We start from the raw sequence: 55463 nt of genomic DNA on the forward strand, positions 1-55463 counted from the left end.
GGTGATTAGCTCAGTTGGTAGAGCATCTCCTTTACACGGAGGGGGTCGGCGGTTCGAGCCCGTCATCACCCACCACTTCTGCGGGTCGTTAGCTCAGTTGGTAGAGCAGTTGACTTTTAATCAATTGGTCGCAGGTTCGAATCCTGCACGACCCACCAATTCAGAAAAAAGCGCCTTTTGGCGCTTTTTGCGTTTCTGCCGCACTCACTTTCCCTTCTTCTTATTCTCTCTATTCACCACGCGCTGAGATACGAATGGTTATCATTTTGGCCGCTTGAATGGTAAATTAGCGGGCAACCCCCACGGCCACTCCGCCGTCGGATTGATACGCCTTTGTGCAAGGAAAGAAAGAGCCCGCTCATGACCCTATCCTTACGTCAGCTGTTTATTTCATTCATCGCCGTTTCCACCTTGCTGCTCAGCGGCTGCGGCCCGGACGACAAGAGCGACGAGCAGAAACCGTCCGCCCCCACTGCCGACAGCAGTTGGCCGCGCACCATCGACAGCGCCAAAGGGAAATTTACGCTGGAAAAACCGCCGCAGCGCATCGTGTCCACCAGCGTCACCATCACCGGCACGCTGCTGGCGATCGACGCCCCGGTGGTCGCCAGCGCCGCCACCAGTCCGAATCCCCTGGTAGCCGATAAACAAGGTTTCTTTACCCAATGGAGCGAAGTGGCCAAACAGCGCCACGTCGAGCGGCTGTATCAGGTGGAGCCGAATGCCGAAGCCGTCGCCGCCGCCGCGCCGGACTTGATCGTCGTCGCCGCAACCGGCGGTGATTCTGCGTTAAAACTGTACGATCAGCTGTCTGCCATTGCGCCGACGCTGGTGCTCGATTACGGCGACAAAAGCTGGCAACAGCTGGCGAGCGAGCTCGGCGAGATCACCGGCCATGAGGCCGGCGCCAAACAGGCGGAAGATCGTTTCGAACAGCGCGTGGAGCAAGTGAAGCAGGCGATTGCCCTGCCGCCGCAGCCGACCACCCCGCTGGTGTATGCCGACAATGGCCGCGAGGCCATGCTGTGGACGCCGGGCTCCGCCCAGGGCAAGCTGCTGACCCAGCTCGGCTTCCAGCTGGCCACTCCGCCGGAAAGCGCCAAAGGCAACACCAGCATGGGGAAACGCCATGACATCATCCAGATCTCCGGCGAGAAAATGGCCGAGGGCCTGAACGGTAAAACGCTGATCCTGTTCGCCACCAATGAACGCAAAGTGCAGGAGCTGTTGGCCAACCCGTTCCTCAAGCATCTGGAGCCGGTGGAGCAGCGGCACGTCTACGCCGTCGGCAACGACACCTTCCGCCTCGATTACTACAGCGCCACCAACATGCTGAACCAAATCGAGCAGTTGTTCAAAAAGCCCTGAATCACGCCGTCGGCAGGCCAATCCCCTGCCGACGCTTTCCGCAAACGGATCGGCAGTTCACATTCAATCAATTGAAATATCAATAGTTATTAACATCCTCAACGCAGCTAAACCACGAACCGACGGGTGCATGCGGGCGTAAACTCGTGCTACTATTTGGCGCCCGTTATAAACGCAAATAGCAATGAGAATAAAAATCATAAAGGAGTTACCGGTGTGAACGTACCCACTCCGACTGAGCGGACGCTTTCGTCCGCGCCGCACGCAGCTTACGCCAGTGGCTTCAAACGCATCGCCGGGTTCGGTATCGGTTTGGCGCTGTTGCTGCTGTGCGTCATTGCCAGCCTGATGCTGGGTTCCAAAGCCATTCCTTTCCATACCGTCTGGCTCAGCCTGCAGGGCGTAGCGAGCGGTTCCGACAGCACCATCATTCTCAACGCCCGGGTGCCCCGTACGCTGGCGGGCATTTTGGCCGGCATGGCGCTCGGCGCCGCCGGCGCGCTGATTCAGGCGTTGACGCGCAACCCGCTGGCCGATCCCGGCGTGCTCGGCATCAACGCCGGCGCCAGCTTCGCCGTGGTCATCGGCATCATGTTTTTCGGTGCCGCCACCACCGAAAGCTATATGGTCTACGCCTTCGCCGGCGCCGCCGTCACTACCCTGCTGGTCTACCTGATCGGCACGCTGGCGGGCGGGCGAATCAACCCAGTACGGCTGACGTTGGCCGGCGTGGCTATCGGCGCGGTGCTGCTCGGCATCACCACCGGGCTGTCGCTGATCGATCCGCAAACCTTTGACCAACTCCGCTTCTGGCAGGCCGGCACGCTGGATATCCGCACGCTGTCCACGCTGCCGGTGACCACCCCCGCCATTCTGCTCGGCTGCCTGCTGACGCTGCTCATCGCCCGGCCGCTGAATACCATCGGCATGGGGGAAGATCTGGCTATCGCGCTCGGCGCGCGCGTGGTGCTGACTCAGGTGATCGCGGTGATCGCCATCACCTTGCTGTGCGGTGCAGCAACCGCCACCGTCGGCCCGATCAGCTTCATCGGCCTGATGGTGCCGCATATCGCTCGTTGGTGGGTCGGCCCCGACCAACGCTGGATCCTGCCCTACTCCATGCTGCTGGCGCCGATTTTACTGCTGTGCGCCGACGTGGTCGGCCGCTTGCTGGCGGCCGGTGAACTGCGGGTTTCCATCGTCGCCGCCTTTATCGGCGCGCCGGTGTTGATCTGGCTGGTGCGACGCAAGAAAACGCTGGGGGGCTTGTGATGAGTCTGCCCCACACTCTGCATATTGGCCGCCCGGACGGCATCATCAACTGGCGCATGCCGCTGCGCCTGCTGCTGGTCAACCTTTCGCTGCTGGCTTTGTGCCTGGCGATGGCGGTTGCCGCGCTGTGCTACGGCACGCTGCAGCTCTCGCTGGAGCAGGTCTTTGCCGCGCTCAGCGGCGAGGCGCCGAAAAACCTGGTGACTGTGGTCACCCAATGGCGCTTGCCTCGCATCGCCATGGCGCTGTTGTTAGGCGCCGCGCTCGGCATGAGCGGCGCCATTTTCCAGTCGATTATCCGCAACCCGCTCGGCAGCCCGGACGTGATCGGCTTTAATATGGGGGCTTACACCGGCGCGCTGATCGCCATCACCCTGTTCAACGGCGGCTACTATTACGTCGCCGGCGGCGCGCTGGCCGGCGGCATTCTCTCGGCGCTGGCCATCTATCTGCTCGCCTGGCGGCAAGGCATTGCCGGCTTCCGGTTGATCATCGTCGGCATCGCCATCAGCGCAGTGCTGGTCTCCACCAACACCTGGCTGATCATCACCGCTTCGCTCGAGCGCGCCATGGACGCCGCCATGTGGCAGGCCGGTTCGCTCAACGGCATGACCTGGCAAAAAGCCCAGCCCGCCACGGCGTTCATCGTGCTGGCGGCGGCCGCCGCACTGCTGATAGGCAAACGGCTGCAGCTGCTGGAAATGGGCGACGACACGGCGCGCGCGCTGGGCGTCAATGCCGAAAGCAGCCGGCTGTGGCTGATGCTGTTCGGCGTCACCCTCACCGCCGCCGTCACCGCCACCGCCGGGCCGATTTCCTTTATCGCGCTGGCGGCACCGCAGATCGCCCGTCGCCTGGCCGGACAATCCTCGGTCACCCTGACCTCCTCGGCGCTGATGGGCGCGGCGTTGCTGCTCGGCGCCGACGTGGTGTCCCAACATCTTTTCGCGCCGATCCAACTGCCGGTCGGGGTCGTGACCGTCTGCATCGGCGGCCTGTACCTGATTTGGCTGCTCATTCGAGAGGCCCGCAGATAATGAAGAGTGATAATGCCATGAGCCACCGCCTGCACGCCTCGCACCTGAAGCTGGGCTACGACAATAAAATCATCGCTGACGATCTGAGCGTGGCGATCCCCGACGGCGCCTTCACGGTGATCGTCGGGCCGAACGCCTGCGGAAAATCGACGCTGTTGCGCGCCTTGTGCCGCCTGCTGAAACCCAGCGCCGGCGAGGTGATGCTGGACGGCAAGAACATCAGCAGCTTCGCCACCAAGGCGCTGGCGCGCGAGCTTGGCCTGCTGCCGCAAACCTCGATCGCGCCGGACAGCATCACCGTGGCGGACCTGGTGTCGCGCGGCCGCTATCCGCACCAAAGCCTGCTGAAACAGTGGACGCAGGCCGACAAACAGGCGGTGGAAGCCGCAATGGCGGCCACCAACGTCAGCCAACTGGCGGACCGCAGCGTCGACGAGCTGTCCGGCGGGCAGCGTCAGCGCGTCTGGGTGGCGATGGCGCTAGCACAGCAAACCCCGCTGCTGCTGCTGGATGAGCCAACTACCTATCTGGACATCGCACACCAGATCGAGCTGCTGGATCTGTTCCGCCAACTCAACCGCGAGCGCGGTCAAACCCTAATCGCGGTGCTGCACGATCTCAACCACGCCTGCCGCTATGCCGATCACATCATCGCCATGCGCGACGGCAAGATCGTGGCGGAAGGGAAACCGGCGGAGATCATCACCGCCGAACTGGTGGAGCGGGTGTTCGGCATGCCGTGCATGATCATCGACGATCCGCTGTCCCACACGCCGCTGGTGATCCCGCGCGGCCGCTACCACTGCGACGCGCCGCAAGCATGAAAAAGGCCGGGTTAACCCGGCCTTTTCGTTATTTTTCCAGCGACACCTGCTTGAAGATGTGTTTGCCGAACGGGTCGATTTCGTAGCCTTTTACTTCCTTGCGCACCGGTTCGAAGATAGTCGAGTGCGCGATCATCAGCGCCGGCATCTGATCGTGCATCATCACCTGCGCCTGCTGGTACATCGCCACCCGTTTGGCGTGATCGTTCTCTTCGCGCGCCTGCAGGATCAGCTGGTCGAACGGTTTGTAGCACCATTTCGCCGAGTTGGAGCCGCCGAGCGAAGCGCAGGTGAACAGCGGGCCGAAGAAGTTGTCCGGATCGCCGTTGGCGGTGGTCCAACCCATCAATGCGGTCTGGTGTTCGCCGTTTTTAATCCGCTGCAAATATTCGCCCCACTCGAAGGTGACGATGTGGGCGCGCACGCCGATTTTGGCCCAGTCGGCCTGAATCATCTCCGCCATGCGCTTGGCGTTGGGATTATAGGGCCGCTGCACCGGCATCGCCCACAGATCGATGTCGAACCCCTGGCCCAGGCCGGCCTCCTGCAACAGCTGCTTCGCCCGCTCCGGCGAATACGGATAGTCTTCAAGCTGCGCGTTGCTGCCCCATTGGGTCGGCGGCAGCAGGTTCTTGGCCGGCTGGCCGGCGCCGTGGAACACCGCGTCGATGATCGCCGGTTTGTTGACCGCCAGCGCCAACGCCTGGCGCACCTTGACGTTATCCAACGGTTTCTTCTGGGTGTTGAAGGCCAGGAAGCCGATATTCAAGCCGGATTTTTCCATCACCTGGATGTTGCCGTCCTGCCGCATGCGCGCCAGATCCGCCGGATTGGGGAACGGCATCACCTGGCACTCGTTTTTTTGCAGCTTGGCGTAACGCACCGCCGCATCCGGCGTGATCGAGAACACCAGCCGGTCTATCTGCGGTTTGCCTTCCCAGTAGCGATCGAACGCCTTGTAGAGGATTTTCGCGTCCTTCTGGTACTGCACCAGTTGGAACGGCCCGGTGCCGATCGGATCGTTGTCCACCCGCTGTGGCGTGCCGGCCTTCAGCATCGCGTCGGCATATTCCGCCGAAAAAAGGGTGGCGAAGTACATGCCCAGATCGGCGACGAACGGCGCCTCGGCGCGGGAGAGCTCAAAGCGCACGGTGTGGTCGTCCACCTTGACGATCCGGTCGATCAGCGTACCGAACTCCATCGACTCGAAGTTGGTGTAGGCGCCGTTGGAGACGTTGTGATAAGGGTTGTTGGCGTCCTTCTGGCGCATAAACGAGAAGATGACGTCGTCGGCGTTGAAATCGCGGGTGGGCGTAAAATATTTATTGCTCTGGAATGCCACGCCCTTGCGCAGATGGAAGGTATAGCGCTTGCCGTCCTCGCTCACCTCCCAGCTTTCCGCCAGGCTGGGTTGCAGCTCGACGGTGCCGGGTTTGAAATCCACCAGCCGGTTGTAGATCGCCGCTGAACTGGCGTCTACCGTGGTGCCGGAGGTGAACAGCTGCGGGTTGAAGCCTTCCGGTGAGCCTTCGGAACAGTAGACCAGCGTATTGGCCCGCGCGCCGCCGGCAATCGCCAACGCCAGCAACCCGATCGTTATTGCTTTTCTTTTCATTGCGCTATCCCCAGTGGTGAAAAAACAGCCCAACGGATAGCAATAAATCATGCAGTTAGCGATGTAAAGGACAAATTCCGCGCATAAAAACGGGCAGGCGCGCAAGCGGCCTGCCCCGGTGAAACCGCGCGATGATGAAATTAAATCATCTGGCTGAAGTTCATCTGCGCCATCAGCTTATAGTTGTCGGCATAGTCGACCGGAATGGCCACCACCACCGGCCCCTGGATCGCCATCGCCTTGCGCAGCATCGGCCGCAGATCGTCCACCGACTGTACGGCGAAACCGACCGCGCCGCAGGATTCCGCGTAGGCCTTGAAGTCAATCGGCCCGAACTCCACGCCGGATTTGCGCTGGTATTTGTTCACCTCCTGCATCTCCACCATGTTGTAGGCGTTATCCACCCAGATGACGTGCACGATGTTGTTTTTCAGCCGCACCGCGGTCTCCAGCTCCATGCTCGACTGCATGAACCCGCCGTCGCCGGAGATCGACACCACCTTGTCGCCGGGGCGCACCAACGCCGCGCCGATGGCCCACGGCAACGCCACCCCCATGGTTTGCTGGCCGTTGGAGATCAACAGCTGGCGGGCGCGGAAGCTGTAAAGATAGCGGGCGATCCAGATGTGGAAGCTGCCCATGTCCACGCACAGCGTCACGTCGTCGCTGACGATGTCCTGCAGCTCCTTGACGATGCGTAGCGGGTGGATCGGCATACCGCCGCGCCGCGCGGCGCGCTCCGCCAGTTCAGTGCGTTGACGGCCGAGATCGGTGAGGATCAGTTCTACCTCGGGCGGCACGCAGACTGCCTCACTGAACGCTTCGGTCATCATGTTCAGCGTGGCGCTGATGTTGCCCACCAGCTCGACGTCCGGACGATAACAGGTATCGATATCCGCCGGCAGCACGTCGAGATGCACCAGCTTCAGCCGCCCGTGGCTGTTCCACATGCAGGGATCGTATTCGATCGGATCATAGCCGACGCTCACCACCAGATCGGCCTTCTGCAGCAACTGATCGGCCGGCTGGTTGTTGAACAGACCGACGCGGCCGGCAAAACGGGCGAAGTGATTGACGTCGATCACCCCCGCCGCCTGATAGGTGCCGACCACCGGCATATGGGTGCGGTACAGCAGATGGCGCACCGCCTCGCTGTTCTCTGGCCGGCTGGCCTGCAAACCGAGCAGCAATACCGGGCATTTGGCCTGGCGGATCAGTTTCACCGCCGCCTGAATGTCGTCCGCCGCCGCAGCCCCCATGCGCGGCAAGCGGCAGCCGGCCAGCACCGGCGCCGTGACCGGTTCATTGACGATATCCATCGGCAGGCTGACGAACGACGCCCCCGGGCGGCCGAACTCGGCGCGGCGGAAGGCGTTGGCGATCACCTCGGAAATCGCCGAGCCGGCGTGCACTTCGGCGCAATACTTGGTCACCGGCCGGAACATGCTGACGGTATCCATGCTCTGGTGCGTCTGCTTCAGGCTGTCGGCGCGCTTCACCGCTCCGCCGAAGGCCACCACCGCATCCCCTTCCGAGGTGGCGGTGGCCAGCCCGGTGATCAGGTTGGAACTGCCCGGCCCGGAGGTGACCAGCGCCACCCCGGCCTTGCCGGTCAGGCGGCCGACCGCCGCCGCCATAAAGGCCGCGTTGGCCTCATGCCGCACCACCACTGTTTCGATCGACGGTGCGTCCTCCAGCGAATCGAACACCCGGTCTATCTTGGCGCCCGGAATGCCGAAAACGTGTTTGACGCCCTGCGCTTCCAGGTTTTTCACCACCAAATCGGCGCCGCATTGCCAGTCATTGCCTGTTTTTTCCTGTGCCATGGTTCCACCTCCTAAGAAAACGATCGCCGGGGTTAGCCCTCGGCGGAACGAATCGCGCGGTCCAAATCCTCTGGGCAGAGGTTGGCGCGCAAGAAATCCGCATCATGCGGCAACTGAAGATTGAGACGGGTGATGACGCCGAACTGCAGGCGGCCGTGATCGAGCTGGTAGTCCAGCACGTGGCCGCCGCCGCTGCGGTCGTCGGTAACGAAATGTTCGTGATAGCCGGCCACGCCGATGCCCTGCATGTAATCCGGCGAGCGGAAGCCGACCAGCGTGCCGCGCCGCTGATGGAACGAGAAGGTCGGCTGCTCTTCTATCGCTTCCAGCATCGGGCGATAGGGCCGTTCCTGACGCGGCACGGTGCGGGTTTCCACATGGCTGAACTCGCCATCAACCCTTACCGCGCAAAACAGGTTCGGCGAGGCGACCTGCTCGTCGATGCACTGGTGCAGCTGCGCCTTGGTGATTGGCCGGTCGAACTGCTGGCTGATGCTGGGCTGGAAAAAGGTGACGACGGCGAAAGGGGTTTTCTGTTGCAGACCGGCTGGGCGGGCGCTGCCGTCGGCGCGCAGCTGGTGTATTTCCTGGTCGAAGGCGATCAGTTCGCCATCCAGATGATTGAAGGTGCCGAGGCCGAAATCGCCATGTTTGAGCAGCTCGGCAATAGTGGTTTCGCCCTCGTAGACCCCGTCAATGAGCGCGCTCATCAGCGAGATTTGATAGATTTCGCCCTCCCCGGCGTTGATCGACTGCCTGGCGAAACCCTGCGCCAAATGGCGCGCACAGGAACACCCGTGTTTTTCGTTCATGACTAACTCCTCCACCAGCGCGGAATCGCGGTTCCGCGCGTTCAAAAGACCCACCGGCGGTGAGCCAAGATGCCGCCCAGGTCACGTTCATCAGTTGGAACGATTCAGCCTGAGGCGACAAAAAAACCGGCACGGCTGGCCGGCCGATATCCAGAACTCACGGCATAATGTGTGACAGTAAAGGCTCACTAATCATTAATACCGAGTCGGATATCAAATTGAACGGTTAATCTGGTGTTGGAGCGACAATCAACTCCGCAGGCGGCTCGTGCAGCCTGGGAAAAACATCTGTTATTTAGTGCTAAGCGCCGCAAGGTTTATGCGTTTTCTCTCTATACGGCCGGGATGCGGCGGCGTTGAAGCCCGCCGTCAACCCGCAGCCAGAGTAGCCGCAGCGCCGCCGACAGAGAAGCGGGTATTCATAAGAAACGCTTTTGCATATAATGCAAAAATGAATGACGCCCGTTATGTTGAACATCTACCGATCTTTCTCGACGTGGCCCGCCTGGGCAGCTTTTCCGCCGCCGCACGCCGGCTGGGCATGGTGCCCTCCTCGCTGGTGCGCCATATCGACGCGCTGGAAAGCGCGCTCGGCGCCGCGCTGTTCGTCCGCTCCACCCGTGGGCTGCTGCTGACCGACGCCGGCGAGCTGCTGCTGACGCGCGCCGCCGCGCTGATGACGGACATTACCGGTATTCACGCAGAGCTGAGCGCGTTGAACGAAACGCCGCAGGGCACGCTGCGCATCAGCTGTCTGCCGACCTTCGGCAAAACCTATGTGTTGCCGTTGCTGCCGACGTTGGCGGAGCGCTATCCGCAGCTGTGGATCGATCTCGATCTGACCGAACGCCAGACCGATCCGACGCAGGAACCGCTGGACGCCGCCATCCGTATCGGCGAGCAGAAGGACAGCGCGCTGTACGCCAGCCGTATCGCCACCCAACGCTGGGTTATGTGCGCCAGCCCCGCCTACGTCGCGCGCTATGGCCTGCCGACCGATCTGGAGGCGCTGCCGCAGCACCGGCTGATCGCCCGCTACCACAAACAACAGCCGGCCTGTTGGGCGCAGATACTCGACGCGGCGCTGATGAGCCGCTGCACCATGGCGCTGCGCTGCGACGACTTCACCGCGCAGCGTCAGGCCGCGCTGCTCGGCCTGGGTATCGCTTTTCTGCCCAACTGGGTGGTGGGGCCGGACGTGCAGAACGGGCAACTGGTGCAGATGCTGGAAGATCCGCGCCATGAGCAGCAAGGCATCTACCTGCTGCGGCCGATGGCGAAGGTATCCGCCCGGCTGGCGGCCTTCACCGCCCTGCTGCAGCAAACCATCGGTCAGCCGCCCAGCTGGGCGTAAAGCGGCGTGACCCGATTGTGCAGCGCCGGGTTATCGCTCTCGTCCTTCAGCTCGATGCCGGTCAATCGCCGCTGAAACGCCTGCTCCAGCAGCCAGGCCAGGCGGAACGCCGCCTGCGGATAATCCAGCCCCTCAGGCCGCACGTTGGAGATGCAGTTGCGCTCAGAGTCTCTTCTGTGCGAGTTCGGCTCCCAGGTCAAATAGACGCCCAGGCTGTCCGGCGACGACAGCCCCGGCCGTTCGCCGATCAGTACCGCCACCGCCCGGGCTTGCAGGCATTCGCCGATCTCATCCCCCAGCGCCACCCGCGCCTGATGCGCCAGCGCCACCGGCGCGACGGCCAGCCCCAGCGTCTCGAGATAGGGCAACAGCGCCTGCAGCAACGGCAGCGCCTGGCGATGCACCGCCTTGGAGGAGAGGCCGTCCGCCACCACCAGTAACAAATCGATGCGGCGCGGCGGCAAACCGAGCAGCAGGCTGCGGCTGTCCGGCGCCAGTCGCCGCCCCAGATCCGGCCGACGCAGGTAGGCGGCGCGGTCTGTAGCCTGGCTGCGCACCGCCAGCGAGGGCCAACCGGCCTCGTGCAGATCCGCCGCCAGCCGCTCGCTGTCGAAAGGCTGATGCACCGCGTCGCGCGCCTGGGCATGGGCCAGGCCGAAGCGCAGCAGCTCGTCGGTCGGCAGGCTGGCGCCGGTGCGCCCCAGCGCGATGCGCGCATCGGTAAAGGCGCGCAGCGCGTCCCAGCTGTTGACGTGTACCGGTTTGCTCATGTGCGTTCTCCCTGCAGCGCCAGCAACAGCGGGTGATTGGCGGCGGCATCGCGCAGCCGCCCGCGCTCGTCGGTGATGTTCATCGCCGCCAGCCAGGCGGCGAATTCCGGCGCGTGTTTCAGCCCCAGCAGCTCGCGGATATAAAGCGCATCATGGAACGAGGTGCTTTGGTAGTTAAGCATGATATCGTCCGCGCCCGGCACGCCGATCAGGAACGTCAGCCCGGCGGCGGCCAACAGCGTCAGCAAGGTATCCATGTCGTCCTGATCGGCTTCGGCATGGTTGGTATAGCAGACGTCGCAGCCCAGCGGCAGGCCGAGCAGCTTGCCGCAGAAGTGGTCCTCCAGCCCGGCGCGGATGATTTGTTTGCCGTCATACAGATACTCCGGGCCGATAAACCCCACTACGGTGTTGATCAGCAGCGGCGAAAAATGGCGCGCCACCGCATAGGCGCGTGCCTCGCAGGTTTGCTGATCGACGCCGTGATGCGCGTTGGCCGACAGGCAACTGCCCTGCCCGGTTTCGAAATACATCACGTTATCGCCCAATGTGCCGCGCTTGAGGCTCAGCGCCGCCTGCTGCGCCTCCGCCAGCAGCGCCAGACTGATGCCGAAACCGCGGTTGGCCGCCTCGGTGCCGGCGATCGACTGAAACACCAGATCCACCGGCGTGCCGCGCTCCATCAGCCGCAGCGTGTTGGTCACGTGGGTCAGCACGCAGGATTGGGTGGGAATGGCGAAGCGCTGGATCACGTCGTCCAGCATGTAGTTGAGTTTTTCCAGCAGCGGCAGGCTGTCGCTGGCCGGGTTGATGCCGACCACCGCGTCGCCGCTGCCGTACAGCAGGCCGTCCAGCATGCTGGCGGCGATGCCCTGCAGGCTGTCGGTCGGGTGATTGGGCTGCAGCCGCACGCTGAGGTGGCCCGGCAGGCCGATCGTATTGCGAAAACGCGTCACCACCCGGCATTTCTTCGCCACCAGGATCAGATCCTGATTGCGCATGATCTTGCTGACCGCCGCCGCCATCTCCGGCGTTATGCCGGCGGCCACCTGCGCCAGCATGGCGCTGTCCGCCTGCTCGCTCAGCAGCCAGTCGCGAAAATCGCCGACCGTGAGGTGCGAGATGGGCGCAAAGGCGACGGCATCGTGGCTGTCGATAATCAGGCGGGTCACCTCGTCCTGTTCGTACGGCACCAGCGGCTGCTGCAGGAACACCTTAAGCGGCAGATCCGCCAGCGCGATGCGCGCCGCCATGCGCTCTTCGGCGCTTTGCGCTGCCACTTCCGCCAGATAATCGCCGGAACGCGCCGGCGAAGCCTTTGCCATCAGCTGGCGCAGGTCGCCGAAGCGATAGCCGCGTTGGCCCAACGTTGCCTGATACATAGCCCCCTCCCTTGCCCTGCGTGACGAGATACAAGCCCTGCACCAAGTGTAGTCAGCGGGAGAAGAAAATTATTTTGCCGGCGATCGCCGCCATCACGCTTCCCCCCCATTTCGCCCGCCGCCGCTTCGGGTTACAGTAGCCGCGAAAACGGGAGGGATGATGGATCCGCAACGGCAAATTATCGAATGGCTGCAACAAGATAACGCTCGCATGGCGGCCCTGCGCACCGTGCGCAGGCTCGGCCTGAATGACTGGTGCCTCGGCGCCGGCTTTGTACGCAATCTGGTGTGGGACCGGCGGCATGGCTACGCCGTGGCGACGCCGCTCAACGATATCGACGTGATTCATTTCGATGCGGAGCGTGCGCAGGCCGAACGCGATCGCATGCTGGAAGCGCGTTTGCAACAGTGGCTGCCGCAGCCGTGGTCGGTCAAGAACCAGGCGCGCATGCACCTACGCAGCGGCCGGGCGCCCTACCGCAACAGCGAAGAGGCCATCAGCTTCTGGACCGAAGTGGAAACGGCGATCGGCGCGCGCCTGAACGCCGACGACAGCATCACGCTGGTGGCCCCCTTCGGGCTCGCGGCGCTGTTCAACGACACCATCACCTTCAACGTGAAAAACGGCGACCGCGCCGCCTATGCCCAGCGGGTGCTCGACAAAGGCTGGCTGCTGCGCTGGCCGCATCTGCGGCAGGTAAAGATTTAGCCGCCGCTGCCGATACCCTGAACAGCGATATACCGACTCAGGGAGAGCATCCATGTCGACCACCATCACCATGATAGTACCGATCAAAAATACCGTTCCCGGCGTCAGCAACGTGTTCAGCGCGCCGGGCCATCAGGGCGAACTGCTGATGGCCAAACCGGTCAACAACCAGCCGCAAGGCGGCAAGATGGAGAAAAACGAACGCGCCAACGGCAATGACGAACCGGTCAACCTCAACGAAAGCCGCGCCTCGGCCCGCATCAAGGCGCTGAACCGGCAGATTCAGGCGCTGCAGCAAAAGTTGGTGGAGCTAAAGGACTCCGACGCCGATCCTAAGGAAATCGAAAAGCAGAAGCAGCTGATCGAAGCGCAGATCAAGATGTTGCAGGCAGAAATCGCCCGCATCCAGAAAGAAGAAATGGAAAAGCAGCAGCAGGAGCAGATGGCAAAAGCCGCGGCGCAATCCGGCGACGGCGTAAACCGCCCAACGCCGCTCAACGCTGTGGACGTCTATATCTGAGTCAATATTCCGCGTTTTCCTGCCGGCGCTGTTGCAGCAGCGCCGCCTGCTGACGCGCCACCTGCCAGATGGCCTCCGCCGCCGGCGTCAGCGAACGGTTCTTGCGCCGCACCAGCATCAGAGCACGGTTGATCTCCGGCACCAGCCGCCGCACCCGGAGCCGCCCCCCTTCCGGCAGCGGCAACGCCAACGCCGGGAAAATGCTGATGCCGATCCCCTCCGCCACCATCGGGAACAGCGTCGCCGGATGGCCGATTTCCTGCACTACCTGCGCCTCCACGCCCTGCTGTCTCAGCGCGCTGTCGATCAGCGGTCGGCTGCCCGACGCATAGTCCTGCAACACCAGGCGGCAACCGTTCAGCGCCGACCAATGTACCGCCTGTTGCGCCGCGAACGGATGATCGTCGCGGCACAGCAACAGGAACGGCTCGTGCAGCACCGCTTCGCACTCCAGATCCACCGCCTGTATCGGATCGACCACGATGCCGAAATCCACCTCCGCGTTGCGTACGCTGTGCAGCACCTGCTGCTGCGCCTGATCGCGCAGCATGATGCGGATCTCCGGGTATTCGCGCTCACCGGCCGCGATGCACTGCGGCATCAGATGGGCGGAAATGGTTTGGCTCGTCGCCACCCGCACCGTGCCGCTGCGCTGTACGCCAAAGCTGCGCGCATCCAGCAACGCGGCCTGCAGTTCGTCCAGCAGCCGCTCGACCCGATTGGCCAGCCGCAGGCCGGCGTCGGTCAGCACCACTTCACGCGTGGTGCGATCCAGCAGGCGCACGCCGACCTCTGCTTCCAGCTCTTTCACGCTGTGGCTGACCGCCGATTGCGTCAGACCAATCGCCTCACCGGCGCGGCTGAAACTGCCGTGGCGAGCGATGGCGACGAACACCCGCAGCTGTTTGAGTGAGTAATTCATGTGTTTTATTCATATATGAATTAAATAAATCAATTTAATTATTATATGCCCACGAGGGAGAATAGCCCCATCGATTTTCTACCCTGAGCGCACCGCCATGAGATTTCTGCCCGATCGTTTTACCCTGACGCTGATCGCCACCGTATTGCTGGCGTCGTTCCTGCCGGCGCGCGGCGAGTTCGTCGGCTGGCTCAACGCCCTGACCATCGCCGCCATCGCCCTGCTGTTCTTCATGCACGGCGCCAAGCTGTCGCGCGAGGCCATCCTGGCCGGCAGCAATAACTGGCGGCTGCATCTGTGGGTGATGTTCAGCACCTTCATCATTTTTCCGGCGCTGGGCATGCTGTTCGCCTGGTGGGCGCCGATCGACGTCAGCCCCGAGCTGTACGCCGGTTTCATCTACCTGTGCATCCTGCCCGCCACCGTGCAATCGGCCATCGCCTTCACCTCGCTGGCGGGCGGCAACGTGGCGGCGGCGGTGTGTAGCGCTTCCGCCTCCAGCCTGCTCGGGATCTTCGTGTCGCCGCTGCTGGTCGGCCTGCTGATGAATGTGCACGGCGATACCGGCAGCCTGCGGCAGGTCGGCTCGATCGTGCTGCAGCTGCTGGTGCCGTTCGTCGCCGGCCACCTGCTGCGGCCGCTGATCGGCGGCTGGATCGAACGCCATCGCCCGCTGATCGGCAAAACCGACCAGACCTCGATTCTGCTGGTGGTGTACGCCGCCTTCAGCGAAGCGGTGACGCACGGCATCTGGCATCAGGTCGGGCTTGGTTCGCTGGCGTTTATCGTCGGCGGCAGCATCGTGTTGCTGACGATCGTGCTGGTGGTGAACACTTACATGGCGCGTTGGCTGGGGTTCAGCAAGGCGGACGAGATCACCATCGTGTTCTGCGGCTCGAAGAAAAGCCTGGCGAACGGCATTCCGATGGCCAATATCCTGTTTCCGGCGGCTCAGGTGGGGATCATGGTGCTGCCGTTGATGGTGTTTCATCAGGTGCAGTTGATGACCTGCGCAGTGTTGGCGAAGAGGTACCAGCGTAAGCGGCAGACGCAACAGGCGGTGCCCAACGCACAGGCGTCGCGCGGGTAAAAAAAAGACGGGCCAAGGCCCGTCAGATCAGCTTTTCTTCAGCGGCTTGACCAGGTGGTCAAGCCCTTCGATTTTAATCGCCAGCGTCATCTCCATCAGCATGCCGAGCTTGCCTTTGGGGAATTCGCCTTTGCGAGCGAACCACAGCAGGTACTCTTCGGGCAGGTCGATCAGCACCCGCCCCTGGTACTTGCCGAACGGCATCACGGTATTGGCGATCTCCAGCAGGTTTTCTTTTTCCATCAGTCACCCAGCAGGCGGATCATCTCCGCTTCATCGATCACCGCGATACCCAGCTCCTGCGCCTTCGCCAGCTTGGAACCGGCCGCCTCGCCGGCGATCACCAGGTCGGTTTTCTTCGATACGCTGCCACTGACCTTGGCGCCCAGCGCCGTCAGGCGATCTTTGGCTTCGTCACGCGACAGCTGGCTCAGCGAACCGGTCAGCACCACGGTTTTGCCGGCGAACGGGCTGTCTATCTCTTCCGCCACCACCACCACCGGCGCCGGCCAATGAATGCCGATCTCAGCGCCCACCAGCTCGTTGATGACCTGCTGATTGAGCGCTTCATCGAGGAAGTTGCGGGTGTGTTTGGCCACCACTTCACCGACGTCCGGTACTTCTTTCAACGCCTCGATATCGGCGGCGAACAGCTTCTCCAGCGAACCGAAATGCGCCGCCAGGTTGGCAGCGGTCGCCTCACCGACCTCGCGAATGCCCAGCGCGTACAGGAAGCGGGCGAAGGTGGTCTGCTTGGATTTCTCCAGCGCGTTGACCAGGTTCTGCGCCGATTTCGGCCCCATGCGATCCAGGCCGGTCAGAATGCCGGCGGACAGGCGGAACAGATCGGCCGGATTCTTCACGTACTCCTTGTCCACCAGCTGCTCGATGATCTTGTCGCCCATGCCCTCTACGTCCAGCGCGCGACGGGAAACGAAGTGCTTCAACGCCTCTTTGCGCTGCGCACCGCAGATCAGCCCGCCAGTGCAACGCGCCACGGCCTCGCCTTCCACGCGCTCAACGTCGGAACCGCACACCGGGCAATGCAGCGGGAACACCACTTCGCGCGCATCCTGCGGCCGGCGGTCTTCCAGCACCCCCACCACCTGCGGGATCACGTCGCCGGCGCGGCGCACGATCACCGTATCGCCGATGCGCAGCCCCAGACGCTCGATTTCATCGGCGTTGTGCAAGGTCGCGTTGCTGACGGTCACCCCGGCCACCAGCACCGGCTCAAGGCGGGCCACCGGCGTAATCGCGCCGGTGCGGCCAACCTGAAACTCCACTTCGCGCACCACGGTGATCTGCTCCTGCGCCGGGAATTTGAACGCCGTCGCCCAGCGCGGCGCGCGCGCCACGAAGCCCAGCGTTTCCTGCAGGTCGATGTCGTCAATCTTGATCACCACGCCGTCGATGTCGAAACCGAGCTGCGCGCGGTCCTGCTCGACCTGGCGATAAAACGCCAGCACTTCCTCGCTGCCGGTGCGGCGTTGGGCGCGATCGCTGACCGGCAGACCCCAGGCTTTGAACTGCATCAGGCGCTCAAAGTGGCTGCGCGGCAGCTCGCCGCCTTCCAGCAGGCCAACGCCATAGCAGAAGAAGGTCAACGGACGTTTGGCGGCAATACGCGGATCGAGCTGACGCAGCGAGCCGGCGGCGGCGTTGCGCGGATTGGCGAACACCTTGCCGTCTTTGCGCCGGGCTTCTTCGTTCATTTGCTCAAAACCGGCCTGCGGCATAAACACTTCGCCGCGCACTTCCACCCGGCGCGGGATGTTGTCGCCGGTCAGGCGCAGCGGGATGGCGCGGATGGTACGCACGTTGGCGGTGATGTTCTCACCGGTGGTGCCGTCGCCGCGCGTCGCCGCGCGCACCAGCTCGCCGTCTTCGTACAGCAGGCTGACCGCCAGGCCATCCAGCTTCAGTTCGCAGCAGAAGGTCAGCGGATCGCTGCTCTTGAGCCTATCTTGCACGCGCTTGTAAAACGCCAGGAAGCTCTCTTCGTCAAACACGTTGTCCAGCGACAGCATCGGCACTTCGTGACGCACCTGGTCGAACGCCGCCAGCGGCGCCGCGCCCACGCGCTGGGTCGGCGAATCGGCGGTGACCCACTCAGGATGCGCGCTCTCCAGCTCGCGCAGCTCGCGCATCAGACGGTCATATTCCGCATCCGGCACTTCCGGCGCATCCAGCACATGATACTGGTATTCATGATGGCGCAATGTGGCTCGTAGTTGATTGATTTGTTGGATTATCGATTCCATGGCTCACCATCAAAGATAAAAAACCCCCGGCTAGCGGGGGCTTTGTTGTTACGGATGTTCAGTGCGCGCGGCAACCCGGTCAGGCGTTGTTTTCCAACACTTCACGGATGCGCGCTTTGTAGGTTTCCAGCTTCTGCGGCGTCATCATGCGGCGCTCGTCGTCCAGCACCACGCCGCCCACGTCGTCGGCGATGCGCTGCGCCGACTGCAGCATCAGCTTGAAGTTCTGATTGGCGTCGCCGTAAGACGGCACCATCATGAACATCGACACGCCCGGCGTGGAGAAGTCGGACATCATGTCAGGATCGAACGATCCCGGCTTGACCATGTTCGCCAGGCTGAACAGCACCGGGCCGCTGCCGGCCGGGCTGATATGGCGGTGGAAGATGCCCATCTCGCCAAACTGGAAGCCCGCCTGCAACACGCTCTGCAGCAGCACTTCGCCGCCGATCACGCCGCCCTGATGGGCCGCGACGTGCAACACCAGCACGGTCTCTTTCAGCTTAGCCGGAATTGGCGCAACCGCCGGCTGTTGTGGCTGCGGCGCAGGTTCCTGCGCCGGCTTCGCTGCCGGCGCGGGCTGCACAGGGGCCGGTTCGGCGTGGAATGGCGGTTCCGCCACCTGCGGCGCCTCATGTTCATGCGGCAGATCGTCGACGCGCGGCTCGCGGCGCGCGGCCGGTTGCGGTTGCTGCGGCTCGGCCTGTTCTTCGTCCGGCGCGTAGTTGTTCAGCAGGATGTCATCATACTCCGGCCGCTGAGACAGCGGAGGCGGTGTCTGATGAGCGGCCGGCTGAACGGCGCGGGGCGCTGGCGCAGCCGCCGGAGCGGGCTTCGGCGCGGCCACGGGTTCTTCGCGTGCGGCATCGAAATGGCCGAATGACGGCTCGTCTTGCGGGTGAGCGGCGCGCACGCGCACCTCACCGACGCCTTCTTCGAGATCGTCGATCGGAGTTTGTTCACGTTCCTTTTGGGAACGTTTGGCTGGGCGATCGCGGAAGAGCGCTGACCGTTCTTTGCGACTGGTCCACAGACCGTGCAATAACAGCGCTATTATGGCGATCGCGCCAACAACGATTAATATCAGACGCAAATCCTGCATCATTGCTATCTCTGTTGTTCCAATACATTGCCACCGCGGCAAACATTCACTCTTTAACTCTATTTGCCCGCGCACACAAGTGCAAGTCCGTGCTGAACTTTATGCCAATAAAGATGATTATACTGCCTTTTTCTGCTGGTTTTTCAGCCAACCCTACCCTAGCCAGTGGAAAATCATCCCTATATGATAATGATGCCTGTTCAGACAACGAGATAACTTAAGATATGTCCTATACGCAGCCCCCTTCCCGCCCGACCAGCGGCATTCACTATTTCGCCGAAGGCTGGCGCCTGATTTCACGCCCGGGGATTAAACGCTATGTGGTCCTGCCGTTGCTGGTCAACGTGCTGCTGATGGGCTCCGCTTTCTGGTGGCTGTTCAGCCGACTTGGCGACTGGATCCCGGCGATGATGAGCCACGTGCCCGACTGGCTGCAATGGTTGAGCTACCTGCTGTGGCCGCTGGCGGTCGTTTCGGTGCTGCTGGTGTTCAGCTATCTGTTCAGCACCATCACCAATCTTATTGCCGCGCCGTTCTGCGGCCTGCTGGCGGAACAGCTCGAAGGCAGCCTGACCGGCAAACCGCTGCCGGACACCGGCCTGCTCGGCATCGCCAAAGATCTGCCGCGCATCATGGCGCGCGAATGGCGCAAGCTGATGTATTACCTGCCGCGCGCGCTGCTGCTGCTGGCGCTGTATTTCGTGCCCGGCATCGGTCAGACGGTGGCGCCGGTGCTGTGGTTCCTGTTCAGCGCCTGGATGCTGGCGATCCAGTATTGCGACTACCCGTTCGACAACCACAAGGTGAGCTTTGCCGACATGCGCCGCGCCTTGCGCCAGCACAAAACCGACAACCTGCAGTTCGGCGCGCTGGTCAGCCTGTTCACCATGATCCCGATCCTCAATCTGGTGATCCTGCCGGTCGCCGTCTGCGGCGCCACCGCGATGTGGGTCGATCGCTACCGCTCGCAATTCGTCCGATAATCGACGTTTTTTACCGCCGATAGCGCGGGAATTTTCGACAGGGCGCGCATTTCGCGCCCTTATCATTGTGCTTAAAACTTATTTCCTAATAACATATAGATATACCAATTCTTTACTTCCCTGCCGGTACTGTTAGCGTATGCTTTCGATGTTCCCCACATTTTCATAGAGTTAAAGGACGGGCTATGAGCAAGATATATGAAGACAACTCATTAACAATCGGCCATACGCCGCTGGTTCGTCTGAACCGTATCGGCAACGGACGCATTCTGGCCAAGGTTGAATCACGCAACCCGAGCTTCAGCGTCAAATGCCGCATCGGTGCCAATATGATTTGGGATGCGGAACAACGCGGCGTGCTGACCGCCGGCAAGGAACTGGTAGAGCCCACCAGCGGCAACACCGGCATCGCGCTGGCCTTCGTCGCCGCCGCGCGCGGTTACAAGCTGACGCTGACCATGCCGGAAACCATGAGCATCGAGCGCCGCAAGCTGCTCAAGGCGCTGGGCGCCAACCTGGTGCTGACTGAAGGGGCGAAAGGCATGAAGGGCGCCATCGCCAAAGCGGAAGAGATCGTCGCCACCGATCCGAACCGTTACCTGATCCTGCAACAGTTCAGCAACCCGGCCAACCCGGCGATCCATGAGAAAACCACCGGCCCGGAAATCTGGGAAGACACCGACGGGGAAGTCGACGTGTTCATCTCCGGCGTCGGCACCGGCGGCACGCTGACCGGCGTCAGCCGCTACATCAAGAACACCAAAGGCAAAGCCATCACCACCGTGGCGGTCGAGCCGACCGACTCGCCGGTCATCAGCCAGGCGCTGGCCGGTGAAGAGCTGAAACCGGGCCCGCACAAGATTCAGGGCATCGGCGCCGGTTTCATTCCGGGCAACCTCGATCTGGACCTGGTGGATCGCGTCGAGAAAATCTCCAACGACGAAGCCATCAGCATGGCGCGTCGCCTGATGGACGAAGAAGGCATCCTGGCGGGTATCTCCTCCGGCGCGGCGGTCGCGGCGGCGGTAAAACTGGCCGAAGAACCGGCATTCGCCGACAAGACCATCGTGGTGATACTGCCGTCTTCCGGCGAACGTTATTTGAGCACCGCGCTGTTTGCCGATCTGTTCACCGAGCAGGAATTGCAGCAGTAATTCCAGCACTGCACAAATCGCTAAAAAAGCACCCTGCGGGGTGCTTTTTTGTGGACTGGATCAAACTTTATAGCAGTCCAAGATTGCTTTTGCCCGTCGGCTTTAGTATTTAACGGTGCATTATTTCGATGCGCAAAATTAATCACCCCCCGAGCCCGGTCAAGGCTGAATCGATTTACTCATCTGTCGCCGACGCGTCGAATCGGGCATAATGGGGAGCGGATTGGAACGACGTCTAAAGCCGAGTTTTTTGATCTGAAGTGCCTAACGCGTCGTTTTCTGTTGCATCAACGTTCGCCCCTGTCCATAGTCAGGCGCTATAACCAGGCAAGCTAAAGTCAGGCCCCTGGGCTAAACTTTAGCACCACAACATTAATCCAATAAGTTGGGGAAACATCAATGTTCCAGCAAGAAGTTACTATTACCGCTCCGAATGGTCTGCATACTCGCCCTGCCGCTCAGTTCGTTAAAGAAGCCAAAGGCTTCACGTCTGACATCACCGTGACCTCCAACGGCAAAAGCGCCAGCGCTAAAAGTCTGTTCAAACTGCAAACTCTGGGGCTGACTCAAGGGACCGTAGTGACCATCTCCGCTGAAGGTGAAGACGAGCAGAAAGCCGTTGAGCACTTGGTAAAACTGATGGCAGAGCTTGAGTAATCGGCCCGTCTTTTTAGTTAACACCAGTCAAGAGTAAGGTAGGGTTATGATTTCAGGCATTTTAGTATCACCGGGCATCGCTTTTGGTAAGGCTCTCTTGCTGAAAGAAGACGACATTGTCATCAACCGGAAAAAAATCTCTGCTGATCAAGTAGAGCAGGAAGTCTCGCGTTTTCTGGCCGGCCGCGCGAAAGCGTCCGAACAGCTGGAAGCGATCAAGACCAAAGCTGGCGAAACCTTCGGCGAAGAGAAGGAAGCTATCTTCGAAGGCCACATCATGTTGCTGGAAGACGAAGAGCTTGAGCAGGAAATCATAGCCCTAATCAAAGATGAGCTGGCCTCCGCAGACGCCGCCGCCTACACCGTGATCGAAGGTCAGGCGAAAGCGTTGGAAGAGCTGGACGACGAATACCTGAAAGAACGCGCCGCCGACGTGCGCGACATCGGCAAGCGCCTGCTGCAGAACATCCTGGGCATGCCGATCGTCGATCTGGGCTCCATTCAGGACGAAGTGATCCTGGTGGCCACCGATCTGACCCCGTCAGAGACCGCGCAGCTGAACCTGGACAAAGTGCTGGGCTTCATCACCGACCTCGGCGGCCGTACCTCCCACACCTCCATCATGGCGCGCTCCCTGGAGCTGCCGGCGATCGTCGGTACCAGCGACGTGACCAAGCAGGTGAAAAACGACGACTACCTGATTCTGGACGCGGTTAACAACAAAATTTACGTTAACCCGACCGCTGACGTTATCGATCAGCTGAAGGCCGCCCAGAACCAATACATCACCGAGAAAAACGATCTGGCCAAGCTGAAGGACCTGCCGGCGATTACGCTGGACGGCCATCAGGTTGAAGTCTGCGCCAACATCGGCACCGTGCGCGACGTCGCGGGTGCAGAGCGCAACGGCGCGGAAGGTGTCGGCCTGTATCGTACCGAATTCCTGTTCATGGACCGCGACTCGCTGCCGACCGAAGACGAGCAGTTCCAGGCTTACAAGGCCGTGGCGGAAGCCATGGGCTCGCAAGCGGTGATCGTCCGCACCATGGACATCGGCGGCGACAAAGACCTGCCGTACATGAACCTGCCGAAGGAAGAGAACCCGTTCCTCGGCTGGCGCGCCATCCGCATCGCGATGGACCGCCGTGAAATCCTGCATGCCCAGCTGCGCGCCATCCTGCGCGCCTCGGCGTTCGGCAAACTGCGCATCATGTTCCCGATGATCATCTCCGTGGAAGAAGTGCGCGATCTGAAAGGCGAAATCGAGACGCTGAAGGCGCAGCTGCGCGAAGAAGGCAAGGCGTTTGACGAGAGCATCGAAGTGGGCGTGATGGTGGAAACACCGGCTGCGGCGGTCATCGCTCACCACCTGGCGAAAGAAGTCGACTTCTTTAGTATTGGGACAAACGATCTAACCCAGTATACTCTGGCGGTAGATCGCGGCAACGAGCTGATTTCTCATCTCTATAACCCGATGTCCCCATCAGTACTTGGCCTGATTAAACAGGTTATTGATGCATCTCACGCGGAAGGCAAGTGGACCGGCATGTGCGGTGAACTGGCTGGCGATGAGCGTGCTACACTGTTGTTATTGGGCATGGGGCTGGATGAGTTCAGCATGAGTGCGATTTCAATCCCGCGCATCAAGAAAATTATTCGCAACACGAATTTCGAAGATGTGAAGGCGTTGGCAGCGCAAGCCTTGGCACAGCCAACGGCACAAGACCTGATGAATTGCGTCAATAAATTCATCGAAGAAAAAACGCTCTGCTAAACTTCCACGACACTGGAACGCCGCCCAATTTAATGCTTAGGAGAAGATCATGGGTTTGTTCGATAAACTGAAATCTCTGGTTTCTGATGACAAGAAAGACACGGGCACTATCGAGATCGTCGCTCCCCTTTCTGGCGAAATCGTCAATATCGAAGATGTGCCGGACGTAGTGTTCGCTGAAAAAATCGTTGGCGACGGTATCGCTATCAAACCGGCCGGCAACAAAATGGTTGCTCCGGTTGACGGCACCATCGGCAAGATTTTCGAAACCAACCATGCATTCTCTATCGAATCCGACAGCGGCATTGAGCTGTTCGTCCACTTCGGCATCGATACCGTAGAACTGAAAGGCGAAGGCTTCAAACGCATCGCCGAAGAAGGTCAGCGCGTCAAGAAAGGCGACGTCGTTATCGAGTTCAACCTGCCTCTGCTGGAAGAGAAAGCCAAGTCGACCCTGACGCCGGTCGTTATCTCCAACATGGACGAGATCAAAGAGCTGATCAAACTGTCCGGCAGCGTAACCGTTGGCGAAACCCCGATCATCCGCATCAAGAAGTAATCGCGGATGATCAATAAAAAACGGCGCCCTCGGCGCCGTTTTTTTTATCCCTTCAGGGTATCCCCATCTCGCTGCGTCATGACGACCAGCGCGGCACGCGCAGAGTGATGATCAACCCCTCTTTGTCGCCGTTGCGCGCCTCAACCTGGCCGCCGTGCGCCAGCACCACCTTGCGGGTAATCGCCAGCCCAAGGCCGTAGCCCTTGCCCGACAGCGCCGATTTCACGCGCACGAAAGGATCGAAAATGCTCGACAGCTTCGACTCCTCGACGCCCGGCCCCTGATCGCTGACGGCGATCTGAAACTGATTGTCGACGCGCGACAGCGCCACCGTCACCCGCTGACCGTGGCTGGAAAAGCGCAACGCATTACGCACGACGTTATCCACCGCACGCCGCATCAGCTCCGCATTGCCCTTGACGGTGTACTCCACATCCGATTCGGCCTGCAGCACGATATCCACGCCGGGCACCTGAGCCTCGTAGCGCGCATCGCTCACCACCGCGTCCACCAGACCATACAGATCGAAATACTCTTCGTCCGGCAAGCTGCTGTGTTCGGTACGCGACAGCGCCAGCAGTTCGCCGATCATTTTGTCCAACCGCCCCGACTCATGTTCGATGCGCTTCAGCGAGGTTTCGACGTTGCCGGCATTCTGCCGCGCCAGGCCGATGGCCAACTGCAGGCGCGCCAACGGTGAACGCAGTTCGTGCGAAACATCGTGCAGCAACTGCTCACGGGCGCTGACCAGCAGCTCCAGCCGCTCGGCCATGGTATCGAAATCGCGCGCCACGTCAGACAGTTCGTCATGACGCCGCCGCATATTCGGGTACAGCCGCACCGACAGATCGCCCTGCGCCACCCGATCCAGGCCGCCGCGCAGCTGACGCATCGGGCGGGTCAGGTTCCAGGCCAGCACGGCGCTGAACAGCAAACCGCCCAGCCCGCCGACCCACAGCATCGGCGCTGGAATGTTGAAGAAGTGGGAACGCCGCTCCGGCCGATACTCTTCCCGCAGCCCGCGCACGTTATAACTCAGCCAGTACCCCTGCCCTTCTCCAGTCTGCACCCAGGCGGAAATCTCTTTCGGCATCCGCCGCCCTTCAAACACCGGTTCTTCCGGCTCAGGCGGCGGTTGGGTCATCGGCGTAACGGACAGCAGACGCCGATCGTCCTCCGGCCAGTCGCGCATCAGGGCTTCCAGCGCCGGCATGCCGCCGCTGCGCAACTGGGTGGTGGCGGAGGTCAGCAGCAAGCCGATCGCCCGCCGTGCCATGGAATTCTCCGGCGGCACATAGCGGTCGCCATAAAGAGAAAACGCCACCCACAAGGCCTGCGTCATAATGAGGAAGGTCAGCCAAAAGCCGAGCAAAATTTTCCAGAACAGTCTTCCGCGCATGTCTGGTTACCGTATACGATAGCCGATGCTGCGCACCGTCTCGATGCTCAGCTTACTGCCGGCCAGCGCGCTCAGCTTCTGGCGGATATTGCTGATATGCACGTCTACGCTGCGATCATAGGCCTCGCGCGGGCGCCCCAGTCCTTTCTCGGACAGTTCGTCCTTCGACACCACGCGATCCGGCGCGCGCAGCAACAGCTCCAGCAGATTGAATTCCGAAGCCGTCAGATCAAACGCCTTGCCCCGCCATTCGCTGCTGCGGGTAGAAGGGTTCAGCGTCAGCTCGCCGAAGCTGATGGCGGCCTCGTCGTCCGCCTCTTGCGGCCGCTCTTCGAAACGGCGCAGCACCGCGCGCAGACGCGCCACCAATTCGCGCGGATAGCATGGCTTGGGCATGTAATCGTCGGCCCCCATCTCCAGGCCAATCACCCGATCGATGTTGTCGCCTTTGGCTGTCAGCATGATGATCGGCAGCCGGCTCTTTTTACGCACGTCGCGCAGCACGTCGATGCCGCTCATGTCCGGCAGCATGATGTCGAGGATCATCGCGGTATAATCGCCCGACAGCGCGCCTTCGACCCCCGCCTTGCCGGTCAGCACCAGCGTGGCGTCGAAGCCTTCGCCCGTCAGGTATTCGCTCAGCATGGTGCCAAGCTCCAGGTCATCGTCGACCAGTAAAATTTTCATGCCTTGCTCCTTCACCGATTTTCGTTATTTTCCCGCCAATTCCGCCGGCCCGCAGCCGGTTTTACTCAATCCTTACACATCGCTCTTTGCGTCTCGCCACCGTTATTGTGGCCGCTGTTGCGAGATTTCTCTACTTCAGTCAGGGGATTGGCGCGCGAGCAGGCGATAGCCGCCGCTTCGGCGGGCCGGACAGACAGTCTGTAACAGGGAGGTGAGAAGGCGTTTCCCGGCGGGACGCGCCGCCGGGAGGGGGACTCAGTCGAATACGCCGGTGGAGAGGTAGCGATCGCCGCGATCGCAGACGATCGCCACCACGACGCTGCCGGGGTGAGCCGCCGCGACGCGCAGGGCGCCGACTACCGCGCCACCGGAGCTGACGCCGCAGAAGATACCTTCACGCTGCGCCAACTGACGCATGGTCTGCTCGGCATCGCCCTGTTCGATATCCAGCACCTGATCCACCAGCTCCGGGCGGAAAATGCCCGGCAGGTAAGCGGGCGCCCAACGGCGAATGCCGGGGATGCTGCTGCCTTCCGCCGGCTGCAGGCCGATGATCTGCACCTGTGGGTTCTGGCTCTTCAGGTAACCGCCCACGCCGGTAATGGTGCCGGTGGTGCCCATGCTGGAAACGAAGTGCGTGATGCGCCCTTCGGTCTGGCGCCAGATCTCCGGGCCGGTGGTGGTGAAGTGGGCGTAGGGGTTGTCCAGGTTATTGAACTGATCCAGCACCTTGCCCTGCCCCTGGCGCTGCATCTCCAGCGCCAGATCGCGCGCGCCCTCCATTCCCTGTTCACGGCTAACCAGGATCAGCTCGGCGCCGTAGGCACGCATTGCCGCCTGCCGCTCCAGGCTCATGTTCTCCGGCATCAGCAGCTTCAGCGTATAGCCTTTCAATGCAGCGATCATCGCCAGCGCAATGCCGGTGTTGCCGCTGGTGGCCTCGATCAGCACGTCGCCGGGCTTGATCTCACCGCGCAGCTCCGCCTGCTGGATCATCGCCAACGCAGCGCGATCCTTCACCGATCCCGCCGGGTTATTGCCTTCCAGTTTGACCCATACTTCGCTGCCCGCCTGGGCGGCCAGCCGTTGCAGTTTTACCAGCGGGGTATTCCCGATGCATTGTTCGAGCGTTGTCACGATCTTTGCCTGTGTGTTGTTGATGTACGTAAAGTAAAAAGGCAACCCTGGGGTTGCCTTGAACAAAAGGGCAGCTAAAACCTATCAGGCGCTTTTGGCTAACGCAACAGGTTGCAGCAGTTGATCGCCGGCATACAGCCGCGCATTGAGGCTGCCGACGTAATAGCGGCCGCCGCGCACCGGCGTGGCGTTGCCTTCCGGCAGTACCACGCTGATCGGTTCCTGGTGCCAGCCGATCGGTTGCACCGTCAGCTGCCAGAAGTGGCCGCGCGGGCTGACTTCCAGCACCTGTACCGGCAGCGGGCAGCGCTCGCTGCTCTCAGTAGCCACTTCCATTTCCCACGGGCGCAGGAACAGATCGACGCTGCCCTGATGCATCGGCTGGAACGACAGCGGCCACTGGTGCGCGCCGACGAACAGCTGGGAACCGCGAATTTCGCCGTTCAGGCGGTTCACTTCCCCCATGAATTCCAGCACGAAGCGGCTGGCCGGTTCGCGCATGATTTCGATCGGCGAACCGACCTGTTCGATATTGCCCTGGCTCATCACCACGATGCGGTCGGCCACTTCCATCGCCTCTTCCTGATCGTGGGTGACGAACACGCTGGTGAACTTCAGCTCTTCATGCAACTGACGCAGCCAGCGGCGCAGCTCTTTGCGCACCTGCGCATCCAGCGCGCCGAACGGTTCGTCCAGCAGCAGAATTTGCGGTTCCACCGCCAAGGCGCGCGCCAGCGCCACGCGCTGTTTCTGGCCGCCGGACAGCTGCGACGGATAGCGGCTGGCCAGGTGGCTCAGCTGTACCATTTCCAGCAGCTGAGTGACTTTCTGTTTGATCGCCGCGGCGTTCGGACGCTCGCGACGCGGCAGTACGGTCAGGCCAAAGGCGATATTGTCGAACACCGTCATGTGGCGGAACAGCGCATAGTGCTGAAACACGAAGCCCACACGCCTGTCGCGCGCGTGCATGTGGCTGACATCGGTGCCGTGGAAGCCCAGTTTGCCGCCGCTCTGGCTTTCCAGCCCGGCGATGATGCGCAGCAGCGTGGTCTTGCCGGAACCGGACGGCCCGAGCAGCGCCACCATCTCGCCGGAAGCAATATCGAGCGAGATATCGTTCAATACCTTGGTGCGACCGAAGTACTTGTTGATGCCGTTAATCTCAATGCTCATGATTTTCCTCCCGCTCGAGACGCGCGTTCTGGCGTTCCAGACGCCACTGCAGCGCACTCTTCAAAAATAGGGTAACGATCGCCATCAGGGTCAACAGCGCGGCGGCGGTAAAGGAGCCGACGGTGTTGTAATCCTGCTGCAACAGCTCGACCTGCAGCGGCAAACTGTAGGTTTCGCCGCGAATCGAACCGGACACCACCGACACCGCGCCGAACTCGCCGATGGCGCGCGCGTTGGTCAGCACCACACCGTATAGCAACGCCCAGCGAATGTTGGGCAGCGTCACGCGGCGGAACATCTGCCAGCCGGACGCCCCCAGAAGAATGGCGGCCTCGTCTTCCTGGCTGCCCTGGCTGAGCATCATCGGCACCAGCTCGCGCACCACGAAGGGACAGGTGACGAAAATGGTCACCAGCACCATGCCCGGCCAGGAGAACATGATCTGGATGTTATGCGCGTCCAGCCAGCCGCCCAGCAGGCCGTTGCTGCCGTAAAACAGCAGGTAAATCAGCCCCGCCACCACCGGTGAAACGGCGAACGGAATGTCGATCAGCGTCAGCAGCAGCTGGCGGCCGGGGAAGGTGAAACGCGTCACCAGCCACGCCAGCAAGGTGCCGAACACCAGGTTGAACGGCACGGTGATCAGCGCGATCAAGACCGTCAGCCAGATGGCGTGCAGCATGTCCGGATCGAGCAAGTTGCTCCACATCGCGCCGAACCCTTTGGAGAAGGCCTCGGCGAAAATCGACATCATCGGCACCACCAGCAGCAGCACCGAAAACAGCGCGCCGATGGCGATCAGCGTCCACTTGCCCCAGTTGACGCGCGGGCGCTCGGCGCCGTTGAAGGCGGAAACATCAGCCATCAGTGCCCTCCTCCCAAACGTCTGCCGAAGCGGCTTTGCAATACGTTAATGCTGAACAGCAGCAGCAGCGACGCCGCCAGGATCACCGAAGCGATAGCGCTGGCCGCCGGGTAATCGAACTCCTGCAAACGTACAAAAATCATCAGCGAGGTCACTTCCGTCTTCCAGGCGATGTTGCCGGCGATGAAAATCACCGCGCCGAACTCGCCCAGGCTGCGGGTAAAGGAAATGGCGGTGCCGGCCAGCAGTGCCGGCGCCACCTCGGGCAACACCACGCGGCGAAAGCTCTGCCAGCGCGTGGCGCCCAGCGTCTCGGCCGCCTCTTCGTATTCCGGCCCCAGCTCTTCCAAAACCGGCTGCACGGTGCGCACCACAAACGGCAGGCTGGTGAACGCCATCGCCACCGCGATCCCAAGCCAGGTGAAGGTGACCTTAATGTCAAAGTGCGCCAGCCACTGACCGTACCAGCCAGTGGTGGAAAACAGACCGGCCAGCGTCAGGCCGGCCACCGCCGTCGGCAGCGCGAACGGCAGATCGATCAGGCCGTCCAGCAGCGAACGGCCGGGAAAACGGTAGCGCGTCAGGATCCAGGCCATCAGCATGCCGAACACCGCGTTGAACAGGCTGGCGACGCCGGCGGCCAGCAGCGTCACTTTGTACGCCGCCACCACCTGCGGGTTGGAAATCACTTCCCAATATTGCGCCAGGCTCATCTGCGCCAGCTGCATCACCAGCGCGGTGAGCGGCAGCAGCAGGATCAGACAGGTATAAAACAGGCTGCTGCCGAGGCTGAGGCCAAATCCGGGCAGCACCCGCTTACTGGACGACAACGCCAACATTTACTTGCGCCCTGCCGCTAACAGCTGATCCAACTCGCCGCCGGTAGCGAAGTGAGTTTTCATCACCTGCGGCCAACCGCCGAACTGGTCTTCCACCCGGAACAGTTTGGTGTCCGGGAATTGCCCTTTCGCCGCCGCCATCGCTTTCTGGTCATAGACGCGGTAGTAGAAGCTGGTGATCACCTGCTGCGCCGCCGGGCTGTAGAGGTAGTTCAGATAGGCTTTGGCCGCCTGCTCGGTGCCGTTGCGCTCGACGTTTTTGTCGACCCAGGCCACAGGAAACTCCGCCAGAATATCGACCGGCGGCACGATCACTTCGTACTTGTCTTCACCGTATTGCTTACGAATGTTGTTCACTTCGGACTCGAAGCTGATCAGCACGTCGCCCAAGCCGCGTTCGACGAAGGTGGTGGTCGCGCCGCGGCCACCGGTATCGAACACCAGTACGTTTTTCAGGAAGCGGGTCATAAAGGCGCGGGTCTTGGCCGGATCGTTGCCGTCAGCCTGGCTGGCGGCGCCCCAGGCGGCCAGATAGGTGTAGCGGCCATTGCCGGAGGTTTTCGGATTCGGGAACACCAGCTTCACGTCGTCGCGCACCAAATCGTTCCAGGTGTGGATGCCCTTCGGGTTGTCCTTGCGCACTAAAAACGCCATGGTGGAATAGAACGGCGAGCTGTTGTTGGGCAGGCGCGCCTGCCAGTCCGCCGGGATCAGCTGCCCACGATCGTGCAGGATCTGCACGTCGGTCACCTGGTTGTACGTCACCACGTCGGCGCGCAAGCCCTGCAGGATAGCCAGCGCCTGCTTGGAGGAACCGGCGTGCGACTGTTTGATGGTCAGCTTGTCGTTCGGGTGCTGTTGATTCCACTGCTGTTCAAAGCCGGGGTTCAGCGCGACGAACAATTCACGGGAAACGTCATAAGAACTGTTCAGCAATTCCGCCGCCGACGCTGCGCCGCTCGCCAACAGCGCAGCCGCCAGCCAACCTTTCAGCACGAGATTTTTAACCCGGTTTTGTTTCATTCTGCACCTTATCACTGAGTCAGTCCTTCAGGCTTTCGCCTTATTGACGACCAGTGTATTTATAACTCGGTGCGGAGCTGTAACGCTTTTATATACCGTTTAGTGATTTACAAGCATCAAACGCTATAAGGCAGGAAAAGAGCGGCGTTTTCGGGTCGGGAATGCGGGCCGAAGCCGGGCGCGCCGGCTTCGGCAACGGCGTCAAAGTGACAGCAGGCGCGTCAGCGATGGCGCAAAGTAGTAGCTGCCGGTCACCGCTCGGCTGAAACGCAGCATCGCGTCGCGTTTGCCGTCCAGATCGCCGAACATGCTCAGCAGCTGCTGCTCGATATTGTGCAGGCGCGCGCAATAGGCGATGAAGAACAGGCCGTGCTTGCCGCTGGCGGTGCCGTAAGGCAGGCTCTGGCGCAGAATCTTCAGGCCCTTGCCGTCCTCTTTCAGATCGACACGGCTGACGTGCGAAGTATCCGGGCGCTGGTCCGCCGGCAGCTCTTCGCTGTCGTGCTTGGTGCGGCCGATGATCTGCTCCTGCTGTTCGGTGGTAAAACGCTGCCACTGGCGCAGGTTGTGCTCGTAACGTTGCACCAGCACGTAGCTGCCGCCCGCATCCTCTTCACCCTCGGCGATCGTCGCCACTGCCGGGCGCTGGTCGCCCTGCGGGTTTTCGGTGCCGTCGATGAAGCCGCTCAGATCGCGCTCTTCCACCCAGCGGAAGCCATGGGTTTCTTCTTCGATCTTGATGACGTTGCCGAACGCCGCCAACGCGGCCTGCGCCAGCGTAAAGTTGACGTCGTGGCGCAGCGACTGAATGTGGATCAGCATATCGCGCTGGGTGGCCGGCGCCAGTCCTTTGCCGAGCGGCGTAAACGGCTTCAGTTCTTTCGCGCCCTGGCCGCTGGAGAGATCGTGCCAGACGTCATAGCCGAAAGCGATAACCGCGCCGAGGCGCGCATCGGGAAACTGCTGTTGCAGCTCGCTCAACGTCTGACAAAACTGTTTGCAGCCCTGGCGCAAATCGGCGAATTCGCCCTGTACGCTGGCTTCCATAAAAATGGCGAAACGGCAGTGCTCCAGCAGAATGCCGCTCTGAACCTGTGTCATGTTGTTATCCTCAATACCAGAATCCGGCAACAGGTATGGCGGTTGACGCGCGGGTTCCCTGTTACAAACGCGCGCTATGATACCGCAAGCACGGGCGATTGCCTTGCAGCAGCGCAAAGAAAATAGGGGTAATGGCTTGAAAAGGCAGGCGCCGCGCACCGGCGCCCGTTGACAGCGTTACTGCTGCGGTTTGGCGTGCCAAACGATCTTGCTGACCGTCCAGCTTTTCAGGGTGTCGTCCGGCGGGATGATATCCTGCGCCCCGGCCCACTTGCCGCTGAAGATGTAGGTGACGTACTTGCTCTGCTCCGCCACGCACTCCACCTTGCCGGCGTCTTCGCCGCTGCCCGGTTTACAGGAACCGAACGCCTTGCTGTACATGTCGCCGAACGGCGTGCCGAGCTTGTTGCCCCACTCCGTCGCCACTTTAGGATCCATCACGTCCACCCGCTGCAGGCGCCCTTTCGGTTCGCCGGTGATCACCAGCTTCACTTCGTCGCCGGACAGCGCCTGATAGTAAGAGACGATCTGGCCGTTGTTGGTCGCCATGCCGCCGCGCAGGCGGTAGTTGCCGTCCAGCCCGTCGTTGATGGCGCTTTCCGACATTGGCGTGCCGGCGTTGAGCTTGCCGACGCCCTTGGCGCCGACCTCCAGGCTGCTGCCGAACCAGTTGAACGGCGACAGGCTGGACCAGGAGAAATTGGACATGCTCGAACAGCCGGTCAGTAACAGCGGAAGCCCTAACAGCAGGGGGCGAATATTCATCTCTAGCTCCTTAAACATCAATGGCACGGGGCGGTAACCCGCCCCTGCCGCACTCGGCGTTTTGCTGCGTGCCAGCCTCTCACAACGGCCCGCACTACGCCAACGGTTGCCTGCTTGGAGTGCGGAAAATGCGAAAAGTGCCGCACTTATCGGCAATTAGTCAGCCTGCTCCGCCGGCGCGAAACAGGCTTTCAGGCGCGCATTCAGCAGCAGATAGCTCAGCGCCAGCGCGTCGAACAGCGCCAACGCCAACTCCAGCCCCGGCGCATCGCCGTCCTGGCGCCACAGGCTGAACAGCGAGCCGCCGAGCGACGCCAGCAGAGAGGCTGCCAACACCCAGCGCCAGCCGCGCCACAGCCGCGGCCATTGGTGGCGACGGCCGCTCAGCAAAAACGCCAGCGCCGCCGGCAGACCGAGCAGCATGCCGTACCAAAAGCGTTGGGTATCCGGATAAAACAGCGCCAGCAAGCTTTCGCCCTGCTCGCGCGAAGCGCCGGCCATCACGAACAGCAGCCAGGTGCGCGCCTGCAGAATCAGCACGGCCCAAAACCCCAGCGGCAGCCGCAGCGTGCCGTGCTGATCGTAATCGTCCGGGGAAAAGCGGGGTGAGAATGGCTTCAACGGTCGTTCCTTGCCAACAGAATAAAAAGACTATGGCTACAGATGGGCGCCGGCGATGGGAATTTCAATGCGTCGGCTTAAGAAGCTCTTAAGATCGGCGTGTTTTAATCCTTATCACCAAGCAAGCACCCGATATCAGCGGGATGTGATTTTCGATAACGATAAGGAAGCGCAACATGAAAAAACTGACTCTGGCCGCTCTGATCGCGCTGTGCAGCGTACCGGTACTGGCGCAACAAGGCGGGTTCCTCGATCCGGCCGCGCCGCAGGCGCAAACACAGCCTGCTCCGCAGGGCGGTTTCTCCGGCCCCAGCGCGGCGCTGACCACCGTGGACAAGGTGAAATCGCTGAGCGACGACACCTGGGTGATGCTGCAGGGCAACATCGAACAGCGCATCGGCGACGAAACCTATACCTTCCGCGACGCCACCGGCACCCTGACGGTCGATATCGACCGCAAACGCTGGAACGGCCAGACCGTTACGCCGAAAGACAAGGTGCAGTTGGAAGGTAAAGTGGATAAAGACTGGAACAGCCTCGAAGTGGACGTGAAAACCGTCAAAAAGCTGCCGTAATGCGCTGCGGCGGGCGGTGCGACGCCGCCGCCCGCTGCCTGCTCAATATTCCTGATCTTCGATCAGCCGCTTGCCCAGGCTGGTGATGCCCTGGATCTCGTAGCCGAGCTTCTCGTACATCTCGACCACCGTGTCGTTGTCTTCGCGCACCATAATCTGGATCTTCGGGCAGCCACGGGCGATCAACTTCTTCTCCAGACGGTTGATCAACGCATTGGCGATGCCGCGCCCGCGATAGTCGGGATGCACCCCGAGGTAATAAGCCGATCCGCGGTGGCCGTCATAGCCGCCCATCACCGAACCGACCACTTCACCGCCAACCTCCGCCACCAAGAACAGCTCCGGGTCGTGGTTCAGCTTGCGCTCGATGTCCATTTCCGGATCGTTCCAGGGGCGCAGCAGATCGCAGCGCTCCCACAGGGTAATGACTTCTTCAAAGTCGTCTTGTCGAAATACGCGAATTTCCATCGATGTTGGCCGCTGTTAATTAAGGTGTTTATCTGATTATCGCGTGATTATTCACTTACGCAATATCAAACTGCGATTTACCGCGCTATTTGCCCAGAAATCGCCGGTAACAGGCGTAATAAATGGAAATAGTTATCGGGTCGATTAATGATTATCAATACGATATAACGTCGCAAAATAGAAACGTCGATGGAGCGTTGCGTAATGAAAAAGCAGGGTAAACCATTCCTCAATTTTAAACCGCTTGCCGTTTCCCCGACGCGACGCCAACTTTTGCTTTCCGGCCTGGCGGTGGCGCTGCTCGGCGTAAAAAGCCAAAGCGCCAAGGCGGAAGGCCTGCTGCGCAATCAGCACAGCAAACCGGCGGCAAAACCGATCGGCGGCAAAAAGCTGGTGATGATCGATCCCGGCCACGGCGGCATCGATTCCGGCGCGGTCGGCCACGAAGGCTCGCAGGAAAAACACATCGTGCTGGAAATCGCCAACCACGTGCGCCGTTTTCTGCATGAGCACGACCACGTCGAAGCGCGCCTGACGCGCGAAGAAGACGAGTTCATTCCGCTGTTCCAGCGGGTGGAGATCGCCCACCAGCACCAGGCCGATCTGTTCATTTCGATTCACGCCGACGGCTTCACCAGCCCATCGGCCTCCGGCGCTTCGGTGTTCGCCCTGTCCAACCGCGGCGCCAGCAGCGCCATGGCGCGCTACCTGTCCAACCGTGAAAACGCCGCCGACGACGTGGCGGGCGGCAAGTACAAGGATCAGGACAACTACCTGCAGCAGGTGCTGTTCGATCTGGTGCAAACCGATACCATCAACAACAGCCTGACGCTCGGCCGCCACGTGCTCGGCCAGATCCGCCCGGTGCACCACCTGCACAGCGACAGCACCGAACAGGCGGCGTTCGCGGTGCTGAAATCGCCGTCCATTCCCTCAGTACTGGTAGAAACCTCGTTCATCACCAACCCGAACGAAGAGCGGCTGCTGGGCACCACCGCGTTTCGCGAGAAAATAGCCCGCGCCATCTCGGACGGCATCATCAATTTCTTCGATTACTTCGATGCCCACCAGCGCAAACCCCGCTGATGCCGCGGGCGGCGAATAAGAGTATACTCAGCGCCTTGTTCAGCCAGACGCTATAAAGACCCCGCATGAGTTTACCTAACATCGCTGAAGTAAAATCCTTCCTGCTGGCGCTGCAGGATCATATCTGCGCGCAGCTCGCCCAGGCCGACGGCGGCGCCACGTTCACCGAAGACCAATGGACGCGTGAAGAAGGCGGCGGTGGCCGCAGCCGCGTGCTGACCAACGGCGCGGTGTTCGAACAGGCGGGGGTCAACTTCTCGCACGTCTCCGGCGCCACCCTGCCGGCCTCGGCCACCGCGCACCGTCCGGAACTGGCCGGGCGCAGTTTCCAGGCGATGGGCGTCTCATTGGTGATCCACCCGCTCAGCCCCTACGTGCCCACCAGCCACGCCAACGTGCGCTTCTTCATCGCCGAAAAGCCGGGCGAAGCGCCGGTGTGGTGGTTCGGCGGCGGCTTTGACCTAACGCCGTTCTACGGTTTCGCAGAGGATGCCGTGCACTGGCACCGTACCGCGGCCGAGCTGTGCGCGCCGTTCGGCGACGAGGTTTACCCCAAATACAAGCGGTGGTGCGACGATTACTTCTTCATCAAGCACCGCAACGAAGCGCGCGGCATCGGCGGCCTGTTCTACGACGATCTGAACACCCCGGACTTCGACCACTGTTTCGCCTTCACCCGTGCGGTGGGCCAGGGCTTCCTCGACGCCTATCTGCCGATCGTCGAAAAACGCAAGGCCTTGACCTGGGGCGAGCGCGAGCGCCAGTTCCAGCTCTATCGCCGCGGCCGCTACGTGGAGTTCAACCTGGTGTGGGATCGCGGCACGCTGTTCGGGCTGCAAACCGGCGGGCGCACCGAGTCCATTCTGATGTCGATGCCGCCGCTGGTGCGTTGGGAATATAACTACCAGCCGGAAGGCGACAGCCCGGAAGCGGCGCTGGCGCGCGATTTCCTGCCGGTGCGCGACTGGCTGCAGGAGCCGAAATGATGCAGATTTGGGTCGATGCGGACGCTTGTCCGAACGTGATCAAAGAGGTGCTGTTCCGCGCCGCCGATCGCACCGCCATCACCGTGACGCTGGTGGCGAACCAGCCATTGCGCACGCCGCCGTCGAAGTACATCCGTTCACTGCAGGTGGCGGCCGGTTTCGACGTGGCCGACAACGAGATCGTGCGCCGCTGCGAAGCGGGCGATCTGGTGATCACCGCCGACATTCCGCTGGCGGCGGAGGTGATAGAGAAAGGCGCGGTGGCGCTGAACCCGCGCGGCGAGCGCTATACGCCGGACACCATCCGCGAGCGCCTCAACATGCGCGATTTTATGGATACCCTGCGCGCCAGCGGCATTCAGACCGGCGGCCCGAACGCCCTGAACCAGCGCGACCGCCAGCAGTTCGCCAACGAGCTGGACAAATGGCTGCTGCAGGCAAAACGGGCGCAGTGACTGCGCCCTGCTCTGCTGCGGTTTAGAAGCGTACCTCCCCGCCGAAGATATAAGTCCGCCCACGGGCGGTGTTGGTCGGCGTGAAATCTTGTGACTGCGACGGTAGCGAGTTCATCTTGTTCAGCGCGTCCGAATAGTCTTTGTCCATCAGGTTTTGCACGCTGAGCTTCAGCAACAGATTGCGATTCACCTGATAGGTGCCGTACAGATCGATAATGGTCGGAATATGCGGCGCCGGCTCCTTCATCAACTGTTCGTTTTCATCGGGAGTGGAATCAGGCGACAGGCGCACCGCTTTGCCGGTGTATTTCACCACCCCGCCCAGCGTCAACGTCTCGTCCAGCAGGCGCACCCCGCTGTCCAGCGTGAAGTAGAATTCCGGCAGTTCGCTGATGTCGCCCGCGCCGAATTCGTTGCTGGCCTGGTTGGTCGGCTGGGAAGTATGCTCCTTGCTTAACGACAGTTTGGTGAAGGCGAAACCGGCGTCGTACAGCGCTTCAAGCTCCACCCCGCGCATTTTGACCGGCTCGGGAGCGTTGCTGTACATGGTCATTTTGACGTTGGCGTCCGCGTTATCCCACTCTTCCTGCGTCGCCTGCGAGCGATTGCACTTCTGGCGATTTTTACACACCAGGTAGGATTGGCTGGAAATGTAGTTTTTGATCCTGGTTTCGAAATAGACCGCTTTCAGTTGGAAGCTGTCCTGCTTGAACAACAGATCGTGGGCATTGGCATTGAACCCGCCCTGCCAGGTCTCCGCTTTTTCGCCCTTGAGGAACGGGTTCATCGATTGCCCTTCGCTGTTGGCGAAGAACACCTCCTGGATATTCGGCCCGCGCATCGACTTGCTGTAGCTGACGAACGGCTGCAGCCACGGCGTCACCTGCGCCGACAGCATCACCGACGGGTTGAAGCCGTGTTCGTTGCGGGTGATATTGCCGGCGCCCTGCGGGAAGCACTCTACGCGCTCGTCACAGGCCGGCTTATAGCCGGAGAGACGATAGGCGGTGTAGTTCAGATCGAAATTCCCCTGCCAGATGCCGTAGTTAGCTTGCAACCCGCTGTACAGGCTGGAGATATCTTGTTTGCCGGCAATGCCCACCGGCATGCTTTCCGCCTGATTGTCATCCGTCACCAAGCCGGAGGCCTTTTTCTTATACTCGTTGCGCACCAGCTTGCCGCCGTAGCTGAAGGCGAAATCGACGTCCTGCAGGCTGAAACGGCTGGTGTTGTTGATATCCAGCGCATCGGAGATGTTTTTCGCCGTGCTGTCGCTGAACCCCGCCATGTTGTCGGACATGAACTGCTGCTTGCCGCGGCTGGTGCTGGCGGTCAGGTTGAAATCGATCAATTCCGAGAACGGCGCGTAGTGATATTTGAGGTAGAAATCGTCGCTGTCGATGTGGCGGCGGGTGATTTTATTCTGGTAGCTGCGCGCCGACAGTTCGATGCTGTTGAAGGCATCCGGCTTGATGTCCACTTTGAACAGTTGGGATTTCGGGTTCTGGCGGTAGGTTTTATCGACGTTGAACATCTCGCTGTCGAAACCGGCGCCGTTTTTGTAGTTGGAGGTGATGGAGCTGCCGCTGATCGCCGCCATCGCCCCCAGGCTGCCGCCGTCGGCAAAGGCGGCGGTTTTGGCGCCGACGGCGATCATGCCGCTGCGGCCGATGCCGTTATTGCCCACCGAGAATTTGGTACGCACGCCGAACGGGTTGTCGCCAAATACTACGTCGTCCACGCCGATAGTGCGGAAGTTGGCGCTGCCCGCCAGGGCGTTGACGCCGTCGGAACCGGTGGCGTTGCCGCGCGCCACGTCGACGCCGACGATAAAGTTAGGATCGATCAGCGCCCCGAACTGGCTGGTGGGCAATCCCCCGTGCGCTGCGTCGCTCGGCGAGTTGCCGTAGTAGTTTTGCGTGATGCCATCGACCATGGTGTTGACCCGGCCGAAACCGCTCAGGCCGCGGATATTGACGCTGACCGATCCCTGGCCGGGATCGATCTGGGTATAGGTGCCCGGCATGCTGCGCAGAATGCTGTCCACCGACTCCAGATTTTTGTTTTCATCGCGCGAGCTGAACGCGCCTGGCCTGGCCAACGCGTCTTTTTCGCTGCTTTTGCCGCTCTCGGCAGCCGAGACGTTAAGCGGGCTGAACGCCACGCTGCCTTTATTATTTTCCGCCTGTTCCTGCGCGGCCGCAGCCGGCCCGTGCAGCGCCAGTCCCGCGCCGATCAGGCTCGCTATCATTTTGATTTTCATATATCCCCAGAAATAGCCAATAAGGTTTGATGGCCGACAATGCCCAGCAAAAAGCCCGCCGAAAACGCGGTAAATAAGGTTGTTATTGTTTTATTGCGCCGCAGCGTGCCGCGGCGCTGAAGGTTATTTCTGCGCCTGCCGGTCCGCCGCCAGAATAAAGGCGTACTCCAGCGCGCCGGTTTCCAGCCGCGCCAGGCGGCCCGATTTGCCGCCGTGGCCGGCGGTCATGTCGGTGGAGAGCAGCAGCAGTGAATCGCCCTGTTTGAAACGCCGCAGCTTCGCCACCCATTTGGCCGGCTCCCAATACTGCACCTGCGAGTCGTACAAACCGCTGGTGACCAGCAGGTTCGGATAACGCTGCTTGCGCACGTTGTCGTACGGGCTGTAGGACTTCATCAGCGCATAGGCGGCCGGCTGGTTCGGGTTGCCCCACTCCTCGTATTCGCCGGTGGTCAGTGGAATGCTGTCGTCCAGCATGGTGGTCACCACGTCGACGAACGGCACCTGCGCCACCACCGCGTTGTACAGCTGCGGCGCCTGATTGATCACCGCCCCCATCAGCAAGCCGCCGGCGCTGCCGCCCATGGCGTAGATGCGCCCCGGCTGGCCGTAGCCGTCTTTGATCAACGCCTGGGTGGCGTCGATGAAGTCGTTGAAGCTGTTCGGTTTGTGCGTCAGCTTGCCCTGTTTGTACCAGCTCTGTCCCAGCTCGCCGCCGCCGCGCACGTGGATCAGCGCATAGACGAAGCCGCGATCCAGCAGGCTGATGCGGTTGGCGCTGAACGCCGGATCCATGCTCATGCCGTAAGCGCCATAGCCGTAGACCAGCAGCGGGTTATGGCCGTTTTTGAACAGCGATTTGCGATACACCAGCGAGACCGGTACCTTCACGCCGTCCCGCGCTGCGATCCAAATGCGCTCGCTGTGATACAGGCTGGGATCGACGCCTTTCACGTCCTGCTGTTTGAGCAGGGTGCGCTCGCCCTTATTCAGATCCCACTCATAGGTGCGGGTCGGCGTGGTCATCGCCGAATAGCCGTAGCGCAATCGATCGCTGTCCGGCTCCGGGTTATAGCCCAGCCAGGCCATGTAGCTGGCGTCGTCGAACGGGATGGCGCGCTCGGTTTTACCGTCCCAGCTGATTTGCCGCAGCTGTACCAGCCCGTTGGCGCGTTCCTGCACCACCAGCCAGTCACGGAACAGGCTGAAGCTTTCCACCTCGTGCTGCGCCTGCGGCGCAATCAGCGTCTGCCAGGGTTTACCCGCCGCCGCCGTACGGTACAGGCCAAAATTCGGGTCCTGATGGTTGGAACGCAGATAGAACTCGCCGCGGTAGTGATCGAGGTAATACTCGCGGCCGTTTTGTCGGGCGGCGAACAACTGCGGCTCGCGCTGCGGCTGGCTGGCGTCGATCAGGCGCACTTCGGAAGTGGTATTGCCGCTGATGGTGAGTATCAGGTAATCGCGTGAGGATGAGCGGCCGAGGCTGAGGTAAAACGCCGGATCGTTTTCCTGGTACACCAGCTTATCTTGCGCCGTCGGCGTCCCGTACTGATGGCAGTAAACCTGATACGGCAACAGCGTTTGCGGGTGGTTGCGCACGTAGAACAGGGTTTGATTGTCGTTGGCCCACAGCATGTTGCCGGAGGTATTTTCCAGCGTTTCCGGCGACCAGCTGTCACTGCCTATCTCCCGCAGGGAGATGCGGTATTGGCGGCGGCCCTGCAGATCTTCGGCCACCGCCAGACGGCGGTTGTCCCGGCTGACGTCCATTGCCCCCAGTCGATAATAGGCCTGGCCGGCCGCGCGCTGATTGGCGTCCAGCAAGGTTTGCCACGGCGCGTCGGCGGTGAGCGCCTGGCGCTGATACAGCGCGAACTCTTTACCGGCGGCGTAGCTTTCCTGATAGCGATAGCCGTTGAGCTGATAGGGCACCGAACGATCGTCAGGATTCATGCGGCCCAGCATCTCCTGATACAGCGTGGCGCGCAGCTTCTGGTACGGCACCATCATTTGCTCGGTGTAGCGGTTCTCCGCCTTCAGGTAGTCCAGCACCTTCTGCTCTTTTCGGCTGTCGTCGCGCAGCCAGTAATAATCGTCGATGCGCGTCTCGCCGTGGGCAGTTAGCACTTTCGGCGCGCGTTCCGCCAACGGCGGCTGCGGTTGCGCCAGCGCGGCGCCGGCGACGCCTAAAGAAAGCCAGAACGCGGCCGCAATGCGGCGGCGCGGGGTGAATAACAGCGGGTTCATAATCCCTCACGAAGTTTGAAAAGGCGGACGGCAGCGAGGCGGCGTCTGCCAGCATTAACGGCGGGCGTTCAGCTCCGCCAGATTGAAATCGATCGGCATCGTCACCCTGACGGCCCCCTGCTGCAGCATCTCCGGCGGCGGCGGCGGCAACGGCTGCGCGCGCGACACTACCGCCACCGCTTCCCGATCCAGCGACGCGGTGCCGGAGCGCACCTGCAGGCTCACATTCGACACGCGCCCCTGCGCATCGACGCTGAAACTGACCTGCGGCATGCCGCTACGCCGGCGGCTGCGGGCATCCAGGGGATATTCCTTGATGCGGTTCAGCTTGCCCTTCACCAGACTCTCCCACGACAGCTTGGCCTGCGCGTTGCTGTTGGCATCGCTGTTGATCGGCGCGGCGGTTTGGTGGGAGAGCGTCTGCGCCTGCGGCGCGGCGGCGCTGGACGCGGCGGCACTGCGCGTCTCTTTGGCCTGTTCCTGCGGTTTCGGCTGCGCTTTTTGCGGGGGGCGGTGTTCGGCGCGCTTCTTCTGCGCCGTCACGATTTTCGCTTTATCGGCGCGCGCCAGCTTGGGCAGATCCGGCTGTTGCTGCTGCTCAGCGGGCTGCGCCGCGGCGGACTCCGCTTGCTGCACGCCCAACGGCAGCGGCTTGCTTTCCGGCGCTTCAATCTGCGCCGCCCAGCTCATCATCACCGCCGGCGGCGGCAGCACCACCGGTTCCAGCGCCGTCTGCGGCCAATAAAACAGCAATACCAACGCCGCGTGCGCCGCCAGGGCGAGCAGCAGGCCGCGCGCCCAGCGAGGCTGCGGCAGCTCAAAGGCCGGAAGGGAATAAGACTGACTTAACATAGGGGCATTAGCTTGCTTAATTGCGAATGATTGCAGATCACATTTACTAATGATAATCATTTGCAAATATAATTAACACCCCTTTTCACTGCCTTAACGTATTCATTTCACTGATGGTGTGATCCACAGGTAGTCCGCTGTGTTCGCATCAACCTGTACGCCCGGCTCCGCCAACATCAGCACCGTCGAGGCCGCCGCCGGTTGCAGATCCCGCACGTGCAGCGGCACGCCCACCGATTTGGCGGCGTGATAGCCACCGGCGATCAACAGCGCGGGCGTGGGCGCCGCCAGCAAACGTTCCGCCATACGCCGATCGCGCTGCTGCTGGATCGCCAGCATCGCGTGCAGTTGGTCGGCCTCAATCTTGCCGCCGTGCGAAGTGCGGATGGTTTCTTCCAGCGCCTTGCGCACCGCCGGCTGCGCCGATAACTGCCCCGCCGGGAACTGCGGCTGCTGATAGAACGCCGTAATCTCGCTGCGATCCAGGTTGGCTGACCACAGCGGGTATGGCGCACGCATCGCCGCCATCGTCACCCCGCCATACAGTTCCCACTTCCAGCCCGGCTGCCAGGCGATCAGTTCCGCCACGCGGCCGTCACGCACTGTGGGATCGCTCTGCAGCCACTGCTTAACTTTGTCCACCTGCGCCTGCTGGTTCGGGTTGATCATCTCCATCAGCACGCTGCCCTGCGGCCGCCGCTGCGGCAGCTGCTGCACCAGCCATTGCTCAATCTGATGGTGGTAAGGATTGTCATGCTTTTCCCCGACGATCACCCGCGGCTGCTGCGCCAATCGCGTCAACAGCTGCTCAGGCGTCAGGGTCGCGCCGCTGTGCAGATCGGTGATATTACCCAGGTTGTCGATGCTGTTGGCCGGCGTTTGCACCGAGTTTTGGCTGCAGGCGCCGAGCGCCAACGCCGCCAATAAAATCAGATATCTCATCATGTTGCCCCATTATCGAAAATGGCGACATTATAGATAATAATTATCATTTGCATATAGATCCGACTTAACGATTTTTTTACGCGGCGATCGCCGGTGGCGCATTGCGTTGGAAAGGCATTGCGGGTATAACCAATAGCCATTCAGATATTTAGACGTCTATACGGATAGATTATTATGCACGCATCGGCGCCCGCCGCAGGGCAGTTCAAACGCAGCATGAAGGCCCGGCACCTGGTGATGTTGTCGCTGGGCGGTGTGATCGGTACCGGGCTGTTTTTCAACACCGGTTATATCATCTCTACCACCGGGGCGCTCGGCACCCTGCTGGCCTACCTGATCGGCGCGCTGGTGGTGTACCTGGTGATGCTGTGCCTGGGTGAGCTGTCGGTGGCGATGCCGGAAACCGGCGCTTTTCACGTCTATGCCTCGCGCTATCTGGGGCCGGCCACCGGCTATGCCGTCGCCTGGCTGTACTGGCTCACCTGGACAGTGGCGCTCGGCTCCAGCCTGACCGCCGCCGGATTCTGCATGCAGTACTGGTTCCCGCAGTCGCCGGTGTGGCTGTGGTGCCTGATCTTCTGCGCGGCCATTTTTCTGCTTAACGTGGTGACCACCCGCTTTTTCGCCGAAAGCGAATTCTGGTTTTCGCTGATCAAAGTGGTGACCATTCTGGCGTTTATCATTCTGGGTGGCGCCGCCATGTTCGGTCTGCTGCCGATGAAAGACGGCACCCCGGCGCCGTTCCTGCACAATCTGACCGCTTCCGGCTGGCTGCCGCACGGCACGCTGCCGATCCTGATGACCATGGTGGCAGTGAACTTCGCCTTCTCCGGCACGGAACTGATCGGCATCGCCGCCGGTGAAACCGAGAACCCGGAAAAAGTCGTGCCGCTGGCGATCCGCACCACGGTGATCCGTCTGATGCTGTTCTTTATCGGCACCGTGTTCGTGCTGGCGGCGCTGATCCCAATGGATCAGGCGGGGATCGTCAAAAGCCCGTTCGTGCTGGTGTTTGAACGCATCGGCGTGCCTTACGCCGCCGATATCTTCAACTTCGTGATCCTGACCGCCATCCTGTCGGCGGCCAACTCCGGCCTGTACGCCTCCGGGCGCATGCTGTGGTCACTGGCCCACCAGCGCACCCTGCCGGCCTACTTCGCCCGCGTCAATGCACGCGGCATTCCGATCAATGCCCTGACCTTCAGCATGCTCGGTGGCGTCCTGGCGCTGCTGACCAGCGTGATCGCGCCGGATACGGTGTTTGTCGCCCTGTCGGCAATCTCCGGCTTTGCGGTGGTGGCGGTGTGGCTGAGCATCTGCGCCGCCCACTATGCTTTCCGCCGCGCCTACCTTCGCAGCGGCCAGCCGATAAGCGGCCTGAAATACCGCGCGCCCGGCTACCCATTGACGCCGATCCTCGGCTTTGCGCTGTGCCTGCTGGCCTGCATCGGACTGGCGTTCGATCCGGAGCAGCGCATTGCGCTCTACTGCGGGCTGCCGTTTGTCGCCCTGTGCTACCTCACCTATTTCCTGACCCGGCGCGCCGGGCAAAAAACCGCTTTGGGAGAACAACATGTCGGTTAACAACCCCGTCGCCCACCTGCTGGCCGAACAGCCCACGCTGATCCTGGACGGCGCGCTGGCCACCGAACTGGAAGCGCGCGGCTGCGATCTGACCGATCCGCTGTGGTCGGCCAAGGTGCTGATTGAAAATCCCGAGCTTATCTATCAGGTGCATCTCGATTATTTCAACGCTGGCGCCCAGTGCGCCATCACCGCCAGCTATCAGGCCACGCCGCAGGGCTTCTTGCGCCGCGGCCTGGATCAGGATCGGTCGCTGGCGCTGATCGCCAAAAGCGTGCAGCTGGCGCAACGCGCGCGCCGCGATTATCTGGCCGAACACCCGCAGGCCGCGCCGCTGCTGATCGCCGGTTCGGTAGGCCCATACGGTGCCTATCTGGCCGACGGATCGGAATACCGTGGCGACTATCGGCTGGCGCAGGATGACATGATCGCCTTCCACCGCCCGCGCCTCACCGCGCTGGCCGCCACCGGCGTCGATCTGCTGGCCTGCGAAACGCTACCGTCTTTCGCTGAACTGCAGGCGCTGCTGACGCTGCTGCAGGAGTTCCCGACGCTCGGCGCCTGGTTCGCCTTCACCCTGCGCGACAGCCAACACCTCAGCGACGGCACGCCGCTGACGGAGGTCATGTCCGCGCTGCGCGGCAACCCGCAGGTGCTGGCCATCGGTATCAACTGCATCGCGCTGGACAAGGTCGCCCCGGCGTTGCGTCAGCTGAGCGCGCTGGCCGACAAACCGCTGCTGGTCTACCCGAACTCCGGGGAGCATTACGATGCAATCAGCAAAACCTGGCACGCCTGCGGCAGCGAGCACAGCAGTCTGGTCGATCAGGCGGTAGAGTGGCGCGCGCTCGGCGCACAATTGATCGGCGGCTGTTGCCGCACTACCCCGCAGGATATCCGCGCCATCGCCGCGCGCTGCAAGAAATGAGAAAAGGGGTTATTCGGTTAACCGGCGCAGTTACTCCGCGGCTTGTTCGACGTTGAGGCGGCCTTGAGCAGCCTCGACCGTGAGTTCAACCAGCTGCGCATCTTCACGCAGTGCAATGCCATTGATACCGAGAAATAACGCCATGCTTTGGAAGGCCGTGCGCTTATTGCCATCAAGAAAAATATGACCATGACTGATAGCAATGAGATAAAGTGCGGCCAAACGGTAAACGTCGGTGACGTTCTCATAGTGGTAAGCATTGAGCACGCGGTTGGCTACGGCCTCAACTTTACTGCCATCCTGGCGGCCGTGAGGCACAATTTCAGCATTGAATTCCGCAATATCCTCTGCGGTCAAAAAGATCATCTATTGGCCAGCGCCTTAATCGTATCCGCGTGTTTAGCCTGAATGCGCGCTTTCACCTTGGCTTTGACCAAAACCTCATAGTCGGCCTTACTGATGATGTAAACCTCATCGTGTCCGCGGCGCGTCACTTCCACCGGCTGTTTTTGCGCTTCCAAAAGCACCTCGGCAAGGTTGTTTCTGGCCGCCGTGTAGCTAATCGTAGTCATTTTCTTTACCTGTACATGTACATGTTTGACGATTATTTGTACCACGTCCGCTGGAAATAAAAAAGCCCCCGGCGCCAAGGGCGCAGGGGGCCAGTCACTCAGCCCAGCCTTACAGCGGTTCGGTCTGGGCTTCCACTACCGCCAGCGCCACCATGTTGACGATGCGGCGCACCGAGGCGATCGGCGTCAGGATGTGCACCGGCTTGGCGACCCCCATCAGCACCGGCCCGACGGTCACCCCTTCCGAGCAGGAGACGCGCAGCAGGTTGTAGCTGATGCGCGCGGCTTCCATGTTCGGCATGATCAGCAGGTTGGCCGAGCCTTTCAGCGGGCTGTCCGGCATCAGATCGTGACGAATGCTTTCCACCAACGCGGCGTCGCCGTGCATTTCACCGTCGATCTCCAACTCCGGCGCCAGCTCGTTCACCAGCTCCAGCGTTTTGCGCATCTTGCGCGCCGCCGGGCAATCAGACGAGCCGAAGCTGGAATGAGACAGCAGCGCCACCTTCGGCTCAATGCCGAAGCGGCGCACGGTTTCCGCCGCCATCAGGGTGATCTCCGCCAGCTGTTCCGGCGTCGGATCGTCATTGACGTAGGTGTCGGCGATAAAGGTGTTGCCGCTCGGCAGCAGCAGCGCGTTCATCGCACCGGCGACGTGTGCGCCCTCACGGAAACCGAACACGTTCTTCACCACGTCGTAATGCTCGTGGTAGCTGCCGATGGTGCCGCAGATCATCGCATCCGCTTCGCCGCGATGCAGCATGATGGCGGCGATCAGCGTCGGGTTGCCGATCACCGCGCGCCGCGCCTGCTCTTGCGAAACGCCGCGGCGCTTCATGATCTGGTAGTACTCGCCCCAGTATTCGTTGAAGCGCGGATCCGACTCGTTGTTCACCACTTCGAAATCTTTGCCCGGCGTCAGCTGCAGGCCCAGCTTTTTCAAGCGCATCTCGATCACGCTCGGACGGCCGACCAGGATCGGGAAAGCCAGCCCCTGCGACACCAGCTCCTGCGTGGCGTGCAGCACGCGCTCTTCCTCGCCTTCCGCCAGCACCACTCGCTTCACCTCTTTGCGCGCCTGCGAGAAGATCGGTTTCATGAACAGGTTGGTTTTGTAGACGAACTCCGCCAGCTTCTCCACATAGGCATCAAAGTCTTCGATCGGTCGCGTCGCCACGCCTGAATCCATCGCCGCCTTGGCCACCGCCGGCGCGATCTTGACGATCAGGCGCGGATCGAACGGTTTCGGAATGATGTATTCCGGCCCGAAGGAGAGATCCTGGTCGTCATACGCAGAAGCCACCACGTCGCTCTGCTCCGCCAGCGCCAGATCGGCGATGGCATGCACGCAGGCCAGCTTCATCTCTTCGTTGATGGTGGTCGCGCCCACGTCGAGTGCGCCGCGGAAGATGAACGGGAAGCACAATACGTTGTTCACCTGGTTCGGGTAGTCGGAACGGCCGGTGCAGATGATGGCGTCCGGACGCACCGCTTTGGCCAGCGGCGGCAGAATTTCCGGTTCCGGGTTAGCCAGCGCCATGATCAGCGGATCGCGCGCCATGGTTTTCACCATATCCTGCGTCAGGACGCCCGGGCCGGAGCAACCGAGGAAGATGTCGGCGTTCGGGATGGCATCGCCCAACGTGCGCTGGCCGTTATCCTCGATGGCATAGGCGGCCTTGGTCTGCTCCATGTTGGCGTCGCGGCCTTTATAGATGACGCCCTTCGAGTCACAGACGGTGATGTTCTGTTGACGCAGCCCCAGCGCCACCAGCAGGTTCAGACAGGCGATAGACGCCGCGCCGGCGCCGGACACCACCAAACGCACGTCGGAGATATTCTTCTTCACCACGCGCAGGCCGTTGAGCACCGCCGCAGTGGTGATGATCGCCGTGCCGTGCTGGTCGTCGTGGAACACCGGGATCTTCATGCGCTCACGCAGTTTCTGCTCGATGTAGAAACACTCCGGCGCCTTGATGTCTTCCAGGTTGATACCGCCGAAGGTCGGTTCCAACGCGGCGATAATGTCGATTAATTTGTCAGGGTTATGCTCATCCACTTCGATATCAAATACATCAATACCGGAAAACTTCTTGAACAAAACGCCCTTGCCTTCCATCACCGGCTTACCGGCCAACGCGCCGATATTGCCCAGACCCAGTACCGCCGTGCCGTTGGAAATCACCGCCACCAGATTGCCGCGCGCGGTGTATTTGTACGCCGCCAGCGGATCTTCGGCGATCTCGAGGCAAGGCGCGGCGACGCCCGGCGAATAGGCCAGCGCCAGATCGCGCTGGGTCGCCAACGGTTTGGTGGGGGAAACCTGGATCTTCCCTGGGACAGGAAACTGATGGAAATCAAGGGCACTCTGTTTGAGCTGTTCGTCCATTATGGATTCCTTTGTTTTTTGCTTTTATGTTGAGGTAAGGCTTTGAGGCTGCGCCCTGCCGTGGGCCATGGCGCCCAGGTACAATGACAGGGCACAGCCTTGAAGTATAGTGAGAGAAACATCACAAACTTTGAAGCACGCCATAACCTTGGTCGAAATACCGTTTTAAAAGTAAAAAAAGAAGGCCTGCGGGACGAGTCAGAGAAGCGCCGCCGTCAGTGCGACGGCAGCGTGGCGCGCCAGGCGTTGAGCGTCTCCACCTGGCCGGCGCAAATGTGTAACGAGGTTTGTAACGCCAGGGTATAGCTTACCGCATCACCCCAGGTCTCCCCCTGCAGCTGCGGCTGTTCGCAGGGCGCGAACACCGACTCAGGGGGCAACAGCGGCACGGCCTGCGGCGCCAGCGGCTGGGCGCAGGAGCTCAAGCACAGCGCCAGGCAGAGGCCGAGCGGCGCAGGGATCGTTTTTAATCGCTTCACGGTATTTCCTCTGATAAGCGTCGTGTTGCTGGCGCAGCTGCTGTTCCTGCCGCTGCTGCGCCGCCATCAGCGCGCGGTTTTGCGCGTCCTGAGTCTGCAAGGTGGCGATAAGCCCCGCCTGCTGCGCCAGGCTTTTCTGCAATTCCGCCGCCTGTTGCCGCGCGGAGGCCAACTGGTGCGACAACAGCGAGCTATAGCCGCCGAGGCAAATGGCCGCCAGCAACAGCAACAACAACCCGCCCTGCGCCAGCTTCTGCAGCCAGCCGCTCATGCCGGGTAGTCCCGAAACGGCAGCTGGAAGTGCGGGCCATCCTTGAGGGTTTTCCATTCGCCGCCCCATTCGACGTCGATACCACATTCACGCGCCGCGCGCCGTACCGCCACCGCAATCTGCGCATAGTAATCCCACTCCCAGGAGACCACGCCCGCCGGCATCGCCACCACGTCCACCGCATGGCCGGTCAGGTGGCGGCTGCGCAGCGTTTGGCTGCTGCCGGCACGCACCATTTCCCGCTGGCGTGCCATGCTGCGCAGCCCCTCGCTGACGGAAAACGGCACCAGTGAATAACGCAGCGCCAAACGAATAACGCGCACCAAATCCGGATGCACGCCACGCAGATTTTCTTCGCTGCGGGCGGTAAAGCGAATATCTTCGATGTCATTTAACATTTTTAAACCCCGTCTTTTTGCCGATGAATTTTTTAATTAAGGCGTTGATGTAATCCGCCCCCATAAAACCAATCAGTACGCTGGCCAAATTCGCCCAATTTAATTCCAGGCCCATCAGCGCTAACGCATCGCGCACCGTCCAGGCCAACAGCGCACACATAGCCGCATTCAATAAGCGTCGCCGAATGCCCACGTTGCGATAGGCGCCATGTAATAACGCCATCACGCCAGCCAGAATGGCGTTCAATACCGGCTGAAGATATTCACATACTCGCTGGACTATTAAGCCAACAGCGTCAGGCTCTATGCTGGACATAGCTCATCTCCTTTTTATTTTTAATTAAATGCCAATCACGGCCGGTGGGACATCGGATAATCAGAATCTAGTTAAGGATGCTATTACAAAGCAAATGAATAAATACAGGACCTATGGTCGAATTCATTCATGCTGAACGCTGGCACAACAGATTAGCGCCCGTGGATGTGACAGTTAATAAAATTTCATTATTATCGTGATTTATTTCGACTTTTGTTTTTACGAAAAATAAACATTAATGGCGGTGGGAAATACTTCCCCATCATAAAAACATCCACTCTGGAGAAATACCATGTCCACACGCAAAGCCGTTATTGGGTATTATTTTATTCCAACCAACCAAATCAATAATTACACCGAGTCCGATACCTCCATCGTGCCATTCCCGGTATCCAACATCACGCCGGCCAAAGCCAAACAGCTGACGCACATCAACTTCTCTTTCCTGGATATCAACAGCAACCTGGAATGCGCCTGGGATCCGGCCACCAACGACGCCAAAGCGCGCGATGTGGTCAAGCGCCTGACCGCGCTCAAAGCGCACAACCCCAACCTGCGCATCATGTTCTCCATCGGCGGCTGGTACTACTCCAACGATCTGGGCGTGTCGCACGCCAACTACGTCAACGCGGTGAAAACCCCGGCGTCGCGCACCAAGTTCGCCCAATCCTGCGTACGCATCATGAAGGATTACGGCTTCGACGGCGTGGACATCGACTGGGAGTATCCGCAAGCGGCAGAAGTGGACGGCTTCATCGCCGCGCTGCAAGAGATCCGCACCCTGCTGAATCAGCAAACCGTCGCTGACGGCCGCCAGGCGCTGCCGTATCAGTTGACCATCGCCGGCGCCGGCGGCGCCTTCTTCCTGTCGCGCTATTACAGCAAGCTGGCGCAGATCGTCGCGCCGCTCGATTACATCAACCTGATGACCTACGATCTGGCCGGCCCCTGGGAGAAGATCACCAACCACCAGGCGGCGCTGTTCGGCGACGCGGCCGGGCCGACCTTCTACAATGCGCTGCGCGAAGCCAATCTGGGCTGGAGCTGGGAAGAGCTGACCCGCGCCTTCCCCAGCCCGTTCAGCCTGACGGTCGATGCCGCGGTGCAGCAACACCTGATGATGGAAGGGGTGCCGAGCGCCAAAATCGTGATGGGCGTGCCGTTTTACGGCCGCGCCTTCAAGGGCGTCAGCGGCGGCAACGGCGGGCAATACAGCAGCCACAGCACGCCGGGCGAAGATCCGTATCCGAGCACCGACTACTGGCTGGTGGGCTGCGAAGAGTGTGTGCGCGACAAGGATCCGCGCATCGCGTCCTATCGCCAGCTGGAGCAGATGCTGCAGGGCAACTACGGCTATCAGCGGTTGTGGAACGACAAGACCAAAACCCCTTACCTGTATCATGCGCAAAACGGGCTGTTCGTCACCTATGACGACGCCGAGAGCTTCAAATACAAAGCGAAGTACATCAAGCAGCAGCAGCTGGGCGGCGTGATGTTCTGGCATCTGGGGCAAGACAACCGCAACGGCGATCTGCTGGCCGCGCTGGATCGCTATTTCAACGCCGCGGACTACGACGACAGCCAGCTGGATATGGGCACCGGCCTGCGCTACACCGGCGTCGGCCCCGGCAACCTGCCGATCATGACGGCTCCGGCCTACGTGCCGGGCACCATTTACGCGCAGGGCGCGCTGGTGTCCTATCAGGGTTACGTCTGGCAGACCAAGTGGGGGTACATCACCTCTGCGCCGGGTTCAGACAGCGCCTGGCTGAAGGTGGGCCGCGTGGCGTAAACCATAAAAAAACCCCGTAGCCGAATGCTGCGGGGTTTTCATTGAGTTAACCGTTTGATTTTCGCGTCCCTTCGTCTCTATTCCTTCAGTTATGGCACCATGGATAACCGCCATCCCGCACCACTTCGCGGCCCATCAGGCTGTAGACATCGCTTTTGCGCGTCAGCCGCTCATGCCACCAGTTAAACCCGGCGCCCTTGCTGGCCGGATGCCACGCCAGCCAAATCATTTCGTCGCCCTTTTGCATCTCCACCGGCACCGTCACCAGTTCACCGCTGGCTAATTCCTTTTCGATCAGCGCAGGCGGCAAAAAAGCGTGGCCGATGCCGCGCTTGAGCAGCGCCAGGTTGCTTTCCACATCGCATACCACCAGTTGACGCTGCAGAGGCAGCGTGCCGTGATTGCGTTTGGGCAGCTCATGGCTGCTGTCGGCGATCACTACCACGATATCGTTCAGCCGCTGCTTCTTGCATACCGGCTTTCTCTGCGCCGCGAACGGGTGGGAAGGCGATACACACATCACGAAATTGAGCTTGCCGAGCATCAGGGTTTTGGCCTGCACGCTGTCGGGGATTTGGCCGATGGCGATGATCAGATCCGCCCGGTTGTTCTTCAGCGCATCCCAGGTGCCGTTCAACGCTTCCCGCTGCACCGAGATATTGGCGTTCGGGCAATGTTGAATATAGTCGCGGATATCCTGCGTCAGCGTTTCCAGCGGGAAGAAGGTGTCTACCGCCAGGCGGATATTATTGTCCAGCTTGGGGATGTTGCGCACCCGGCTTTCCAGATCCTGCACCGCATTTAAAATCCAACTGCCTTCCTGCAGGAGAAACTCCCCTTCATCCGTCAGGGTAATCATAGGGCCATTGCGATGAAAAAGTTTCACACAGAGTTTGCTTTCAATATTGGAAACCCGATAAGAGATCGCCGAAGGCGTTTTATGCAACGCCTCCGCCGCCATAGAGAAAGAGCCGGTGCTCTTGATGGTGCTGATTATTTTAATCGCGTCCAGGGATAATCTAGTCATACAAATTCCTCTTTAAAATAAAATAAGAAAAATGACACTAAATTCCCGAGGTGGTGGCGCACAAAAATCGATCAAGTCGAACAAGGGTACTCAAGGCAACAAGCAATATACTTCATAAATGAGAGCGCTATCTTAAATACTATTCATCACTACATGATATAAATTTCATCATAGCGCCGTGTTTTTACACTGTGACAGTTAAATAAATTCAGCCTAACGATCAAAGATCGTCATCATAATAATTTTCGTTAATAGCCGTTAAAACATTCCGCTCTATCGCACAACCAGAATGATAAAAATAAAACAAGCCGACAAGAAGGGTTATTTCCAATTGCGTTATTAGTCTCTCATTTTGTCGGTGAAATACGCTCAACTTACAACATAATTTCAGTCAGGAGTGACTTATGAACAAAACTTCCCGTACCCTGCTCTCTCTGGGCCTGCTGAGCGCGGCCATGTTCGGCGTTTCGCAACAGGCGAATGCCCACGGTTATGTCGAGTCGCCGGCCAGCCGCGCCTATCAGTGCAAACTGCAGCTCAACACGCAGTGCGGCAGCGTGCAATATGAACCGCAGAGCGTCGAAGGCCTGAAAGGCTTCCCGCAGGCCGGCCCGGTTGACGGCCACATCGCCAGCGCCAACAAGTCCACTTTCTTCGAGCTGGATCAGCAAACGCCGACGCGCTGGAACAAGCTCAACCTGAAAACCGGCCCGAACTCCTTTACCTGGAAACTGACCGCGCGTCACAGCACCACCAGCTGGCGCTATTTCATCACCAAACCGAACTGGGACGCTTCTCAGCCACTGACCCGCGCTTCCTTTGACCTGACGCCGTTCTGCCAGTTCAACGATGGCGGCGCCATCCCGGCCGCTCAGGTCACCCACCAGTGCAACATACCAGCAGATCGCAGCGGTTCGCACGTGATCCTTGCCGTGTGGGACATAGCCGACACCGCCAACGCCTTCTATCAGGCGATCGACGTCAACCTGAGCAACTAATCCGTCAAAAGGGGGACATCTCTGGAGGGTTCAGCCTGGCGCTGAACCCTTTTTTTTGCAGGTGCCGCTATTGCGACATGTTGAGGATAGTGCGCACATTGAGCGCGCTGGTGGCGATAATATCGATGGCGCCGGTGCGCAATGCCCCCAGAATCGCCAGCGCCTTGGTATTCTCGGAAGCAATGGCGATCACACAAGGAATTTTGCGCAGTTCATCAATGCTCAGCCCGATCACTCGGTCATTCATCACCGTGTCGACGTGCTGCCCCTGAGCGTTGAAAAAGTCATAGCCGGCGATATCGCCGATCACGCCCTGATTAAGGCTGGCGTCGATAATCTCATGCGGCGTGAACCAGCCCAACTTCACCATGTAGCTGTTTTCATTCATATCGCCAATGCCAACCAGCGCCACATCGGCTTTACGGGCGCGATCCAGCGTTTCCTTAATCGTGCCGTTCTGCATGAAAGCCTCTTTCAACGCGCGATTTTCGACGTAGGCCGGCGCATAGAGCGTCTCGCTGCTGCCGCCGAACTTCTTCGCCAAACGCCGGCTGATGTGGTCGGCGTTGATCGCATCGCCCGGACGGTGCGTGCCGCCGATGCCGCAGATAAACTTGCAGTTGCGTTCCGTCACGCTGCCGACGTGATCGGCGATCGCCGCCACGTTGCGTCCCTGCCCGACCGCCAACACCATTTCGTCTTTCAACGACATTGCCAGATAGTTGGACACCAGCGCCGCCACCTGTCGCCGCTGCTCCTCTTCGTCCTGATGGTCGAGCGCAATCAGCGCGCGGCTGATGGGAAAACGCTCCAGCATTTGTTGCTCCAGCCGGGTACTGAATACCGGGTGATAACGCACGTTGATCTCGACGATGCCCTCTTCCTTGGCGCGTTTGAGCAAGCGACCGACTTTGATCCGCGAGATGCCGAACTTCTTGGCGATCTCTTCCTGCGTGATCTCATCCTGATAATAAGCCACGGCGATTTCAGTCAGCAGTTCGTTATCCTGGGACACAGTTTGTTTTTCCATCCGTTAGACGTTTCCCCACGGCAGGCCGGTTGATGATGGCGGAGGGACGATACGCCGCCCTCCGACAAGGCTGAATGCCCGCTAGTATAACGCGTTCAAGCGGCAACGGTATTCAGTCGTTGCTCCACCTCGTCCGCCAATCGGGTCAAGAGCAGACAACAAGAGACCGCACCGGCGTCCAGTACGCCGCGCGAA

General features: G+C 60.8%; 55 protein-coding genes and 1 tRNA gene (1 of these 56 running past the window's edge). 22 read left to right on the forward strand and 34 right to left on the reverse strand.

Annotated features, from left to right (window positions below; genetic code table 11):
- The first annotated feature begins 82 nt into the window (after positions 1-82).
- The 5 genes from AC6BYQ_RS24910 to AC6BYQ_RS24930 all read left to right on the forward strand — a co-directional run bounded on the left by AC6BYQ_RS24910 (position 83) and on the right by AC6BYQ_RS24930 (position 4501).
- Positions 83-158 (forward strand) — tRNA-Lys (locus tag AC6BYQ_RS24910).
- 202 nt (positions 159-360) lie between these two features.
- Positions 361-1368: a Fe2+-enterobactin ABC transporter substrate-binding protein gene (gene fepB, locus AC6BYQ_RS24915; RefSeq protein WP_498057673.1), complete on the forward strand. Its 1008-nt coding sequence runs from the start codon at positions 361-363 to the stop codon at positions 1366-1368.
- Between the two features lie 216 nt (positions 1369-1584).
- Positions 1585-2640, forward strand: coding sequence for a Fe(3+)-siderophore ABC transporter permease (gene fepD / locus AC6BYQ_RS24920; RefSeq protein WP_309530548.1), 1056 nt, complete (start codon positions 1585-1587; stop codon positions 2638-2640).
- Positions 2640-3677: an iron-enterobactin ABC transporter permease gene (gene fepG, locus AC6BYQ_RS24925; protein ID WP_498057674.1), complete on the forward strand. Its 1038-nt coding sequence runs from the start codon at positions 2640-2642 to the stop codon at positions 3675-3677. Before fepD ends, fepG begins: the two co-directional genes overlap by 1 nt.
- A gap of 17 nt (positions 3678-3694) precedes the next feature.
- Positions 3695-4501 (forward strand): ABC transporter ATP-binding protein, encoded by an 807-nt coding sequence (locus tag AC6BYQ_RS24930; protein WP_004936408.1) that lies wholly within the window; start codon positions 3695-3697, stop codon positions 4499-4501.
- 28 nt (positions 4502-4529) lie between these two features.
- Here AC6BYQ_RS24930 and AC6BYQ_RS24935 read toward each other — a convergent pair whose 3' ends face one another.
- The 3 genes from AC6BYQ_RS24935 to budA all read right to left on the reverse strand — a co-directional run bounded on the left by AC6BYQ_RS24935 (position 4530) and on the right by budA (position 8754).
- Positions 4530-6116: an ABC transporter substrate-binding protein gene (locus AC6BYQ_RS24935; protein ID WP_019453834.1), complete on the reverse strand. Its 1587-nt coding sequence runs from the start codon at positions 6114-6116 to the stop codon at positions 4530-4532.
- A gap of 140 nt (positions 6117-6256) precedes the next feature.
- A complete protein-coding gene (gene alsS, locus AC6BYQ_RS24940) occupies positions 6257-7942 on the reverse strand; it encodes an acetolactate synthase AlsS (protein ID WP_019453835.1) in 1686 nt (561 codons plus the stop codon).
- Positions 7943-7974: 32 nt separating this feature from the next.
- Entirely contained in the window at positions 7975-8754 is a 780-nt protein-coding gene (budA, locus tag AC6BYQ_RS24945; RefSeq protein ID WP_004936416.1) for an acetolactate decarboxylase, read from the reverse strand.
- A gap of 451 nt (positions 8755-9205) precedes the next feature.
- Between budA and AC6BYQ_RS24950 the strand changes: the two genes are divergently transcribed.
- Positions 9206-10108 carry a LysR family transcriptional regulator gene (locus AC6BYQ_RS24950; protein WP_197668102.1) on the forward strand — a complete coding sequence of 301 codons (903 nt, stop codon included), beginning with the start codon at positions 9206-9208 and terminating at the stop codon, positions 10106-10108.
- Here AC6BYQ_RS24950 and eutC read toward each other — a convergent pair.
- Positions 10087-10878, reverse strand: coding sequence for an ethanolamine ammonia-lyase subunit EutC (gene eutC / locus AC6BYQ_RS24955; RefSeq protein ID WP_498057675.1), 792 nt, complete (start codon positions 10876-10878; stop codon positions 10087-10089). The genes AC6BYQ_RS24950 and eutC overlap by 22 nt on opposite strands.
- Positions 10875-12260 carry an ethanolamine ammonia-lyase subunit EutB gene (locus tag AC6BYQ_RS24960; protein WP_074055751.1) on the reverse strand — a complete coding sequence of 462 codons (1386 nt, stop codon included), beginning with the start codon at positions 12258-12260 and terminating at the stop codon, positions 10875-10877. The genes eutC and AC6BYQ_RS24960 overlap by 4 nt, the downstream gene beginning before the upstream one ends.
- Positions 12261-12420: 160 nt before the next feature.
- Between AC6BYQ_RS24960 and AC6BYQ_RS24965 the strand changes: the two genes are divergently transcribed.
- Together AC6BYQ_RS24965 and AC6BYQ_RS24970 are read left to right on the forward strand one after the other, a co-directional pair.
- Positions 12421-12969, forward strand: a complete 549-nt coding sequence (locus AC6BYQ_RS24965; protein WP_074055750.1) for a nucleotidyltransferase family protein — start codon at positions 12421-12423, stop codon at positions 12967-12969.
- Positions 12970-13021: 52 nt separating this feature from the next.
- Positions 13022-13489: a FlxA-like family protein gene (locus AC6BYQ_RS24970; RefSeq protein ID WP_019453840.1), complete on the forward strand. Its 468-nt coding sequence runs from the start codon at positions 13022-13024 to the stop codon at positions 13487-13489.
- 1 nt (position 13490) lies between these two features.
- On the opposite strand, the gene AC6BYQ_RS24975 is transcribed toward AC6BYQ_RS24970, so the two are convergent.
- Positions 13491-14411 (reverse strand): LysR family transcriptional regulator, encoded by a 921-nt coding sequence (locus AC6BYQ_RS24975; RefSeq protein WP_498057676.1) that lies wholly within the window; start codon positions 14409-14411, stop codon positions 13491-13493.
- Between the two features lie 97 nt (positions 14412-14508).
- Here AC6BYQ_RS24975 and AC6BYQ_RS24980 point away from each other — a divergent pair, with 97 nt between their 5' ends.
- The gene (locus AC6BYQ_RS24980) at positions 14509-15501 is read left to right on the forward strand and encodes a bile acid:sodium symporter family protein (protein ID WP_019453842.1); all 993 of its coding nucleotides are present in this window, start codon (positions 14509-14511) and stop codon (positions 15499-15501) included.
- 27 nt (positions 15502-15528) lie between these two features.
- Here AC6BYQ_RS24980 and AC6BYQ_RS24985 read toward each other — a convergent pair whose 3' ends face one another.
- From AC6BYQ_RS24985 to zipA, 3 genes are all read right to left on the reverse strand, one after another.
- Entirely contained in the window at positions 15529-15744 is a 216-nt protein-coding gene (locus AC6BYQ_RS24985) for a DUF3820 family protein (RefSeq protein WP_004936441.1), read from the reverse strand.
- Positions 15744-17765 (reverse strand): NAD-dependent DNA ligase LigA, encoded by a 2022-nt coding sequence (gene ligA, locus AC6BYQ_RS24990; protein ID WP_025160149.1) that lies wholly within the window; start codon positions 17763-17765, stop codon positions 15744-15746. The genes AC6BYQ_RS24985 and ligA overlap by 1 nt, the downstream gene beginning before the upstream one ends.
- Positions 17766-17844: 79 nt before the next feature.
- Entirely contained in the window at positions 17845-18870 is a 1026-nt protein-coding gene (zipA, locus tag AC6BYQ_RS24995) for a cell division protein ZipA (RefSeq protein WP_498057677.1), read from the reverse strand.
- A 221-nt stretch (positions 18871-19091) separates the two neighbouring features.
- Here zipA and cysZ point away from each other — a divergent pair, with 221 nt between their 5' ends.
- The 5 genes from cysZ to crr all read left to right on the forward strand — a co-directional run bounded on the left by cysZ (position 19092) and on the right by crr (position 23994).
- The gene (cysZ, locus tag AC6BYQ_RS25000) at positions 19092-19850 is read left to right on the forward strand and encodes a sulfate transporter CysZ (protein WP_019453845.1); all 759 of its coding nucleotides are present in this window, start codon (positions 19092-19094) and stop codon (positions 19848-19850) included.
- 185 nt (positions 19851-20035) lie between these two features.
- Entirely contained in the window at positions 20036-21004 is a 969-nt protein-coding gene (gene cysK, locus AC6BYQ_RS25005; RefSeq protein ID WP_016926786.1) for a cysteine synthase A, read from the forward strand.
- 399 nt (positions 21005-21403) lie between these two features.
- Positions 21404-21661 carry a phosphocarrier protein Hpr gene (ptsH, locus tag AC6BYQ_RS25010; protein WP_004936458.1) on the forward strand — a complete coding sequence of 86 codons (258 nt, stop codon included), beginning with the start codon at positions 21404-21406 and terminating at the stop codon, positions 21659-21661.
- A gap of 46 nt (positions 21662-21707) precedes the next feature.
- On the forward strand, positions 21708-23435 hold the full coding sequence (gene ptsI, locus AC6BYQ_RS25015) for a phosphoenolpyruvate-protein phosphotransferase PtsI (protein WP_025160148.1): 1728 nt from the start codon (positions 21708-21710) through the stop codon (positions 23433-23435).
- A gap of 49 nt (positions 23436-23484) precedes the next feature.
- On the forward strand, positions 23485-23994 hold the full coding sequence (gene crr, locus AC6BYQ_RS25020; protein ID WP_004936467.1) for a PTS glucose transporter subunit IIA: 510 nt from the start codon (positions 23485-23487) through the stop codon (positions 23992-23994).
- Positions 23995-24070: 76 nt separating this feature from the next.
- Here the strand turns inward: crr and AC6BYQ_RS25025 are convergent, their stop codons facing one another.
- From AC6BYQ_RS25025 to AC6BYQ_RS25070, 10 genes are all read right to left on the reverse strand, one after another.
- The gene (locus AC6BYQ_RS25025; RefSeq protein WP_025160147.1) at positions 24071-25393 is read right to left on the reverse strand and encodes an ATP-binding protein; all 1323 of its coding nucleotides are present in this window, start codon (positions 25391-25393) and stop codon (positions 24071-24073) included.
- A gap of 6 nt (positions 25394-25399) precedes the next feature.
- Complete coding sequence (locus tag AC6BYQ_RS25030; protein WP_025303784.1) at positions 25400-26080, reverse strand: response regulator transcription factor; 681 nt, start codon at positions 26078-26080, stop codon at positions 25400-25402.
- A 255-nt stretch (positions 26081-26335) separates the two neighbouring features.
- Entirely contained in the window at positions 26336-27217 is an 882-nt protein-coding gene (cysM, locus tag AC6BYQ_RS25035) for a cysteine synthase CysM (RefSeq protein WP_063919973.1), read from the reverse strand.
- Positions 27218-27301: 84 nt separating this feature from the next.
- Positions 27302-28390 (reverse strand): sulfate/thiosulfate ABC transporter ATP-binding protein CysA, encoded by a 1089-nt coding sequence (cysA, locus tag AC6BYQ_RS25040; protein WP_498057678.1) that lies wholly within the window; start codon positions 28388-28390, stop codon positions 27302-27304.
- Positions 28380-29255, reverse strand: coding sequence for a sulfate/thiosulfate ABC transporter permease CysW (gene cysW, locus AC6BYQ_RS25045; RefSeq protein ID WP_019453851.1), 876 nt, complete (start codon positions 29253-29255; stop codon positions 28380-28382). Before cysW ends, cysA begins: the two co-directional genes overlap by 11 nt.
- Positions 29255-30094 carry a sulfate/thiosulfate ABC transporter permease CysT gene (cysT, locus tag AC6BYQ_RS25050; protein WP_019453852.1) on the reverse strand — a complete coding sequence of 280 codons (840 nt, stop codon included), beginning with the start codon at positions 30092-30094 and terminating at the stop codon, positions 29255-29257. The genes cysW and cysT overlap by 1 nt, the downstream gene beginning before the upstream one ends.
- Positions 30095-31117 (reverse strand): sulfate ABC transporter substrate-binding protein, encoded by a 1023-nt coding sequence (locus AC6BYQ_RS25055; RefSeq protein ID WP_019453853.1) that lies wholly within the window; start codon positions 31115-31117, stop codon positions 30095-30097.
- 201 nt (positions 31118-31318) lie between these two features.
- Positions 31319-32218, reverse strand: coding sequence for a Dyp-type peroxidase (locus tag AC6BYQ_RS25060; RefSeq protein WP_019453854.1), 900 nt, complete (start codon positions 32216-32218; stop codon positions 31319-31321).
- A gap of 177 nt (positions 32219-32395) precedes the next feature.
- Positions 32396-32983: an RpoE-regulated lipoprotein gene (locus tag AC6BYQ_RS25065; protein ID WP_019453855.1), complete on the reverse strand. Its 588-nt coding sequence runs from the start codon at positions 32981-32983 to the stop codon at positions 32396-32398.
- 156 nt (positions 32984-33139) lie between these two features.
- Positions 33140-33604: a DUF2919 domain-containing protein gene (locus AC6BYQ_RS25070; protein ID WP_019453856.1), complete on the reverse strand. Its 465-nt coding sequence runs from the start codon at positions 33602-33604 to the stop codon at positions 33140-33142.
- A 176-nt stretch (positions 33605-33780) separates the two neighbouring features.
- Here AC6BYQ_RS25070 and AC6BYQ_RS25075 point away from each other — a divergent pair, with 176 nt between their 5' ends.
- The gene (locus AC6BYQ_RS25075) at positions 33781-34179 is read left to right on the forward strand and encodes a YgiW/YdeI family stress tolerance OB fold protein (protein ID WP_498057679.1); all 399 of its coding nucleotides are present in this window, start codon (positions 33781-33783) and stop codon (positions 34177-34179) included.
- A gap of 42 nt (positions 34180-34221) precedes the next feature.
- Here the strand turns inward: AC6BYQ_RS25075 and AC6BYQ_RS25080 are convergent, their stop codons facing one another.
- Complete coding sequence (locus tag AC6BYQ_RS25080) at positions 34222-34647, reverse strand: GNAT family acetyltransferase (protein ID WP_004936504.1); 426 nt, start codon at positions 34645-34647, stop codon at positions 34222-34224.
- Between the two features lie 204 nt (positions 34648-34851).
- On the opposite strand from AC6BYQ_RS25080, the gene amiA reads away from it, so the two are divergent.
- From amiA to AC6BYQ_RS25095, 3 genes are all read left to right on the forward strand, one after another.
- Complete coding sequence (amiA, locus tag AC6BYQ_RS25085) at positions 34852-35733, forward strand: N-acetylmuramoyl-L-alanine amidase AmiA (protein WP_019453858.1); 882 nt, start codon at positions 34852-34854, stop codon at positions 35731-35733.
- Between the two features lie 65 nt (positions 35734-35798).
- Complete coding sequence (hemF, locus tag AC6BYQ_RS25090) at positions 35799-36719, forward strand: oxygen-dependent coproporphyrinogen oxidase (RefSeq protein WP_019453859.1); 921 nt, start codon at positions 35799-35801, stop codon at positions 36717-36719.
- Positions 36719-37174 (forward strand): YaiI/YqxD family protein, encoded by a 456-nt coding sequence (locus tag AC6BYQ_RS25095; RefSeq protein ID WP_004936514.1) that lies wholly within the window; start codon positions 36719-36721, stop codon positions 37172-37174. The genes hemF and AC6BYQ_RS25095 overlap by 1 nt, the downstream gene beginning before the upstream one ends.
- Before the next feature lie 22 nt (positions 37175-37196).
- On the opposite strand, the gene AC6BYQ_RS25100 is transcribed toward AC6BYQ_RS25095, so the two are convergent.
- The 4 genes from AC6BYQ_RS25100 to AC6BYQ_RS25115 all read right to left on the reverse strand — a co-directional run bounded on the left by AC6BYQ_RS25100 (position 37197) and on the right by AC6BYQ_RS25115 (position 43481).
- Complete coding sequence (locus AC6BYQ_RS25100) at positions 37197-39437, reverse strand: TonB-dependent receptor domain-containing protein (protein WP_498057680.1); 2241 nt, start codon at positions 39435-39437, stop codon at positions 37197-37199.
- A 123-nt stretch (positions 39438-39560) separates the two neighbouring features.
- On the reverse strand, positions 39561-41687 hold the full coding sequence (locus AC6BYQ_RS25105) for a S9 family peptidase (RefSeq protein WP_498057681.1): 2127 nt from the start codon (positions 41685-41687) through the stop codon (positions 39561-39563).
- Positions 41688-41741: 54 nt separating this feature from the next.
- Entirely contained in the window at positions 41742-42539 is a 798-nt protein-coding gene (locus AC6BYQ_RS25110) for a TonB family protein (protein WP_198636244.1), read from the reverse strand.
- 102 nt (positions 42540-42641) lie between these two features.
- Positions 42642-43481, reverse strand: a complete 840-nt coding sequence (locus AC6BYQ_RS25115) for a ChaN family lipoprotein (protein ID WP_063919835.1) — start codon at positions 43479-43481, stop codon at positions 42642-42644.
- Positions 43482-43658: 177 nt separating this feature from the next.
- Here AC6BYQ_RS25115 and mmuP point away from each other — a divergent pair, with 177 nt between their 5' ends.
- Positions 43659-45068, forward strand: a complete 1410-nt coding sequence (gene mmuP, locus AC6BYQ_RS25120; RefSeq protein WP_015378686.1) for an S-methylmethionine permease — start codon at positions 43659-43661, stop codon at positions 45066-45068.
- Positions 45058-45996 (forward strand): homocysteine S-methyltransferase, encoded by a 939-nt coding sequence (gene mmuM / locus AC6BYQ_RS25125; RefSeq protein ID WP_498057682.1) that lies wholly within the window; start codon positions 45058-45060, stop codon positions 45994-45996. The genes mmuP and mmuM overlap by 11 nt, the downstream gene beginning before the upstream one ends.
- Before the next feature lie 30 nt (positions 45997-46026).
- On the opposite strand, the gene AC6BYQ_RS25130 is transcribed toward mmuM, so the two are convergent.
- The 7 genes from AC6BYQ_RS25130 to AC6BYQ_RS25160 form a co-directional block, all read right to left on the reverse strand.
- Complete coding sequence (locus AC6BYQ_RS25130; protein ID WP_498057683.1) at positions 46027-46362, reverse strand: type II toxin-antitoxin system death-on-curing family toxin; 336 nt, start codon at positions 46360-46362, stop codon at positions 46027-46029.
- Positions 46359-46568, reverse strand: coding sequence for a type II toxin-antitoxin system Phd/YefM family antitoxin (locus AC6BYQ_RS25135; RefSeq protein WP_004936539.1), 210 nt, complete (start codon positions 46566-46568; stop codon positions 46359-46361). Before AC6BYQ_RS25135 ends, AC6BYQ_RS25130 begins: the two co-directional genes overlap by 4 nt.
- 109 nt (positions 46569-46677) lie before the next feature.
- Positions 46678-48957, reverse strand: a complete 2280-nt coding sequence (maeB, locus tag AC6BYQ_RS25140; RefSeq protein WP_016926766.1) for an NADP-dependent oxaloacetate-decarboxylating malate dehydrogenase — start codon at positions 48955-48957, stop codon at positions 46678-46680.
- A 215-nt stretch (positions 48958-49172) separates the two neighbouring features.
- Complete coding sequence (lysC, locus tag AC6BYQ_RS25145; protein ID WP_172837464.1) at positions 49173-49346, reverse strand: Rz1-like lysis system protein LysC; 174 nt, start codon at positions 49344-49346, stop codon at positions 49173-49175.
- On the reverse strand, positions 49327-49707 hold the full coding sequence (locus AC6BYQ_RS25150) for a DUF2570 family protein (RefSeq protein WP_063919837.1): 381 nt from the start codon (positions 49705-49707) through the stop codon (positions 49327-49329). The genes lysC and AC6BYQ_RS25150 overlap by 20 nt, the downstream gene beginning before the upstream one ends.
- On the reverse strand, positions 49704-50084 hold the full coding sequence (chiX, locus tag AC6BYQ_RS25155; protein WP_462933310.1) for an L-Ala D-Glu endopeptidase ChiX: 381 nt from the start codon (positions 50082-50084) through the stop codon (positions 49704-49706). Before chiX ends, AC6BYQ_RS25150 begins: the two co-directional genes overlap by 4 nt.
- A 10-nt stretch (positions 50085-50094) precedes the next feature.
- Positions 50095-50421 (reverse strand): phage holin, lambda family, encoded by a 327-nt coding sequence (locus AC6BYQ_RS25160; RefSeq protein ID WP_033643982.1) that lies wholly within the window; start codon positions 50419-50421, stop codon positions 50095-50097.
- A gap of 292 nt (positions 50422-50713) precedes the next feature.
- Between AC6BYQ_RS25160 and chiB the strand changes: the two genes are divergently transcribed.
- Positions 50714-52213 carry a chitinase ChiB gene (chiB, locus tag AC6BYQ_RS25165; RefSeq protein ID WP_063919840.1) on the forward strand — a complete coding sequence of 500 codons (1500 nt, stop codon included), beginning with the start codon at positions 50714-50716 and terminating at the stop codon, positions 52211-52213.
- Between the two features lie 85 nt (positions 52214-52298).
- Here chiB and AC6BYQ_RS25170 read toward each other — a convergent pair whose 3' ends face one another.
- Complete coding sequence (locus tag AC6BYQ_RS25170) at positions 52299-53240, reverse strand: LysR family transcriptional regulator (RefSeq protein ID WP_019453871.1); 942 nt, start codon at positions 53238-53240, stop codon at positions 52299-52301.
- A gap of 404 nt (positions 53241-53644) precedes the next feature.
- On the opposite strand from AC6BYQ_RS25170, the gene cbp21 reads away from it, so the two are divergent.
- Positions 53645-54238, forward strand: a complete 594-nt coding sequence (gene cbp21 / locus AC6BYQ_RS25175) for a chitin-binding protein/chitosanase CBP21 (protein ID WP_019453872.1) — start codon at positions 53645-53647, stop codon at positions 54236-54238.
- Positions 54239-54305: 67 nt separating this feature from the next.
- On the opposite strand, the gene AC6BYQ_RS25180 is transcribed toward cbp21, so the two are convergent.
- Positions 54306-55268, reverse strand: a complete 963-nt coding sequence (locus tag AC6BYQ_RS25180) for a sugar-binding transcriptional regulator (RefSeq protein WP_063919842.1) — start codon at positions 55266-55268, stop codon at positions 54306-54308.
- Between the two features lie 95 nt (positions 55269-55363).
- A protein-coding gene (dhaL, locus tag AC6BYQ_RS25185) for a dihydroxyacetone kinase subunit DhaL (RefSeq protein ID WP_063919843.1) crosses the window boundary here: on the reverse strand, positions 55364-55463 show its 3' portion. 557 nt of this gene lie beyond the right edge of the window; the window shows 100 of its 657 coding nt (coding positions 558-657); its start codon lies beyond the right edge, outside the window; its stop codon occupies positions 55364-55366.

The sequence above is a fragment of the Serratia sp. LTN-2 genome (assembly GCF_059740205.1).

Excerpts from the sequence above, each read along its gene's own strand:
- AC6BYQ_RS25025 (WP_025160147.1), bottom strand. The coding sequence starts at position 25,393 with ATGCGCGGAAGACTGTTCTGGAAAATTTTGCTCGGCTTTTGGCTGACC.
- cysA (WP_498057678.1), bottom strand. The coding sequence starts at position 28,390 with ATGAGCATTGAGATTAACGGCATCAACAAGTACTTCGGTCGCACCAAG.
- AC6BYQ_RS24975 (WP_498057676.1), bottom strand. The coding sequence starts at position 14,411 with ATGAATTACTCACTCAAACAGCTGCGGGTGTTCGTCGCCATCGCTCGC.
- AC6BYQ_RS25100 (WP_498057680.1), bottom strand. The coding sequence starts at position 39,437 with ATGAAAATCAAAATGATAGCGAGCCTGATCGGCGCGGGACTGGCGCTG.
- AC6BYQ_RS25180 (WP_063919842.1), bottom strand. The coding sequence starts at position 55,268 with ATGGAAAAACAAACTGTGTCCCAGGATAACGAACTGCTGACTGAAATC.
- hemF (WP_019453859.1), top strand. The coding sequence starts at position 35,799 with ATGAGTTTACCTAACATCGCTGAAGTAAAATCCTTCCTGCTGGCGCTG.
- AC6BYQ_RS25135 (WP_004936539.1), bottom strand. The coding sequence starts at position 46,568 with ATGACTACGATTAGCTACACGGCGGCCAGAAACAACCTTGCCGAGGTG.
- cbp21 (WP_019453872.1), top strand. The coding sequence starts at position 53,645 with ATGAACAAAACTTCCCGTACCCTGCTCTCTCTGGGCCTGCTGAGCGCG.
- AC6BYQ_RS25080 (WP_004936504.1), bottom strand. The coding sequence starts at position 34,647 with ATGGAAATTCGCGTATTTCGACAAGACGACTTTGAAGAAGTCATTACC.
- maeB (WP_016926766.1), bottom strand. The coding sequence starts at position 48,957 with ATGGACGAACAGCTCAAACAGAGTGCCCTTGATTTCCATCAGTTTCCT.
- ptsI (WP_025160148.1), top strand. The coding sequence starts at position 21,708 with ATGATTTCAGGCATTTTAGTATCACCGGGCATCGCTTTTGGTAAGGCT.
- cysZ (WP_019453845.1), top strand. The coding sequence starts at position 19,092 with ATGTCCTATACGCAGCCCCCTTCCCGCCCGACCAGCGGCATTCACTAT.
- AC6BYQ_RS25170 (WP_019453871.1), bottom strand. The coding sequence starts at position 53,240 with ATGACTAGATTATCCCTGGACGCGATTAAAATAATCAGCACCATCAAG.
- AC6BYQ_RS24965 (WP_074055750.1), top strand. The coding sequence starts at position 12,421 with ATGGATCCGCAACGGCAAATTATCGAATGGCTGCAACAAGATAACGCT.
- amiA (WP_019453858.1), top strand. The coding sequence starts at position 34,852 with ATGAAAAAGCAGGGTAAACCATTCCTCAATTTTAAACCGCTTGCCGTT.
- ptsH (WP_004936458.1), top strand. The coding sequence starts at position 21,404 with ATGTTCCAGCAAGAAGTTACTATTACCGCTCCGAATGGTCTGCATACT.
- AC6BYQ_RS25030 (WP_025303784.1), bottom strand. The coding sequence starts at position 26,080 with ATGAAAATTTTACTGGTCGACGATGACCTGGAGCTTGGCACCATGCTG.
- AC6BYQ_RS25110 (WP_198636244.1), bottom strand. The coding sequence starts at position 42,539 with ATGTTAAGTCAGTCTTATTCCCTTCCGGCCTTTGAGCTGCCGCAGCCT.
- cysW (WP_019453851.1), bottom strand. The coding sequence starts at position 29,255 with ATGGCTGATGTTTCCGCCTTCAACGGCGCCGAGCGCCCGCGCGTCAAC.
- chiB (WP_063919840.1), top strand. The coding sequence starts at position 50,714 with ATGTCCACACGCAAAGCCGTTATTGGGTATTATTTTATTCCAACCAAC.
- AC6BYQ_RS25055 (WP_019453853.1), bottom strand. The coding sequence starts at position 31,117 with ATGAAACAAAACCGGGTTAAAAATCTCGTGCTGAAAGGTTGGCTGGCG.
- AC6BYQ_RS25160 (WP_033643982.1), bottom strand. The coding sequence starts at position 50,421 with ATGTCCAGCATAGAGCCTGACGCTGTTGGCTTAATAGTCCAGCGAGTA.
- AC6BYQ_RS24960 (WP_074055751.1), bottom strand. The coding sequence starts at position 12,260 with ATGTATCAGGCAACGTTGGGCCAACGCGGCTATCGCTTCGGCGACCTG.
- fepB (WP_498057673.1), top strand. The coding sequence starts at position 361 with ATGACCCTATCCTTACGTCAGCTGTTTATTTCATTCATCGCCGTTTCC.
- AC6BYQ_RS24935 (WP_019453834.1), bottom strand. The coding sequence starts at position 6,116 with ATGAAAAGAAAAGCAATAACGATCGGGTTGCTGGCGTTGGCGATTGCC.
- AC6BYQ_RS25060 (WP_019453854.1), bottom strand. The coding sequence starts at position 32,218 with ATGACACAGGTTCAGAGCGGCATTCTGCTGGAGCACTGCCGTTTCGCC.
- AC6BYQ_RS25115 (WP_063919835.1), bottom strand. The coding sequence starts at position 43,481 with ATGAGATATCTGATTTTATTGGCGGCGTTGGCGCTCGGCGCCTGCAGC.
- cysK (WP_016926786.1), top strand. The coding sequence starts at position 20,036 with ATGAGCAAGATATATGAAGACAACTCATTAACAATCGGCCATACGCCG.
- budA (WP_004936416.1), bottom strand. The coding sequence starts at position 8,754 with ATGAACGAAAAACACGGGTGTTCCTGTGCGCGCCATTTGGCGCAGGGT.
- crr (WP_004936467.1), top strand. The coding sequence starts at position 23,485 with ATGGGTTTGTTCGATAAACTGAAATCTCTGGTTTCTGATGACAAGAAA.
- AC6BYQ_RS24950 (WP_197668102.1), top strand. The coding sequence starts at position 9,206 with ATGAATGACGCCCGTTATGTTGAACATCTACCGATCTTTCTCGACGTG.
- AC6BYQ_RS25130 (WP_498057683.1), bottom strand. The coding sequence starts at position 46,362 with ATGATCTTTTTGACCGCAGAGGATATTGCGGAATTCAATGCTGAAATT.
- ligA (WP_025160149.1), bottom strand. The coding sequence starts at position 17,765 with ATGGAATCGATAATCCAACAAATCAATCAACTACGAGCCACATTGCGC.
- AC6BYQ_RS24970 (WP_019453840.1), top strand. The coding sequence starts at position 13,022 with ATGTCGACCACCATCACCATGATAGTACCGATCAAAAATACCGTTCCC.
- cysT (WP_019453852.1), bottom strand. The coding sequence starts at position 30,094 with ATGTTGGCGTTGTCGTCCAGTAAGCGGGTGCTGCCCGGATTTGGCCTC.
- AC6BYQ_RS25105 (WP_498057681.1), bottom strand. The coding sequence starts at position 41,687 with ATGAACCCGCTGTTATTCACCCCGCGCCGCCGCATTGCGGCCGCGTTC.
- mmuP (WP_015378686.1), top strand. The coding sequence starts at position 43,659 with ATGCACGCATCGGCGCCCGCCGCAGGGCAGTTCAAACGCAGCATGAAG.
- AC6BYQ_RS24980 (WP_019453842.1), top strand. The coding sequence starts at position 14,509 with ATGAGATTTCTGCCCGATCGTTTTACCCTGACGCTGATCGCCACCGTA.
- AC6BYQ_RS25095 (WP_004936514.1), top strand. The coding sequence starts at position 36,719 with ATGCAGATTTGGGTCGATGCGGACGCTTGTCCGAACGTGATCAAAGAG.
- zipA (WP_498057677.1), bottom strand. The coding sequence starts at position 18,870 with ATGATGCAGGATTTGCGTCTGATATTAATCGTTGTTGGCGCGATCGCC.
- mmuM (WP_498057682.1), top strand. The coding sequence starts at position 45,058 with ATGTCGGTTAACAACCCCGTCGCCCACCTGCTGGCCGAACAGCCCACG.
- AC6BYQ_RS25075 (WP_498057679.1), top strand. The coding sequence starts at position 33,781 with ATGAAAAAACTGACTCTGGCCGCTCTGATCGCGCTGTGCAGCGTACCG.
- AC6BYQ_RS24930 (WP_004936408.1), top strand. The coding sequence starts at position 3,695 with ATGAGCCACCGCCTGCACGCCTCGCACCTGAAGCTGGGCTACGACAAT.
- alsS (WP_019453835.1), bottom strand. The coding sequence starts at position 7,942 with ATGGCACAGGAAAAAACAGGCAATGACTGGCAATGCGGCGCCGATTTG.
- AC6BYQ_RS25065 (WP_019453855.1), bottom strand. The coding sequence starts at position 32,983 with ATGAATATTCGCCCCCTGCTGTTAGGGCTTCCGCTGTTACTGACCGGC.
- AC6BYQ_RS24985 (WP_004936441.1), bottom strand. The coding sequence starts at position 15,744 with ATGGAAAAAGAAAACCTGCTGGAGATCGCCAATACCGTGATGCCGTTC.
- AC6BYQ_RS25150 (WP_063919837.1), bottom strand. The coding sequence starts at position 49,707 with ATGAGCGGCTGGCTGCAGAAGCTGGCGCAGGGCGGGTTGTTGTTGCTG.
- fepG (WP_498057674.1), top strand. The coding sequence starts at position 2,640 with ATGAGTCTGCCCCACACTCTGCATATTGGCCGCCCGGACGGCATCATC.
- eutC (WP_498057675.1), bottom strand. The coding sequence starts at position 10,878 with ATGAGCAAACCGGTACACGTCAACAGCTGGGACGCGCTGCGCGCCTTT.